General features: G+C 41.4%; 48 protein-coding genes (2 of these 48 only partly in view). 24 read left to right on the plus strand and 24 right to left on the minus strand.

Features of this window, described 5'->3' with window-relative positions; translation table 11 throughout:
• From PY091_RS08910 to PY091_RS08935, 6 genes are all read left to right on the plus strand, one after another.
• Positions 1-226: the 3' portion of a BamG family beta-barrel-assembly machinery protein gene (locus tag PY091_RS08910; protein WP_275649354.1), read on the plus strand. It extends 1,025 nt beyond the left edge of the window; only the last 226 of its 1,251 coding nucleotides appear in the window; its start codon lies off the left edge, out of view; the stop codon is at positions 224-226.
• Positions 227-329: 103 nt separating this feature from the next.
• Positions 330-1,700 (plus strand): tetratricopeptide repeat protein, encoded by a 1,371-nt coding sequence (locus tag PY091_RS08915; protein WP_275649355.1) that lies wholly within the window; start codon positions 330-332, stop codon positions 1,698-1,700.
• 1 nt (position 1,701) lies between these two features.
• Positions 1,702-2,304 (plus strand): LPS export ABC transporter periplasmic protein LptC, encoded by a 603-nt coding sequence (gene lptC, locus PY091_RS08920; RefSeq protein WP_275649356.1) that lies wholly within the window; start codon positions 1,702-1,704, stop codon positions 2,302-2,304.
• Between the two features lies 1 nt (position 2,305).
• Positions 2,306-2,509, plus strand: a complete 204-nt coding sequence (locus PY091_RS08925; RefSeq protein ID WP_275649357.1) for a hypothetical protein — start codon at positions 2,306-2,308, stop codon at positions 2,507-2,509.
• 2 nt (positions 2,510-2,511) lie between these two features.
• Complete coding sequence (locus tag PY091_RS08930) at positions 2,512-3,801, plus strand: hemolysin family protein (RefSeq protein ID WP_275649358.1); 1,290 nt, start codon at positions 2,512-2,514, stop codon at positions 3,799-3,801.
• A gap of 84 nt (positions 3,802-3,885) precedes the next feature.
• Entirely contained in the window at positions 3,886-6,006 is a 2,121-nt protein-coding gene (locus tag PY091_RS08935) for a peptidylprolyl isomerase (RefSeq protein WP_275649359.1), read from the plus strand.
• A gap of 70 nt (positions 6,007-6,076) precedes the next feature.
• Here PY091_RS08935 and PY091_RS08940 read toward each other — a convergent pair whose 3' ends face one another.
• The 3 genes from PY091_RS08940 to PY091_RS08950 all read right to left on the minus strand — a co-directional run bounded on the left by PY091_RS08940 (position 6,077) and on the right by PY091_RS08950 (position 8,988).
• The gene (locus tag PY091_RS08940) at positions 6,077-6,601 is read right to left on the minus strand and encodes a hypothetical protein (RefSeq protein WP_275649360.1); all 525 of its coding nucleotides are present in this window, start codon (positions 6,599-6,601) and stop codon (positions 6,077-6,079) included.
• Positions 6,602-6,763: 162 nt separating this feature from the next.
• A complete protein-coding gene (locus PY091_RS08945) occupies positions 6,764-7,672 on the minus strand; it encodes a GYDIA family GHMP kinase (protein WP_275649361.1) in 909 nt (302 codons plus the stop codon).
• On the minus strand, positions 7,672-8,988 hold the full coding sequence (locus tag PY091_RS08950) for a hydroxymethylglutaryl-CoA reductase, degradative (protein WP_275649362.1): 1,317 nt from the start codon (positions 8,986-8,988) through the stop codon (positions 7,672-7,674). The genes PY091_RS08945 and PY091_RS08950 overlap by 1 nt, the downstream gene beginning before the upstream one ends.
• A 177-nt stretch (positions 8,989-9,165) precedes the next feature.
• On the opposite strand from PY091_RS08950, the gene PY091_RS08955 reads away from it, so the two are divergent.
• Complete coding sequence (locus PY091_RS08955; RefSeq protein WP_275649363.1) at positions 9,166-11,325, plus strand: S9 family peptidase; 2,160 nt, start codon at positions 9,166-9,168, stop codon at positions 11,323-11,325.
• Between the two features lie 22 nt (positions 11,326-11,347).
• Positions 11,348-12,883, plus strand: a complete 1,536-nt coding sequence (locus tag PY091_RS08960) for a peptide MFS transporter (protein ID WP_275649364.1) — start codon at positions 11,348-11,350, stop codon at positions 12,881-12,883.
• A 166-nt stretch (positions 12,884-13,049) separates the two neighbouring features.
• On the opposite strand, the gene PY091_RS08965 is transcribed toward PY091_RS08960, so the two are convergent.
• Genes PY091_RS08965 through surE form a run of 5 tightly spaced genes read right to left on the minus strand, consistent with a single transcriptional unit; the run spans position 13,050 to position 16,383 of the window.
• Positions 13,050-13,601 carry a DUF4131 domain-containing protein gene (locus PY091_RS08965; protein ID WP_275649365.1) on the minus strand — a complete coding sequence of 184 codons (552 nt, stop codon included), beginning with the start codon at positions 13,599-13,601 and terminating at the stop codon, positions 13,050-13,052.
• A 19-nt stretch (positions 13,602-13,620) separates the two neighbouring features.
• Positions 13,621-14,166 (minus strand): C40 family peptidase, encoded by a 546-nt coding sequence (locus PY091_RS08970; RefSeq protein WP_275649366.1) that lies wholly within the window; start codon positions 14,164-14,166, stop codon positions 13,621-13,623.
• Between the two features lie 33 nt (positions 14,167-14,199).
• Positions 14,200-15,312 (minus strand): lipid-A-disaccharide synthase, encoded by a 1,113-nt coding sequence (gene lpxB / locus PY091_RS08975; protein WP_275649367.1) that lies wholly within the window; start codon positions 15,310-15,312, stop codon positions 14,200-14,202.
• Between the two features lie 14 nt (positions 15,313-15,326).
• On the minus strand, positions 15,327-15,614 hold the full coding sequence (locus PY091_RS08980) for a hypothetical protein (RefSeq protein ID WP_275649368.1): 288 nt from the start codon (positions 15,612-15,614) through the stop codon (positions 15,327-15,329).
• Positions 15,604-16,383, minus strand: coding sequence for a 5'/3'-nucleotidase SurE (gene surE / locus PY091_RS08985; RefSeq protein WP_275649369.1), 780 nt, complete (start codon positions 16,381-16,383; stop codon positions 15,604-15,606). Before surE ends, PY091_RS08980 begins: the two co-directional genes overlap by 11 nt.
• A 201-nt stretch (positions 16,384-16,584) precedes the next feature.
• Between surE and PY091_RS08990 the strand changes: the two genes are divergently transcribed.
• Entirely contained in the window at positions 16,585-18,780 is a 2,196-nt protein-coding gene (locus PY091_RS08990) for a carboxy terminal-processing peptidase (protein WP_275649370.1), read from the plus strand.
• Between the two features lie 69 nt (positions 18,781-18,849).
• On the opposite strand, the gene PY091_RS08995 is transcribed toward PY091_RS08990, so the two are convergent.
• Positions 18,850-19,743 carry a bestrophin family protein gene (locus tag PY091_RS08995; protein ID WP_275649371.1) on the minus strand — a complete coding sequence of 298 codons (894 nt, stop codon included), beginning with the start codon at positions 19,741-19,743 and terminating at the stop codon, positions 18,850-18,852.
• Between the two features lie 125 nt (positions 19,744-19,868).
• Here PY091_RS08995 and PY091_RS09000 point away from each other — a divergent pair, with 125 nt between their 5' ends.
• A complete protein-coding gene (locus PY091_RS09000; RefSeq protein WP_275649372.1) occupies positions 19,869-20,666 on the plus strand; it encodes a DNA/RNA non-specific endonuclease in 798 nt (265 codons plus the stop codon).
• Here the strand turns inward: PY091_RS09000 and rodA are convergent.
• From rodA to PY091_RS09035, 7 genes are all read right to left on the minus strand, one after another.
• Positions 20,663-21,946 (minus strand): rod shape-determining protein RodA, encoded by a 1,284-nt coding sequence (gene rodA, locus PY091_RS09005; RefSeq protein ID WP_275649373.1) that lies wholly within the window; start codon positions 21,944-21,946, stop codon positions 20,663-20,665. The two genes, PY091_RS09000 and rodA, sit on opposite strands and share 4 nt — an antisense overlap.
• The gene (locus PY091_RS09010) at positions 21,936-23,804 is read right to left on the minus strand and encodes a peptidoglycan D,D-transpeptidase FtsI family protein (RefSeq protein ID WP_275649374.1); all 1,869 of its coding nucleotides are present in this window, start codon (positions 23,802-23,804) and stop codon (positions 21,936-21,938) included. The genes rodA and PY091_RS09010 overlap by 11 nt, the downstream gene beginning before the upstream one ends.
• Positions 23,805-23,858: 54 nt before the next feature.
• Entirely contained in the window at positions 23,859-24,365 is a 507-nt protein-coding gene (locus PY091_RS09015) for a rod shape-determining protein MreD (protein ID WP_275649375.1), read from the minus strand.
• Entirely contained in the window at positions 24,362-25,174 is an 813-nt protein-coding gene (gene mreC / locus PY091_RS09020; protein WP_275649376.1) for a rod shape-determining protein MreC, read from the minus strand. The genes PY091_RS09015 and mreC overlap by 4 nt, the downstream gene beginning before the upstream one ends.
• Positions 25,175-25,240: 66 nt before the next feature.
• Positions 25,241-26,269, minus strand: a complete 1,029-nt coding sequence (locus tag PY091_RS09025) for a rod shape-determining protein (protein WP_100816354.1) — start codon at positions 26,267-26,269, stop codon at positions 25,241-25,243.
• Between the two features lie 55 nt (positions 26,270-26,324).
• A complete protein-coding gene (purH, locus tag PY091_RS09030) occupies positions 26,325-27,854 on the minus strand; it encodes a bifunctional phosphoribosylaminoimidazolecarboxamide formyltransferase/IMP cyclohydrolase (protein WP_275649377.1) in 1,530 nt (509 codons plus the stop codon).
• Between the two features lie 93 nt (positions 27,855-27,947).
• Positions 27,948-28,400 (minus strand): GAF domain-containing protein, encoded by a 453-nt coding sequence (locus tag PY091_RS09035; protein WP_275649378.1) that lies wholly within the window; start codon positions 28,398-28,400, stop codon positions 27,948-27,950.
• 133 nt (positions 28,401-28,533) lie between these two features.
• On the opposite strand from PY091_RS09035, the gene PY091_RS09040 reads away from it, so the two are divergent.
• The 8 genes from PY091_RS09040 (at position 28,534) to PY091_RS09075 (ending at position 39,918) form a co-directional block, all read left to right on the plus strand.
• A complete protein-coding gene (locus PY091_RS09040) occupies positions 28,534-28,920 on the plus strand; it encodes an HYC_CC_PP family protein (RefSeq protein WP_275649379.1) in 387 nt (128 codons plus the stop codon).
• Positions 28,921-29,013: 93 nt separating this feature from the next.
• Positions 29,014-32,754, plus strand: a complete 3,741-nt coding sequence (locus PY091_RS09045; RefSeq protein WP_275649380.1) for an efflux RND transporter permease subunit — start codon at positions 29,014-29,016, stop codon at positions 32,752-32,754.
• On the plus strand, positions 32,751-33,971 hold the full coding sequence (locus tag PY091_RS09050; RefSeq protein WP_275649381.1) for a TolC family protein: 1,221 nt from the start codon (positions 32,751-32,753) through the stop codon (positions 33,969-33,971). The genes PY091_RS09045 and PY091_RS09050 overlap by 4 nt, the downstream gene beginning before the upstream one ends.
• 15 nt (positions 33,972-33,986) lie before the next feature.
• Entirely contained in the window at positions 33,987-34,322 is a 336-nt protein-coding gene (locus PY091_RS09055; protein ID WP_275649382.1) for a heavy metal-binding domain-containing protein, read from the plus strand.
• A 23-nt stretch (positions 34,323-34,345) separates the two neighbouring features.
• The gene (locus PY091_RS09060; RefSeq protein WP_275649383.1) at positions 34,346-34,897 is read left to right on the plus strand and encodes a helix-turn-helix domain-containing protein; all 552 of its coding nucleotides are present in this window, start codon (positions 34,346-34,348) and stop codon (positions 34,895-34,897) included.
• A 66-nt stretch (positions 34,898-34,963) separates the two neighbouring features.
• Positions 34,964-37,462, plus strand: coding sequence for a heavy metal translocating P-type ATPase (locus PY091_RS09065; RefSeq protein ID WP_275649384.1), 2,499 nt, complete (start codon positions 34,964-34,966; stop codon positions 37,460-37,462).
• A 7-nt stretch (positions 37,463-37,469) separates the two neighbouring features.
• Complete coding sequence (locus PY091_RS09070) at positions 37,470-38,177, plus strand: hypothetical protein (protein ID WP_275649385.1); 708 nt, start codon at positions 37,470-37,472, stop codon at positions 38,175-38,177.
• A gap of 4 nt (positions 38,178-38,181) precedes the next feature.
• Positions 38,182-39,918, plus strand: coding sequence for an efflux RND transporter periplasmic adaptor subunit (locus PY091_RS09075; RefSeq protein ID WP_275649386.1), 1,737 nt, complete (start codon positions 38,182-38,184; stop codon positions 39,916-39,918).
• A gap of 282 nt (positions 39,919-40,200) precedes the next feature.
• Here the strand turns inward: PY091_RS09075 and groL are convergent, their stop codons facing one another.
• The 7 genes from groL to miaB all read right to left on the minus strand — a co-directional run bounded on the left by groL (position 40,201) and on the right by miaB (position 46,855).
• Positions 40,201-41,832 (minus strand): chaperonin GroEL, encoded by a 1,632-nt coding sequence (gene groL, locus PY091_RS09080; protein WP_275649387.1) that lies wholly within the window; start codon positions 41,830-41,832, stop codon positions 40,201-40,203.
• A 22-nt stretch (positions 41,833-41,854) separates the two neighbouring features.
• Positions 41,855-42,133, minus strand: coding sequence for a co-chaperone GroES (locus PY091_RS09085; protein WP_275649388.1), 279 nt, complete (start codon positions 42,131-42,133; stop codon positions 41,855-41,857).
• A 147-nt stretch (positions 42,134-42,280) separates the two neighbouring features.
• A complete protein-coding gene (gene secG, locus PY091_RS09090) occupies positions 42,281-42,643 on the minus strand; it encodes a preprotein translocase subunit SecG (RefSeq protein ID WP_275649389.1) in 363 nt (120 codons plus the stop codon).
• Complete coding sequence (locus tag PY091_RS09095; RefSeq protein ID WP_275649390.1) at positions 42,640-43,554, minus strand: hypothetical protein; 915 nt, start codon at positions 43,552-43,554, stop codon at positions 42,640-42,642. The genes secG and PY091_RS09095 overlap by 4 nt, the downstream gene beginning before the upstream one ends.
• Positions 43,555-43,560: 6 nt before the next feature.
• Positions 43,561-44,079 (minus strand): LptE family protein, encoded by a 519-nt coding sequence (locus tag PY091_RS09100; protein ID WP_275649441.1) that lies wholly within the window; start codon positions 44,077-44,079, stop codon positions 43,561-43,563.
• A gap of 28 nt (positions 44,080-44,107) precedes the next feature.
• Positions 44,108-45,388 carry a sigma-54 interaction domain-containing protein gene (locus PY091_RS09105; protein WP_275649391.1) on the minus strand — a complete coding sequence of 427 codons (1,281 nt, stop codon included), beginning with the start codon at positions 45,386-45,388 and terminating at the stop codon, positions 44,108-44,110.
• A 3-nt stretch (positions 45,389-45,391) separates the two neighbouring features.
• Positions 45,392-46,855, minus strand: coding sequence for a tRNA (N6-isopentenyl adenosine(37)-C2)-methylthiotransferase MiaB (gene miaB / locus PY091_RS09110; protein WP_275649392.1), 1,464 nt, complete (start codon positions 46,853-46,855; stop codon positions 45,392-45,394).
• 131 nt (positions 46,856-46,986) lie between these two features.
• Between miaB and PY091_RS09115 the strand changes: the two genes are divergently transcribed.
• Positions 46,987-47,715 carry a hypothetical protein gene (locus PY091_RS09115; protein WP_275649393.1) on the plus strand — a complete coding sequence of 243 codons (729 nt, stop codon included), beginning with the start codon at positions 46,987-46,989 and terminating at the stop codon, positions 47,713-47,715.
• Positions 47,716-47,777: 62 nt separating this feature from the next.
• Here the strand turns inward: PY091_RS09115 and PY091_RS09120 are convergent, their stop codons facing one another.
• The gene (locus tag PY091_RS09120) at positions 47,778-50,915 is read right to left on the minus strand and encodes a WD40/YVTN/BNR-like repeat-containing protein (protein WP_275649394.1); all 3,138 of its coding nucleotides are present in this window, start codon (positions 50,913-50,915) and stop codon (positions 47,778-47,780) included.
• A gap of 188 nt (positions 50,916-51,103) precedes the next feature.
• Between PY091_RS09120 and topA the strand changes: the two genes are divergently transcribed.
• The 5 genes from topA to porM all read left to right on the plus strand — a co-directional run.
• Positions 51,104-53,590 carry a type I DNA topoisomerase gene (gene topA / locus PY091_RS09125; RefSeq protein ID WP_275649395.1) on the plus strand — a complete coding sequence of 829 codons (2,487 nt, stop codon included), beginning with the start codon at positions 51,104-51,106 and terminating at the stop codon, positions 53,588-53,590.
• A gap of 1 nt (position 53,591) precedes the next feature.
• Positions 53,592-54,749 (plus strand): formimidoylglutamase, encoded by a 1,158-nt coding sequence (locus PY091_RS09130; RefSeq protein WP_275649396.1) that lies wholly within the window; start codon positions 53,592-53,594, stop codon positions 54,747-54,749.
• A gap of 123 nt (positions 54,750-54,872) precedes the next feature.
• Entirely contained in the window at positions 54,873-56,249 is a 1,377-nt protein-coding gene (porK, locus tag PY091_RS09135; protein ID WP_275649397.1) for a T9SS ring complex lipoprotein PorK/GldK, read from the plus strand.
• Positions 56,250-56,332: 83 nt separating this feature from the next.
• Complete coding sequence (porL, locus tag PY091_RS09140; RefSeq protein WP_275649398.1) at positions 56,333-56,989, plus strand: type IX secretion system motor protein PorL/GldL; 657 nt, start codon at positions 56,333-56,335, stop codon at positions 56,987-56,989.
• 67 nt (positions 56,990-57,056) lie between these two features.
• Positions 57,057-57,671: the start of a type IX secretion system motor protein PorM/GldM gene (gene porM / locus PY091_RS09145; protein ID WP_275649399.1), read on the plus strand. Its footprint extends 957 nt past the window's final position; 615 of the gene's 1,572 nt are visible here — the first part of the coding sequence; its start codon is at positions 57,057-57,059; the stop codon falls past the right edge of the window.

Here is a 57,671-nt window from a genome sequence, read left to right on the forward strand (position 1 = left end):
TTATGACGTAAGCGGATTAACCGTGAACAATAAGGAAATAAATAATTTTGGCATAACTTTTGGATTAGGTCTACCACTAGGAACCGATTTCTCCAATCTTAACCTAGGTTTTGAAGTGGGGAGACGTGGAACAACAGATGCAAACCTGATAGAGGAAAGTTATTTCAAAGTCAATGTAGGTTTATCGTTAAATGATAGATGGTTTCAAAAGAGAAAAATAAATTGATAGGCCTGATTTTTAAAAATTTGATAAATAACCACCCATAGAAGGTCCTGCAAGAGGATTTTTTAATGAAAATTTGTACTTTAACAGCTTTAAAATTAGAAAGATGAAAAAGAGACACTACTTAACAATGATAATGGTCACCATGTTCGCGGGATTAAGTATGGCCCAAGCACAGAACCCTGAGTGTATGACCAATCTGTCTATTTATGCAGAACACGTAAAGGTTAAAAATTACGATGCAGCTTACGAGCCATGGAAAATGGTTTACGAAAGTTGCCCGGACATTAACAAAGCAAACTTCTCCTACGGAGAGCGTATCCTTAAAGCAAAGGTTGAAAGTTCAACTGGCGCCGAAAAGGATGGATACATTAAAGATTTGTTGACTTTGTACGATAACAGCCTTAAGTATTTCCCGACCAAATACTCCAAAGCTGGTGTGGCGATAGATAAGGCATTGTTGATGTACGAAAACAAAATGGCCTCTGATGAGGAATTGTTCACAATGTTGGACAAAGCCTTTAAAGAAGATCAAGCCAATTTTACCAATCCTAGAGCTTTGTACCTATATTTCTCTAGCTTGGTAGATTTGCACGATGCAGGTAAAAGAGACCTTCAAGACGTATTCAACACTTACGATGATGTAACTGGTAAACTTGAAGAGGAAAATAAAAAGCTAACTGATATTGTTACAAAGCTTCTTCCTAAAGATTCTTTGGGTACTTTGACATCCAAAGAAAAAAGAACGCTTAGGGTTGCTACGGTAAATTCCGAATCTTTTGGTAAAGTAGCGAGTAGTGTCGATTCCAAATTGGGTGCACTTGCCGATTGTGATAACCTTATTCCATTGTACGAGAAAAACTTTGAAGAAAGAAAAACAGACGTAAAATGGGTGAAAGGAGCCGTTGGAAGAATGTTCTCAAAAGAATGTACGGACGACCCAATGTTTAGAAAATTGTTCGAAGCTCAGTTGGCTTTGGATCCATCTGCCGATGCATACATGTACGGTGGGGTATTGAAACAAAAATCTGGCGACATGAACGGTGCGCTTGCAGATTTCAACAAAGCAGTTGAGTTGGAGACGGATTCTTATAAAAAATCCGATATCCTTTACAAGATTGCGACTACTGTTAGAAACAGCAGTAAATCTCAAGCTAGAAGCTATGCTTTAAAAGCGGTTGATGCCAACCCGGCAAACGGAAAGGCTTATTTGTTGATTGCGAACCTATACGCATCCAGTGCAAATGCTTGTGGTAGTACACCATTCGAGAAAAGAGCTATCTACTGGAAGGCTGCCGATATGGCTAGAAAAGCTGGAAGGGTAGACCCTGCTTTAAGTGGTCGTGCCAGTCAAACAGCGGCTAGTTATGCTGCCAAGGCTCCATCTAAAGAAATGATCTTTAGCTCAGGAAAAGCCGGTCAGACCATTACCTTCAGCTGTTGGGTAGGCGGTAGTGTTACTGTTCCTAATCTATAATGTGAAACAGACATCAAAACATATTTTAAAGAGCTTTGCCACGGTATTCACCGTGGCAATCCTTTTTATGTCCTGTGGTGATGACTACGAAAGGGTTGGGGAGGAAGCTGTAAAACCCTTGTTTCCACAGGGGGTGGCGCACAACTTTACCTTGACCTATACCGAGACCATTGAAGCCATGGGAACACAAGATTCCGCAAATTCAAGGGTTATGGCAGTTCTCAGCAGTCCCTTGTCCGAAGATTTCGATAATCAAAGATTTAAATTCCGTACCTTTCCTAATGGATTAAAAGTAGATTTTTTCGATGATAACAATCAAAAAAGTGTGGTAGTTGCAGATTATGGTATTGTATACACGCAGACCAGTTTAATTGAATTGCGAGGTAATGTTGTGATAGAAACACATGATGGGAAAAAATTGGAGACCGAACAGTTATACGTAGATAGAAAGAATAACTGGGTCTTTACCGAAGCAGCCTTTCGCTATACCAATCCAGAAGATGGAACAGTAATGGATGGTGAAGGGATGGATTTTAATAAGGATTTTACTTTTTTCAAGGCTCATAGGACCTATGGCCTAATGACGATTAAAGAAGAAGAATAACATGATCAAGATTTTAAGATACACAGAATACCTTTATTTGGCAGTAGCAGCCATATCCATATATAAGATTGCAACCTTATGGAGCATTAATCCAAAGGATACTTATATTTTCATCTTCTTTGCCGTGGTTTCCATCGCCATGTTCGTATTTAGAAGAAAATATCGGAAACGTTTTGAGCAACAAAAAAAGGATAATCAGAAATAGCATTGGATTCCTCCATAGTAATCATAGTTCTGTCCCTGCTGTTTTCAGCATTTTTTTCAGGAATGGAGATTGCCTTCGTTTCTGCCAATAGAATCCATATTGAAATTGAAAAAAAACAGGAAGGTTTTTTGGCCAAAGTACTCACATGGCTAACCGATAAGCCCTCCAAGTTCATTGCCACCATGCTTATTGGAAACAATATAGCGCTGGTTATTTACGGTCTTTTTATGGGAGACTTGCTAATGGATTGGTTTCAAGGTCTGGTGCCTACCAATTATCAGTTTCTGAACGCCTTGCTTACTGATTTTAGTCTGCTTTCACAAACCGTAATTTCGACTTTGGTCATCTTGTTGACCGCTGAATTCCTACCTAAGGTTTTCTTTCAAATCTACTCCAATGCCCTGTTAAAGGTTTTTGCTGTACCCGCTTACTTTTTCTATATCCTCTTCTCGGCGATATCGTGGTTTGTAATCAAGGTATCGGATTTTATACTCCGGGTATTTTTCAAGACAGAGGGGGACGAAGTGCAACTATCATTTACCAAATTGGAGCTAGGGGATTATATCACCGAACAAATGGAAACGGTGGAAGAGGAGGATGATGTGGATTCAGAGATTCAAATTTTTCAGAACGCGTTGCAGTTCTCAACGGTTAAAGCAAGGGAGGTCATGGTACCACGCACAGAGATCACGGCAGTGGAAATCAACGAGACCCCTAAAAACCTGGCAAAACTGTTCACTGAAACCGGATACTCCAAAATCTTGATTTTTAAGGACAGTATTGATGAAATCATTGGGTACGTGCACTCCTATGAGTTATTTAAAAAACCAAAGACCATAAAAAGCATACTTCTTCCGGTAGAATTTGTGCCGGAAACCATGCTCATCCAAGATATTTTGAATGTGCTCACCAAAAAACGGAAAAGTATGGCCGTGGTTTTGGATGAATATGGAGGAACATCTGGTATTTTAACGGTAGAGGACATTATTGAGGAACTTTTTGGAGAGATTGAAGACGAGCACGACTCCACCGATCTTCACGAAGAGCAGATAGGAGAGAACGAGTACAAGTTCTCTGCCAGAATGGAGGTGGACTATATAAACGAAAATTATAAACTGGAGTTACCAGAAGGCGAGGAATACGAAACCCTGGGAGGATTGATCGTAAACCATACAGGTGAAATACCGGAACAGGATGCGGAAGTTACCGTGGACAATTTTACATTCAAGATATTGGAGGTGTCCAATACCAAAATAGATTTGGTAAGCGTGGTCGTTCACGCTGAAGATTAATATTTTCCGTCCCTTTTTTGGCTTTCCTATTTGAAAAGAAAGTGGTATTTTCGCCCACTGAATTTAAAGAAAACAAGCAGTAAAATGGCAATATTAGAGAATATTAGAAAACGAACAACAGTTCTTATTCTAATTATTGGTTTGGCGTTGTTCGCATTCGTAATATCAGGAGTGTTCAGCAGCAACAATTTTTCTGGTGGAAAAGTTGGATCCTCTGTTGCAGAGGTAAATGGAGAGGACATTTCCATTGATGAATTTAGATCCGAAGTGGAAACTGCTTCCAGACGATACGGACCAACTGTTACATCTACACAATTGGTGAACATGATCTATGATCAGGAGGTGAGAAAGACAATTCTGAACCAACAGTTCGAAGATTTGGGAATCAATGTAGAAAGCGACCAAATCGTTGATTTTGTTAGAACTTCCGGTTATGCCCAGATACCAGATTTTCAAGATGAGAACGGTATTTTTAACGAGGAAGTTTTTAAAAGTGCCATTGCTGATTGGAAAGTTAACGACCCATTGCGATACGAAGCTTGGTTGCAAGACGAGGAATCCATAATTCAGGCCGCCAAAGAGCGTATGTACTTTAACTTGGTTAAAGGAGGGGTAACCGCAACTTTGACAGAAGGTGAGTTGAATTATGATATGGCGAACGACAAGGTAGATATGCAGTATGTACGTATTCCGTTCACATCCATTCCAGATAGTACCATAGAAGTTTCCAAAAGCGATATCCAGGCGTACATTAACGATCACAAAGCATTGTTCGAGCAAGACAAGGCCCGTGATATCCGTTTTGTATATTTTGAAGAAAAACCATCTGCAGAAGATGAAAACAATGTAAAAGCGGAAATAACCGCATTGCTTGATGATTCTGTAGAATATTCTGAAGCTAAAGACGCCAACGATACGATTTCCGGATTTAGAAATACTACGGACATGGCTGCCTTTTTGGACAGGAATTCCGATGCCAAGTTCGATACCATTTACAAAGCAAAGAGAGATCTTCCTTCTGTGGTTGCAGATACATTGATGGTGATGAACGTAGGTGAGGTTTATGGACCGTACAAGGATGGAGATTTCTACAAAGTATCCAAGGTAATGGATAAAAAGGAAAATGGAACCGTAAAAGCAAGTCATATCCTAATTACTTGGGAAGGCGCAGAACGTGCGAATCCATCCATTACAAGAACCAAGGAAGAAGCCGAGGCCCAAGCCAAAAGACTTTTGGCCGAAGCTCAGAAAGAAGATGCTGTTTTTACGGCATTGGCCAGAGATAATTCCGATGGACCATCAGCTCCTAGGGGAGGTGACTTGGGGTATTTCCAAGAAGGAGTTATGGCGGATGAATTCAACGATTTCTGTTTTGGAAACCCAACAGGTACCGTTGGTTTGGTGGAAACCCAATTCGGATACCACGTTATCAAAGTTGACGATAAGCAAGATGTTATCCAAGTAGCTACATTGGCCAGAGAAATTGAGCCAAGTGATATTACCATCAATACTTTGTTTACAGATGCCACTAAATATGAAATGGCGGTATTGGATGCAGCACCCGAAGATTTTGGGGACATTGCACGAGAAAGTAATTACACAGTTCGTCCAGTAAATAAAATCAAGGAGATGGAAGAGAATCTTCCAGGATTGGGTTCACAGCGTAGCATTGTTCAATGGGCGTTCAATGATGATACAAGTGTTGGTGATATCCGACGTTTTAACGTAAATAATGGCTATGCCGTTGTACAGTTGACCAAAAAGTATAAGAAGGGCCTAATGGCTCCAGAAGATGCTTCAGCTACAGCATTGCCAGCTATAAGAAAAGAACGCAAGGCCGAACAGATTATCGCGGCTAATCAAGGTAAGAGTATGGATGCCATAGCTTCCGATAACAATGTGAGCCAAAGTACTGCTTCTGCAGTAACCTTGTCATCACCTACCATTCCTGGTGCAGGAAGAGAACCTTTGGTGGTTGGAAAAGCCTTTGGAATGGATATAGATCAAACTTCCGATTTGATAGAAGGAAATACAGGAGTATACATGATCAAGGTTACCAATAAAACAGAAGCCGCAGATGTTGAGAACTACAGCACTTACGCTCAAAGTTTACAGACCAGTGCTGCTGCAAGGGTGAATGGGGCTGTATACAACGCTTTAAAAGATAAAGCAGAGATTGAAGATAAAAGAGCTATATTCTACTAGTAGTATAGTTTAACACAAACAAAAAGCCTCCCAATTTTGGGAGGCTTTTTTGTTATAGGTTGGATGTGTTTTATTTGGAATCCTCTTCATCCCATTTCATCTTATAACAGATATTTTTGATTTTTCCATGGGAATCCACTGTAACTTCAAAACCTTGCCTAGACCTGAAATGTTTGTCGCGTAGGAAATACCATTTGCCATTTTTAAAGAAGTATTCTCTTTTGTCCGGTTTCCAGTCGGCGATAGGGTAGATATAATCCAGCATTGATTGGAATATGGCTGCATTTTCAGGGTTTAGAGCAAAGTTTTCCTTGATATAAGATGTTAGTTCTGGTAGTTGTTTATTGGTTCGTATCGCCTCAAAGCAACTTGCCTTTTTACCATTGTCAATAACAATGAATTCATTCAGTTTTACTTTTTTCTCCCCATAAATGTTTTTGATTTCCTGTCTAATGCGGTATACGGAATATTTTAAAACTTTTTCAACCGATGCAGCCGATATTTGGGTATAATCGGTAGTACAGTTTTCACTAATAAAGGTATCCAGCCTATATTGAACTTCTGCTGTTTGACTTCGCCCAGTTTGACCGTACAACAGAAAAAATCCATGACTATCAGAATTGTGGATGGCTTATAGAATCTCTCCATTTTACAATATGGTTTGATGAATATCCATCGAACTTATAGGCAAAACAGCAAATGTTCGGGTGTTAATTGATGAATGCCCTGTTTGGGTTTATAGAATCAGCTAAAATCCTTAAAGAACCATTTTCGAATAGGGAATAACAGTGGAGTATCCCTTGGATTTAAAATAAGAAATGGACTGATTATCACCCGTGGCAAAAACAAAATCACCACCCCATGCACCAAGACTTTTTACCATTCCAAAATAATCTGGAAAAAGTCGCTGTTTTACAGGTTGTGTTTTTAAAATACCAGAAAGTAAGGTTTCATGCTCTTCCATCATCGATTCAAAATCTGATAGAGTAGAGGCTTGAATCATTCTACTGGTAATATTTGAGACCTGTTTTATCAAATCAGATTTATTGAACTGTTGTTCTCTATAATTGGCTATGGCCTCCTTACTGCTCTGTTTTTGGTTAAGGTGAACAAAGAAGAGGGAGTCTTTAAAAATTGGGTCAAAATCAATTTCCTCGATTTTTGGTTCTTCATCAACCACTTGATAAGTTAAGGGGGAGTTATGTTGGGCACAGGCAATATCATAACCACTGCCGCCAAAAGCATTCCATAAAAGTTGATAGGCATCAACACGTGCCCATTGGGCCAAATTGTTAATCAAAGTGGAAGAGGTTCCCAATCCCCACGATTTTGGAAAAGTTAGTTGTGTTTCAATCTGGAAACCATTACTATCTGTCAATAATAATGGATTTTGGGTATTGGCCTCCAAAAGTAAAGAGGTCAAGGTTTTGGCCATAGTAGAATCTGAACAGGAAATTACGTTCAGATCCTTTAGGTCGAACTTGGCCGAGAACCAAACTTTATCATTCTCATCTAAACTGGTCCATTCCAAAAAACCGGATTTGGTTGGAGTTACGTGAAGGGATTGCCCATAGCTAGTGGGAATGGCCAATCCCAAAGCGCCATCCAAAATGGCATATTCACCTGATAACAATAGCTTTCCGTTGCTGTAAAACTCCTTCTCCATTAGTTTGATTTAATTCTCTCGAAAGCCTCCTTTACTGAGGCATTTGTTACCGTCTGGTCTTTAAAATAAGTGACCAATTGTTCTTTTTCGGAATCCGTGGCTCCCAACTGGTTCAACATGTTCAACAAGTGCATTTTCATATGCCCTTTTTGTATGCCGGTGGTGACCAAGCTGCGAACAGCGGCAAAATTCTGGGCCAATCCAGCTACGGCAATAATCTGCATCAAATGTTTTGCTGATGGATTTTGTAATATTTCCAGTGCCAATTTTACCAATGGGTGCAAGGTCGTCAGGCCGCCTACGGTTCCGAGGGCTAATGGGATTTCTATCCAAAACCTAAAAGTGCCATTCTCTATTTTGGCATGTGTCAGACTGGAATATTGTCCGTCTTTGGCAGCATAGGCATGCACACCGGCTTCAACCGCTCTAAAATCATTGCCTGTGGCAAGTACCACCGCATCAATTCCGTTCATAATGCCCTTGTTGTGGGTGACGGCCCTAAAGGGTTCCACCTTGGCTATGTTGACTGCCTGAACAAACTTTTCAGCAAATTCGGTGGCAGGCATATCGGTATCGCCCAATTCCGAAATGGGACAACTAACCTCCGCCTTGACCAAACAATTGGGCACATAGTTGGACAAGATACTCATTACAATTTCTATATTTTTCTCTTCCTCGGTGAAGGTATCGTGAGTAAGAGCCAACTCTTTAAAGGTCTTTGCAAACTGTTCCAAACAGGAGTTGATAAAATTCGCTCCCATGGCATCCAATGTCTCAAAAGTGCAATGGAGTTGGTAATAGCCTTCAATTTTATCGGATAAATCGCGTAGTTCTATAGCATTGATGCCCCCGCCACGCTCTTCCATGCTCTGGGTTATCGTGCCAACGCTTTTGATCAGCTCTTTTTTTGTAGAAACAAAGAAATCCGATAGCTTTTTCTTGTCACCTTTAAATACAAAATGCACTTGACCTACTTTTTCAGTGCCAATGATCTCAGCTTTAAATCCTCCGCGTTCCAACCAAAACTTTGCCGCCTTGCTCGCCGCTGCTACAACGGAACTTTCCTCAATGGCCATAGGTATGGCAAAGAGCTCATCGTTGATCTTAAAATTTGGCGCTATGGCAAATGGCAGATAGTAGTTGGATACGGTGTTCTCGATAAACTCATCATGTAGTTTCTGTACCTCGGGATCCGTGCTCCAGTACTGTTCCAAAAGTTCTTTGGTGGCTTTGGGGTCCTTGGTACAATTCGAGGCTATCCAATCAATTTTTTGGGTTTTGGTAAGTTTGGAAAATCCTTCAACGGGAGTGTTCATAAAGCTGGCTTAAAGCATTCAAATATACGGATATTGCCCATTTTGACGAGCCACGTATTTATTTTGAATCCCAACAGCTGTTTCAAAGGTTAAAATTTGTTGCAAACGCAACATCAAAATTTATTTTTCCGATAAATATTAGTAAACTTGGGAGTTTTTAATCAATTTTTTCACTTCATGAACAAACAGTCTTTTCTATTCCTTTTCCTTTTGGGAGTTGTTACTTTTTCCTCAGCACAAAAGAAAAAAATAACCCTTGAAGAAATTTGGGGAGGAGAGTTCAGGACAGAATACATGGATGTCCTACGATCCATGAACAATGGTACACAATATACAATTTTAAATACCGCACGTTCCCCACGTTCCAGCAGCTTGGATAAGTATGACTATGAAACCTTGCAAAAGGTGGAAACCATTGTAGCATCTTCGGATGCCATACCCTATTTTTCATCCTATTCCTTTAGTGATGATGAGTCCCAAGTACTGTTGGCTACCGAAGTAGAGCCCATTTTTAGGCGTTCACGTTTGGGGATTTATTATGTATACGACATTGCTTCGAAGGAATTGGTGAAAATCGCAGAGACCAAAATTCAAGAACCTACGCTTTCTCCGGACGGTAGCAAAGTGGCTTATGTTTTGGATAATAATTTATATGTGATGGACCTGGCGGCACGGACTACAAAACAAGTGACCACGGATGGAAGTAAAGGTATCATCATCAATGGTGTTACCGATTGGGTGTATGAAGAGGAGTTTGGTTTTGTTCGCGCCTTTGAATGGAACAGTGATGGGACCAAAATTGCCTTTCTTCGATTTGATGAGACCGAAGTCCCTCATTTTTCGATGGATTTTTATGGAACCGGTTTATATCCTTATCAATACGAATTTAAATACCCAAAAGCAGGGGAGAAGAATTCCATAGTTACCTTGCATATGTTTGATGTGGCCTCTGGAGCTATATCAGATGTAAATCTGAATGACCCCTATTACATTCCAAGAATAAAATGGATGCACAATCCAAACGATTTGAGTGTACAGACCTTGAACAGGCACCAGGACAACTTGAAGCTTTATGCAGTAAATGCAGCGGATAATTCAACCACTGTTTTGTTGGAAGAAACTGATGAAGCTTATGTGGATATTGATGATGACCTTACCTTTTTGGACGATGACAGCTTTATCTGGTCAAGCGAGGCGGATGGCTACAACCATTTGTATTTGTACGGTAGAAACGGAAAACTGAAAAATCAGATTACCGAAGGCCCTTGGGAAGTGACCCGCTATTATGGTTACGATCAAAAACATGACCGTATTTTTTATCAGTCCGTAGAAAATGGATCCATTAACCGGGGGGTGTACAGTGTTTCCACTAAAGGAAAACGCAAAAAAGCTTTATCAGTAGAAGAAGGAACAAATTCAGCGGCTTTCAGCACAGATTTCACCTATTACATCAACACCTATTCCAGTGCCACCACGCCATATAGATTCACCTTGCACGAGGCATCAAATGGTAAATTGGTCAAAGAGATAAAAGACAACTCAGCTTTGTTGAACAAATTGGACGGTTACGAAATAGCCCCAAAAGAGTTTTCCACCATTAATGTGAATGGGTATGATCTTAATATGTATATGATCAAACCTGTGGATTTTGATCCCAATAAAAAATATCCACTCTTTATGTTTCAATATAGTGGTCCAGGATCTCAGCAAGTATCCAATTCTTGGATCGGTAGCAACGATTATTGGCACCAACTTTTGGCATCCGAAGGTTACATTGTGGCCTGTGTAGATGGCAGGGGAACAGGGTTAAAAGGTCGTGACTTTAAAAAGTTGACCCAAAAGGAATTGGGAAAATATGAAGTGGAAGATCAGATAGCGGCTGCTCAACAATTGAGCGAGCTTTCCTATATTGATGAGAACAGAACTGGAATTTGGGGATGGAGTTACGGTGGTTTTATGTCCACCAACTGCTTGCTTAAGGGTAATGATACTTTTGAAATGGCCATTGCCGTAGCGCCTGTAACTTCTTGGCGTTTTTACGATACAATTTATACCGAGCGCTACATGCAGACACCGCAGGAAAACCCTACTGGCTACGATGACAACTCTCCTTTTAACTATCCAGAATTGTTGAAAGGTAAATATTTGTTGGTCCACGGTTCGGGAGATGACAATGTGCACGTGCAGAATACCATGCGAATGATCGAAGCTTTGGTTCAGGCCAATAAACAATTTGATTGGGCTATTTATCCCGATAAAAACCATGGGATTTATGGAGGCAATACTAGATTGCACTTATATACCAAAATGACCAACTTTGTTAAAGAAAATCTTTAGAATTTAAACCAACACATCCGTTATGTCAGAAGTATCCAGACCAGAAAGCGAAAAACAGTTATTTGGGCACCCAAGAGGATTGTTTTACCTCTTTTTTGCAGAGCTATGGGAGCGTTTCAGTTTTTATGGAATGCGAGCTTTGCTTACCCTTTATATGGTGGAGGTAATATTCGCCGCCTTAATGGAGCGAGATTACGCTACCGCAGCAGTTTATTCTTCATATGGTTCATTGGTATATGCTTCAACGGTTATCGGAGGTCGAATTTCCGATAGTATTCTGGGAATGCGCCGATCTATATTTTTAGGAGGCATTTTAATGTCCTTGGGGCATTTTGTCCTGGCCATTGAAAATCATATCACCTTTTTTCTGGCACTTTCACTTATCATAGCCGGAAACGGTTTCTTTAAACCGAATATCTCAACTTTTGTTGGCTCATTGTATAAGGATGGAGACCCTAGAAAGGATTCCGGGTTTACTATTTTTTACATGGGAATCAACATTGGCGGATGGGTGGCACCCTTGCTCTGTGGTTTTTTGGCAGCCAAATACGGGTGGCACTATGGTTTTGGGCTAGCAGGAATTGGAATGCTTACCGGCTTGCTAGTTTTTTGGAGCGGCATTAAAAAAGGAGTTTTTGGGGATAAGGGCTTGCCACCGGAAAATGGCAACATAGAAAAAAAGGTACTGGGACTAAAACAAGGCATATTGGTGCCGGTTTTGGCATTTGCTTCAGTACCGGTTATTGCTTATTTGCTTTCAGCGTACAAGGCATTGGGGGTAGAAGGGACCTTTTTTGGGGATCAGAATATTGTAAACGTTATTTTTAAATTGATAGGTATCTCCATCTTATTGTACTTGGGGTATATTATGTTCAAAGCTACTGTGGAAGAGCGTAAAAAACTCTTTGTTGCTGTTTTGATCACCTTTTTTATGACAATTTTCTGGGGATTCCATGAACTTTCGGGTAGTGTGATTACACTTTTTGCAGCTCGAAACGTTGATTTGGAGGGGATCATGTCAGCCTCTCAGACAAATTCTTTGAACTCCATGTGGATCATTATTTTGGCCATTCCGATCTCTTTAATGTGGCAATGGCTTTCCAAAAAGAAGCTTAATCCAAGAACACCCTACAAGTTTGGAATGGGACTATTGTTTGCGGGTATCAGTTTTTACGCATTGGCCATTAGTGGTGCGAGTGCCAACGAAAACGGATTTGTACCATTCACTTACTTGTTATTAATGTATTTCTTGTTATCGGTAGGTGAGCTGTTCATGTCCCCTGTAGGGTTATCAAAGATTACCGACCTTTCACCAAAACGAATCGTAGCATTTATGATGGGGGTTTGGTTCCTGTCATCTGCTTTTGCATTTCAGGTAGTTGGTTTTATAGGGAAACAATTGGCCATTGAAAGTACCGATGCCGATATAAGTGGTTTTAGTACACTCAACGTTTACACAGATGGCTTTATGTTGATTGCGCAATACTCTTTGGGTGCTGGGGTTTTGGTTATTTTGGCCTCTCCATTGATCAAAAAATTGATGGGTAATGTCCATTAAACATATTCTCAATTTTTAAAAACATAAAATCCCTTTTCACCTGTGTAGTGGAAGGGGATTTTTTTTGAGGCGAAAGTTTGTGTCCATATTTCTACTAGTTTGGAAATGATATGCTCCCTAAAGTCGCTGGCCACACCGAACAATGTTTCAGGGGCATGTACCTTTTTTAAAATTTCATCATATTTTGCCCTAATTTGATGCTGTATTCCCTTTGTTTTGAGATAGTTTTATAATCAAATTGGTGAGGGTTTAATGGTGGTCTTATAGTCTTGGGTATACTGTAAATCAAAAACTCTTCATCAACCTTTAACTGCTGTAAAGTAGAATTTGCCGAAAGACTGAAAAGTAGTTTTCCAGAGGCATGTCGGATATCTGCAGCAATTATCTCCGTCACATACCGGTTCGAAAAGCTATTGGGTTTGAGTAACTCCCTCACATTTAGGTGCCATACTTTTTCTTGGTCGAAATCGGTTTTTGAATAATGGTCTGTCAATCCACTGCCCATGGATATCCCAACAACAAACACACCCAAACATACGGTGACGAGCGAAGTGACCACTTCAAAATATGGGAATCCTGTTCTGCGTTGCTTTTTGTTGGCCCAATAAAGAATGGGCATCACAACAAGCGCAAACAATAGGGCCAAAAGAGGTGCTACATCAAAATAAAAGCCGATACCAATGCCCAAAATAACCCATAAGGTGAGTTTTACGGACACAAAGTTAAGTTGATGCACTTTACAGGATGCGCATGGCCTTTACAAAAGCACTGTTCCAGTATCCTTCCCGTAACGAGGATACCAGCACGCCGCGTGAGGTTGTGGCGTGAATAAATTTAATATCGTTTCCATCTACTTCAACCACTAAACCCACGTGATTGATGCGTCTACCTGTTTTACTGGTCTTAAAAAAGAGCAAGTCTCCTTTTTCAATATCGTTTACTCTAATTTTATCACCTTCCAAAGCCATTTGGTAGGAAGTCCGTGGAAACATAATGTCGTTTTCCTTTAAGGAAACATAGACCAATCCTGAGCAGTCCATGCCCTTTTTTGTTGTTCCCCCGTATTTGTAACGAGTTCCTGAAAAAGTTAATGCGGTAGAAATAATGTCGTTTGCTTTAGCATTTTTACGCCCCTCCTTTTTGGGTTTTGGTTTAGGGGAAGTGTCTGTGTTGGACCCCTCTACCGTAACGGTTCGGGTCTTGCTGTAGGTGCGTCGTTTTTTACCTGGACCGCAAGCGGCAATGGTAAAAAGCAACAGTAAGATTATGGTTTTTCGTAACATCCAAGAATAGATTTACTTTCTTGGAAGATAAAACTACGCATTTTTCACAATTAATTGGGCTGCCAATTGACTGGCACCTTTTCCACCCAATTTTTCCTTGAGCAGTTTATAGTCGGATAACATCCGCTCCCGGTTGGGTCCATCCACAATTTTTGAAAGCTCTACTTTAAGTTTTTTTGTAGTCAAATCATTCTGAATCAATTCTTTGACAACTTCACGTTTCATGATCAAGTTCACCAATGAAATATAATCCAGCGTGATGATGCGCTTCGCAATTTGATAGGAAATCCAATTTCCTTTGTAGCATACCACTTGAGGGATGCCAAAAAGAGCGGTTTCCAAAGTGGCCGTTCCACTGGTCACCATAGCGGCGTGCGAATGCTTTAAAAGCGTATAGGTTTTGTTGGATACATATTCCACCTTGTCCCCTTTAAGGAACGGAGTATAAAAATCATTGGGAAGACTAGGGGCACCAGCAATTACGAATTGATAATCCGGAAAATCCTTTTTTACCGATAGCATTACATCCAACATCTTTTGAACTTCTTGTTTTCGGCTCCCGGGCAACAAGGCGATAATGGGTTTATTTGGATCTAGGCCATTTTCTTGCCGGAACGTTTCATTATCCTGAAGAGGGGTGTTTTCAATAGCATCGATCAAAGGGTGGCCTACAAACTGAACTGGAAAGCCATGTTTTTTCTCATAAAAATCCTTTTCAAAAGGGAGGATTACGTACATATTATCGATATCCCTCTTGATTTTTTTGATTCTACCCTCGCGGGATGCCCAAATCTGAGGGGAGATGTAATAATTGGTTTTGAAACCATTTTCTTTGGCCCACTTTGCGATTCTAAGATTGAATCCTGAGAAATCAATAAAAATAATCTGATCGGGGTTGAACTTTTGGATGTCTTCCTTACAATATGAAATGTTTTTGAAGATGGTGGGAATGTTCATCAGAACCTCCAAAAAGCCCATAAAGGCCATATCCTTGTAATGTTTGGCCAGTTCGCCTCCAGCTTGCTGCATCAAATCACCGCCCCAACACCGAATCTCGGCTGATGTATCCTCTTTTTTTAGCGCCTTGATCAAATTGGAACCGTGCAGGTCTCCCGATGCTTCGCCAGCTATAATGTAGTATTTCATTTTACTGTACTATACTATGACATTACTTTATAAAGCAGAATTACCAAAGCCGTTACCAAGGTTGCCAGCATAACACCCTTGGCCCTTTGGTCTCTTTTAATTCTCAAGAACCCAAAAAAAGCTACCAAGTTCAAAATGGCTCCCAAAGCCAATAAGCTCCCTATATGTCCTTGTTCTACCGCAGCATTAAAGGTTTCAACAATACCCAAATCTGAAAAAAGCAGAATGTAAAGTAATGTGCCAAATGTGTTTGCAATTAGTCCAACTATAAATCCTATGATGATTTCTTTTCTATTCTTCATTTAAGTTCCAGTTGTTAATTTGTGGTATGGCGTGGTGCGCAGTAAGGTCGAATTGCGTGGGAACAACAGAAATATAACCCTGATCCAGAGCCCACTCATCAGTATCCTGGCCTTTGTCCAAAAGTTCAAATTCCCCTGTAAGCCAATAATAATTTTTACCAGATGGACTTGTGCGCTTATCAAACTCCTCTTTCCAATTACCGCGTGCTTGTCTGCATATTTTTATCCCCTTTGGTTCTTGTTCCGTTTTGGGTATGTTGACGTTTAGCACGGTTCCTTTCGGAATCCCATTCATCAGCGCTTCGGAAACAATTTTTTTGATCGATGGTAAAGCGGGTTCAAAATTGGCATCCCAAGAATAGTCGCATAGAGAAAATCCTATTGCCGGAATTCCTTCAATACCTGCCTCAATGGCAGCACTCATGGTTCCGGAATATATCACATTGATGGAAGAATTAGATCCATGGTTGATACCGCTGACACAAATGTCGGGACGCCTGTCCAAAATTACGCGGAGTGCTAGTTTCACGCAATCTGCAGGGGTTCCACTGCAGCTATATTCACTGGGAGCTCCCTCTTTGTGGTCCACCACTACCTTTTTGGAAAACAAAGTGCTATCCACTGTAATGGCGTGTCCCATACCGCTTTGCGGACTATCCGGAGCCACCACGACCACATCCCCAAGCTCTTTCATGGTTCGGATAAGGGCCCTAAGGCCTGGTGCCGTAATACCATCATCGTTGGTGACCAAAATAAGTGGTTTTTCCATACAGGATAATTTAAGGCATAAAAATACGTTTTTCATAAGGATATGAAGCCTTGGGCGTTTAACAAAAAATTAAATCCAGCGATCAGGACTGGCACGGTTTTTTCTGTATCTTAGGGAATTCATACAATTAGAAACGGCGGATGATGTAACGAAGATTTGACTGTATGAGGTCAGATTATTTCGCTCCAGAAAAATCACATTATGAAAAAGAACTTTATTTTGGCACTTTTGGTTATCCTTGTTGCAGTTGCCTCCTGCAGTTTTACCAATAAGTCTTTTGATAACGATGACAAGGATAAATTTTTGTTGGAATTGATTTCCTATGTATTGGAAAGGGGCCATTACGAGCCCAAGGATATCAACGATAGTTTCAGTTCCAATGTCTTTGACGATTTTATTGAGGTCGTCGACCCTACCAAGCGTTACTTTTTGGAAAGCGATATCAGGGAATTTGAGAAGTACAGGTTTATGATCGATGATGAGATCAGAAATACCGACATTACTTTTTTCAATGCTGTTTATCAACGATTAATGGTCCGTATGGAAGAGGCCAAAGAGATTTACAAAGAAGTGCTCTCCCAGCCTTTTGACTATACCGTTGATGAAGATATCGAGATCGATTATGACGAGCAAGAGTTTGCTTCCAGTAAAAAAGAACTTAAGGAACGTTGGAGAAAGCAATTGAAATACAATACCCTTGCAGGTTTTGAGAATAAAATTGAAAATAAATGGCGTGATGCCATCTCAGAGTCAGGGTCCAAGGATACGAAAGATGATGCCATGGCCAGCATCAATATACCCACCTTTGACGAAATTCCAAGCAGTATTGACATAGCACTGACAGAAGAAGAAGCAAGGGAAAACACCAGAAACACACTGGATGAGTTTTTCGATTTTGTCGGCGATTTGGAACGCAAGGATTGGTTTGTTCAATATTTGAACACCATAGTGGAGGAATTTGATCCTCACACATTCTATTTCGCTCCCGAGGAAAAAGAAAAGTTTGATATAGGCATGTCCGGAAAATTTGAAGGAATTGGGGCCAGGTTACAGAAAAAACCGGAAGGAGCCAAGATTGTGGAGATTATCTCCGGGGGACCTGTTTGGAGAGATCAATCTCTTGAAGTGGGTGATGAAATTTTAAAAGTAGGCCAAGAAGGTGAAGAACCCATTGATATAGTTGGCATGCGCTTGGACGATGCCATTAAATTGATAAAAGGTCCGGAAGGGACAGTAGTGGATTTAACGGTTAGAAAAGTGGATGGTACCATAGAGACAGTATCCATTACCAGAGATGTGGTTGAATTGGAAGAGTCCTATGCCAAATCTGCCACTATCGATGCAGGAGATAAAAAATTCGGTTTGATCGACCTACCCAAATTCTATGTTGATTTCGAAGATTATACCGAAAGAAATGCAGCTACGGATGTTGCCAAAGAATTGGAGCGTCTAAAAGAAGCTGGTGCAGAAGGCATAATCCTCGATTTGAGAGATAATGGGGGTGGTTCCTTGAAAACCGTTGTAGAGATGGCTGGTCTATTTATAAAAGATGGACCAATTGTACAGGTTCGTTCCTCTGGTCAGCGAAAAGAAGTACACGAGGATAAGGACGAACGTATACAATGGGACGGCCCCTTGGTGATTTTGGTCAACGAACTTTCGGCTTCCGCATCAGAGATTTTGGCTGCTGCCATGCAAGATTACAAAAGAGCGGTAATCATTGGTAGTAAACAAACTTTTGGTAAGGGAACCGTTCAAAATGTAATTCCATTGGATCCTATCGTTCGTGGAAACGAGCATGGCGATTTGGGTGCCATTAAGTTGACCACACAAAAGTTTTATAGGATCAACGGAGGTTCAACACAGTTGGAAGGCGTTAAAAGTGATATCATAGTACCGGACAGGTACAGTTATATTGATTTGGGTGAGCGGGATCAACAAAATCCACTTGGTTGGGATAAAATCACTGCTGCCGACTATAAAGTTTGGGATGGTTATATCGATTTTGATGATGCCATCAAAAACAGTAAAGAACGCATGGCGCAAAATGAACAGATAAAGCTTATCGAAGAAAATGCGAAGTGGTTGAAGGAGCAGCAAGATGAAAGTATTATATCCTTAAAATACGACGCATTCGTTGGTAAGGAAATGGAGGCCAAAAAACGTTCCGAGAAGTTTAAGAGCCTAAAGGATTACGATTCTAAATTATCGTTTAGCTCTTTACAGTACGAAAAGGAATTGTTTACCAAAGATTCCGTTTTAAGAGAAAAAAGGGATAGATGGCACAAGGATCTTGCACGCGATATATACGTGGAGGAAGCGGTTAACGTGCTGAAAGACCTTCATAAGAACAATATTAAGAGAGAAGAAAATAAATTGGCCAGCGTTAAAGGTTAGGCATACATTTAATAAGATAAAAAAGGCCAACTCCCGGGAGTTGGCCTTTTTTATGCTGTCAATTTTAGATTACATGATGTAAAAATCCTCTGCGACGATTGGTTTAGGGAGGTCGGTTTCGCCGATGAGCTGTCTAATATTAATGTCAATAGTCCGGGAAATGGAAGTTACCGGTGTATCGGTTGGTAGGTTCTCAAAAGGATCCTGTAACCTAAAGGCTGCTTTTTCCAAGAACAGAAACACCAAGGATAAAATCAAAAGCACAGGTACCTCTATAAATATACTCAGGTTCAAAGGCTCCGTTAACGATAGGAAAATAACAAACAGATATATCGCCAAATGTAACCCTTTCCTATATGTTGTCGGGAAAACAGTGTTTTTAATACGCTCGCATTTACCCATGGAAGCCGTTAACCGTTCCATGGTTTCCTCGAGTTGAAGACGGGAGAACTTGTCCAAATCACCTTTGTCATACAATTCTTTAATGGAGTCCGTTTGAAGATCCAGAATACCCAATGGCACATTTTTTTGATCTTGAAGTTTTTTAAGCTCCTCATCTGAAATAAGCTCTTTTAAATTTTCGTAAGGATCTTGACCGCGTAACGATTGCCCCAATGTATAACACCATGCGATTTGACGGTAAGCCATAGTTTTGATCATACTGTTGTCGGACTCTGTGTACATTTTTAATTGTAAAATGAGGGTACGGGAGTCGTTGACAATTGCACCCCAAATTTTTCTGGCTTCCCACCATCGGTCATAAGATTGGTTTACCTTAAATGAAATCAATATAGATATGGCAATACCCAAGGTTGTTGGGATGGTAACCGGTATTTCAGAATAATGATGTGAAAAAAATATTACGGGAATATCCGTGACCAGTACAATGGCCAGAACTACAAATAAGGATATCTTGATTTCTTCAAATACATATTTAAAAGGGAGTACAGGTTTTACGATCATAGATTAATGGTTTAGTGCTTGGTGTGCGTTCAAACCCAATATAAAAATATATTCTCAGCGAGTTTTATTTTTTTAGAAGGGAATTAATTGCAAAATTGAACTTTTAATAAACGCTGATGTTCTAAATGAGAAAAAGAACCCTTTATGCAGTATTAATGTTTGTCTGTATTGTAGGCTTTTGGTTGTTCGAAAATTTTTATACCCCTGCTACATATTCCAGTGAAGAGAATGCAGATACCCACGAGGTATTAACTGATTTTATGCCTAGTTCCACTTCAGGAGAGGTAGTGGAGCATAATTATTACATACTTTCATATAGCGAACCATATGAACAGGCGGAATGGGTGGCATATGTCCTTAAAAAGGAAGATTTGACCTATGATGATCGGGATAGGCCTTATTTCATAGAGGACCCAAAGGTGGGGACAAAATCGGCCGATTGGAAAAATTATCGAGGTTCCGGTTACGATAGAGGGCATTTGTGCCCCGCAGGTGATAGGAGGTTCTCCGAACAGGCTTATAACGAGACTTTTTATACAAGCAACATAAGTCCTCAGGATAAATATTTTAATGCGGGAATTTGGAACCGTTTAGAGCAAAAGGTACGGTACTGGTGCAAAACGTATGGAGATTTACTTGTGGTAACAGGAGGTGTACTGGAGCCTGGTCTTTCGGAAATTGGAGAAGAGGATGTTGATGTACCGCGTTACTTCTATAAAATTATAATGAAGGGTTCTGGCAATAAAACTAAAGCGCTTGGTTTTCTGATTCCGGCCAAAGAAACACAGGAACCTATCCAACAATTTTTGGTGCCAATTGATGAAATCGAGCAAAGAACGGGTATAGACTTTTTTTCCAAGCAGTCTGATGATTGGCAGGTTAGGATGGAATCCCAAGTTGATGAAAAAGGTTGGAAATTTTAAATACCGTCCTTCAATCGGTTGGAATCCAGTTTTAAAAAGATGAACAACAACATCGTAAAGAAAATAAGCCCCGAACCTCCATAGCTAAAAAACGGCAGAGGAACGCCAATGGTGGGCAATAGGCCTATTACCATTCCAATATTTATAAAATAATGGAATACCAATATAGAAATAACCCCATAACCATACATTCTGCTAAAGTCACTTTTTTGTCGTTCCGCAATATAAATGAGGCGTAAAAAGAACAGTGAAAAAAGTAAAATAACCGCGGAGGTACCCAAAAAGCCCCATTCCTCACCAACGGAACTGAATATATAGTCGGTATGCTGTTCGGGAACAAAATCACCTTTGGTACGTGTTCCTTCTAAAAACCCTTTACCGGTAAAGCCTCCGGATTCAATCGCTTTTTCGGATTGATAGGTGTTATAACCAATGGTTTTTCTGATCTCATCCAATTTTTCCTCATCCTTCTCCAAACTTAACCATAGTGCAAAACGATCTCTATGGCGTTGTTCAAAAACATTCTCGAAAACAAAATTCACGGAAAGGGAAAACAGTACGGAAACTGCAACAACCCCGAGGACTGGAAGAATCGGGATTTTTACAGATGCTTTTTTAAAGGTATAGACCAATAAAGTCATGATAATCAATCCAATTGCGACCCAGACCGTTCCGAACATTAAAGTTGTAGCGAACAGGACCACTGCAAAAATGAGGATGCCTAAATAGTATATCGGGAACCCCTCTCGGAACAATACAAAGAATAAGGAGAAATAAATTAGAGAACTTCCGGGGTCGGGTTGCGGTAAAATCAATAATGCTGGTAAAAGAATTATTGCCAATGCATATAGTTGATGCCTTCCTGTTCGGATGTCCGTTTGTATATCGCTCAGGAATTTGGCAAGGGCCAAGGAGGTAGCCACTTTGGCCAATTCCGAAGGTTGGAGATTGAAAAAGCCTAGATCGTACCAGGATGTGGCCCCGGCAATAGTTTTACCAAAGACGAACAGTCCCAGTAGAAGAACAATGGAAACAATGTAAAATACAGATGCAAAGCGTTCAAAAAAAAGGGACTCCACAAAGAGTACAAAGACAATTCCCAGAAAGGCCAGCCCGATAAAAAATAGTTGCTTACCATATAAGGTGGAAAAATCAAAAATCGAGGTATGGGACTCACCTACCGAGGTAGAGTAAATATTGAGCCACCCTATAAAGACTAAAAGTGCATAAAGGATAACGGTAATCCAATCCAACCTTCCAAAAGGCCCTCTACCACTCATACTCGTTTATTTCGAACGGTTCGCCACTGTAGGGTTTGGCGTATTCATGTTCCAATGTTTTTTCCAACATGCGTTTTTCCAAATCCTTTCTTGTAATTTCTCCTTTAATATACTTTTCTATCAAAAGGGATGCAATGTGCCCAGCATAACGAGAACCGTAATATCCATTTTCAATATAGACTGCCAAGGCTATTTGTGGGTTTTCGATAGGGGCAAAAGCAACAAAAACGGAGTGGTCCGTTAACTGCATGCGTTCACCATCCACACGGATGTAATTTTCAACCGTACCTGTTTTTCCTGCAATATCGATTCCTGGTATTTTTACCCATCTTGCGGTACCATAGTTGTATACATTGGCCATTCCTTCAATCACTGGGTCAAAATGTTTCCTGTCGATTGTAGTATACCTCGGTTCTGTATATTTTGGGTCGATTTTCCCATTGTTGCCTATGCTCTTTATAATGTGCGGTGTGTAAAAATAACCGCGATTGGCAATGGCTGCTGTCATATTTGCAAGTTGCAGGGGAGTCGCGGCAATTTCTCCCTGACCTATGGAATTGGATATTATGGTAGAAGCGGCCCATCTCCCGTTCCCATACCATTTGTCGTAATAGTCAACATCTGGAATTCTTCCTGGTGCTCCAGTAGGAAGGTCGGTTCCTAGGTAATCCCCAAGTCCAAAGCTTTTCATGTGCTTTTCCCAAACATCCATTCCTTCATCAGTGGTCTCGTATTTGTCAAATATCTTTCGGAATACCCCCGCAAAATATGCGTTGCAGGACTGATAGATCCCAGAATTAAGGTCTCTGACACCACCACCGCAATGGCACCCTCTTAAAGTGTTGCCCACATAAAACCCATGGTAACATCTAAACTTTGTATTGTCGTCGATAACACCTTCTTGTAGGCCTATAAGAGCATTCAGGGTTTTAAAGGGTGATCCTGGTGAGGGTTGGGCCAATATGGAACGGTCCCATGTAGGTTTGGAAATCGTATCGTAATGAAGCTTGCTGTAATTTTTGGAACGCTGTCTGCCCACTAATAAAGAAGGGTCGTAAGTGGGGCCGGATATCATTGCCAAAATTTCACCGGATTTGGGCTCAATGGCCACGATTCCCCCGCGTTTACCATGCATTAATCTTTCACCGTATTCTTGTAGGGTTTTATCAATGGTAATCTGGATTTCTTTTCCTTGTTGCGGAAGCGTATCCAGTTTTCCACCTTTATAAGGCCCAATGTCCCTGTTAAAACGGTCTTTCTGAATGTGCTTGACTCCTTTTTGCCCTCTTAAAATTTCTTCATACTGCTGTTCAATCCCAGTTCTTCCTTTAAGTTCCCCTGCAACATAGTACGGATTGTTTTTAAGGTCCCATTCGTTTACTTCACTAATGTATCCGAGTACGTTGGCAGCACTTTCTGTGTTGTAATAACGTAGAGATCGCTTTTGGATATAAAAGCCCGTAAAATGACGCATTTTTTCCTGAAGTTTTGCGTAATCCTCTTTGGAAAGCTGGGGAACCAATACCGATGGCAGTCTTGGGGAGTACCGTCTAGCTTTTTCCATTTTGGAAAGGAATTCAGGTTTTTCGATTCCCAAAAGATTGCAGAACTCCAGTGTATCCAAAGGTTTTACTTCCCTTGGGATGACCATAACATCATAGGCTGGTTGATTTCCGACCAAAAGTTTACCGTCGCGGTCATAAATGTAGCCCCTCTCTGGGTAGTCGTACACTTTTTTTATTGCAGGATCATCCAATATTTGATCCGGTGAAAACCGAAACAATTGTAAATAGGATAACCTACCTATAAAAGTGAAACCTATAAGTACAACAACGGATGAAAGCAACAATTTTTTCATGACCAACCTTTATTCGCGGACGTTGTATATATACCAACGACAAAATCTACGTTTTTATTCGCTCTTTGGACTAAAAAGTGAACTGAATAATACACAAAGTATTAAAGTTACGGTTCCTGTGGCAAAAACTTTTTTCAAAATTAACAGGATATGGGCGATACTTAAAATTTCAAACGAAAAGAATATCACATGATGCATAAGAACAAGTAGTGCCAAAAAGGTGATTCGTTGCACCTTGGTAGTGTTTTTGAAACTAAAGCTCTGAAAGTCGTAGTTGACCCCAAAACAAAATCGCATTATCGCTGGACGGGCATAAGCAACTGTCACCGAGGCCAGAGCGTTCAAAGCCAAAGTATCGGAAAATATATCTATGACCAATCCCAATAAAAATGCTGTGAGCATAAAAATGGCCCTGTTGCCCTTGATGGGATACCAATAGAAGAAAACAACATATACAAATGGGTTGATAAACCCTAAAAAGTTCAAATTGTTGAAAATCAGAACTTGTGTGATGACCAACAACACAAAACGAAGAATATTTATGATCAAAGTGTTGCTCATTCTATTGTTCTGGATTCTAGTTCCTCAATTTCTTCTTTATCCTTGTTTTCTATCAGGTATACATTTTTGATGTTGGCCATATCGGAAAACAACTCCACATCAATGTTGTAAAAGCTTTTGGCATCGTTCAGGTCATATTTTTTAATGATTCCAATGGGTACATTCTCTGGAAAAATACTCGACATGCCACCTGTAACAATTGTATCCCCGACAACGAGAGGCACCAATCGTGGGATATCAACAAGTTGAACAACAGTATAGTCATTAGTATCCCAAATCAATGAGCCAAAGTATTCCGTGCCCATTATTTTGGCATTTATATTGGATTTGGTGTTGAGCACACTTTGTACCGTTGCAAAATTGTTGGAAACGTTTTCTACAATTCCCAAAATTCCATCTGTGGTGATTACGCCCATATCTTGTTTGACACCATCCTTCTTTCCTTTGTCTATTAAAACATAATTTCTGGGGGAGGCATAACTGTTTTTGATGAGCTTTGCATCCAATACCTGATAGATGGCCAAAGTGGAATCCAAGGGTTCAATACTATCATATTGGGAATTGAAGAGCATTTTGCGCAACTGTTGATTCTCCTCGACCAATCTTTTGTTTTCATCACGTAAATTAAAATAGGACGATACATCGGAACCAGCGCCATAAATACTCCCGGAAACCCATCGTGATGAATTAAAAAATTTGGATTGGTGGTAAGAATGTGACCTAATTGTCATCACCAATGCGATAAACGTAAAAAACGCATACAGAAATGCATTTCTATAACGTAAAATAAAATTGATGATGCGTTGCATGCAATCGTATCGTTAAGAAGGTTTTTTCAACTCCTTGAAGGTAATGGAACTGCAAGAATTACAGCCCTATTTTATTAAAATACTTTTATAGCGTTCCAAGTTTTTAAGCGCAATACCTGTACCTCGAACAACCGCTCTCAAAGGATCTTCGGCAATATAAACCGGCAAATCTGTTTTTTGGGAAAGCCTTCTGTCCAGACCACGGAGCATGGAACCACCACCTGCTAAATAAATACCTGTGTTGTAAATATCGGCAGCCAATTCCGGCGGGGTTTGGGACAAGGTTTCCATAACCGCATCCTCTACCCGTAAGATACTTTTGTCCAAAGCTTTGGCAATTTCTCTGTAAGAGACCTGAACCTGTTTTGGTTTACCGGTCAATAGATCACGACCTTGGATGGATTTGTCGTCCGGAGGAGATTTCAAATCCTCGGTTGCCGAACCAATTTCAATTTTGATGGCTTCAGCGGTACTTTCACCAACATACAAGTTATGTTGGGTGCGCATGTAATAAATGATATCGTTGGTAAACACATCACCCGCAATTTTTACGGATTTGTCACAAACGATACCTCCAAGTGCTATGACTGCAATCTCCGTGGTACCTCCACCTATATCCACGATCATGTTTCCTTTGGGCTGCATGATGTCAAGACCGATACCTATTGCTGCTGCCATAGGCTCGTGAATCAGATAAACCTCTTTACCGTTAACGCGTTCTGCAGACTCTCGAACCGCACGCATTTCCACTTCTGTAATACCTGATGGAATACAGATGACCATACGCAGTGCTGGCGGAAACCACTTTTTCTTGAGCGCAGGAATATTTTTGATGAACATACTGATCATCTTTTCCGATGCATCAAAGTCGGCGATCACCCCGTCTTTCAAAGGTCGTATGGTTTTGATGTTTTCATGGGTTTTCCCCTGCATCATATTGGCTTCGCGGCCTACCGCGATTATTTTTCCTGATACACGGTCCCTGGCCACAATGGAAGGACTGTCTACAACCACTTTATCCAAGTGGATGATCAGGGTATTTGCAGTACCAAGGTCAATGGCAATTTCCTCGGTCATGAAATCAAAAAATCCCATAAAAAAAGCGTCTATTTCGGATTAACGGTAAAATTTAACGGCTAAAGTACTAAAATTAATGTTTAAAATGTCTAGTACCTGTCATCACCATGGCCAATCCATTTTCGTTGCAATAATCAATGCTCAATTGGTCTTTGATGGAGCCTCCTGGTTGAATCACACTTTTAATGCCAGCTTTATCCGCAATCTCCACACAATCAGGGAATGGGAAGAACGCATCGCTGGCCATAACGGCACCGTTCAAATCAAAATCGAATGACTTTGCTTTGTGTATGGCTTGGTTCAATGCATCAACACGTGAAGTTTGACCAGTTCCGCTAGCGCACAATTGTTTGTTTTTGGCTAAAACAATGGTGTTACTTTTGGTGTGCTTGCACAATTTGGAGGCAAAAATCAAATCTTCGATTTCTTCTGGTGAAGCTTGTTTTTCTGTTACTGGAGTCAAATCTTCTTTGGAATCGGTTTTGGAATCTTTGTCCTGAACCAAGATGCCATTCAAACAAGTTCTGACCAAAGTTTCCGGTAATTCAATCTCGTTTTGAATCAAAATGATTCTATTTTTCTTTCCTTTCAAGATTTCCAAAGCCTCATCGGAATAGCTTGGAGCAATAACCACTTCGCAGAACAAGTTGTGGATTTCCTCCGCAGTTGGTTTGTCGATTTCTACGTTGGAAATCAAAATACCGCCAAAAGCAGAAACAGGGTCACCTGCCAATGCATCTACATATGCTTGTTTAATGGTACTGCGCGTGGCCAATCCACAGGCATTATTATGTTTTAAGATGGCAAAGGTTGGGTCATCATTTTTGAATTCCCCCATCAAGTTTACAGCGGCATCTACATCCAATAGGTTGTTGTACGATAGCTCCTTTCCATGAAGTTTTGAGAACATTGCCTCAAAATCACCAAAGAAGAACCCTTTTTGGTGTGGGTTTTCGCCGTAACGTAATACCTGACCTTTGGTCTCGCTGATTTTTAATACAGTCTCTTCTTTTTCCTGGTTGAAGTAATTGAAGATAGCTGAATCGTAATGCGAGGAAACATTGAACGCCTTGGTAGCAAAACGTTTGCGATCTTCCAAAGTCGTGGTTCCGTTTCCTTCGGTGATTACGTTCAAAAAGTCTTCGTAATCCTCCATGGACGACACGCAAAGTACATCCTTGAAGTTTTTGGCAGCAGCCCTGATCAAGGAAATACCACCGATATCGATTTTCTCGATAATATCTTGTTCCGATGCGCCGCTGGCAACGGTTTTTTCAAAAGGATATAGGTCTACGATTACAATGTCCAACTGTGGAATATCAAATTCCGCCATTTGGGCAACGTCACTTTCATTGTCCTGTCTGTTCAAAATACCTCCAAAAACTTTGGGGTGCAAAGTCTTCACACGACCGCCCAAAATGGATGGGTAGCTGGTCACATCTTCAACAGGTACCACATCGATACCAAGGTCGCGGATAAATTTTTCGGTTCCTCCTGTAGAATAAAGAGTTACACCAAGTTCATCCAATTTTTTAACTATAGGTTCCAATCCGTCCTTATGAAAAACGGAAATTAATGCGGCGGAGGCTTTTTTAGCAGTCATCTTCTCTGTCTTAGAATCAATTTATTAAGCGCACAAAAGTACTTTTTTTGAATCTAAAAAGCAGAACGGTTTATCAACAAAATATGAGAAGTTTTACAGAATTTTGGACACCTCGGCATTGATGAATTCCAAAAAGCGCTCATCTTCGGCGGTAAATGGGTCTGGAGTGTTGGAATCGATATCAATTTGACCCACATTTTCACCATTTATAAATAAGGGTACCACAATCTCTGCTTTTACGGTAATACTGCAAGCGATGTAGTTATCTTGGGCAGCCACATCAGGAACCACAAAGTTCTCATTGCTCATGGCAACCTGCCCACAAATGCCTTTTCCAAAAGGGATGATGGTATGATCGGTGGGTGCGCCGGCATAGGGTCCCAATTTCAGTTCTTCCTTGTCACCATTCTTAAAATAGAACCCAACCCAATCGTAATGATTCACATTACTGCGCAAAAGTTCACAGATTTCGCCCAAACGGGTATCAACGGATTTGGTTCCGTCTTTTACGATTTCAAGCACCTTGGGTTCCAATGATTTTAGCATGAGGTAATTTTTTTGCAAATGTATTGAATAGTGGATTTGTTCGACAAACAAAAAGAAAGCTTACAGGCCAAAAACAGATAAAGTTCTGTTAAGCAAAACAATAAATGTTAATATTTTGTAGTTTTGTAGTCGAATGAAACAGTTTTTTCATCAAATACTATCCTCTTTAATGGCCCTATTGGTCTTGGCTTCCACGGTTTCGTGGACGGTTGATAAGCATATTTGTATGGGCCGTGTGATGGATATTTCCCTTTTTGCCCATGCTGATGATTGCGGTATGGATATGGATATGGAAAAATCCTGTTGTGATGATGAATCTTTCACTGTTCAAGGTCAGGATGACCTAAAAATCTCTTTTGAGAACTTCGATTTGGACCAACAAATCTTTTTGGTAAGCTTTGTCCAAACCTATTTTCATCTTTTTGAAATTGATTCCGAAGAACCTACTACTTTCAGTGAGTACAACCCGCCACCATTGATACGTGACGTGCAGGTTCTTGACCAGACTTTCCTTATTTGATTTAAGCATTGATTGAATTTTCCCGACCCGATTGGTTGGGCAGTTGCGTTTATACGCGTTTTTGTGTCGATCTAATGTTTAAATCAAAGCTTTATGCTGAACAAAAGCATCAAATTCTTAATAGAGAACAAATTGGTAGCCGTGTTGCTCCTGCTGGTTTTTATGGCTTGGGGTATCGTAAGCACACCTTTTAATTGGGATATGGGGGGTGTTTTGCCTAGTAATCCGGTTGCAGTGGATGCCATACCTGATATTGGCGAGAACCAACAGATTGTTTTTACCAAATGGCCCGGTCGTTCTCCTCAGGATATCGAAGATCAAATAACTTATCCATTGACCACTTCCTTATTGGGTATCCCAGGGGTCAAGACCATTCGTAGTTCGTCTATGTTCGGTTTTTCGAGTATCTACATCATTTTTGAAGAAGATGTGGAATTCTACTGGAGTCGAAGCCGAATACTTGAAAAACTCAATTCGCTTCCAAACAACCTATTGCCTGATGGTGTAAATCCAGCTTTGGGACCCGATGCCACTGCTTTGGGCCAGATTTTCTGGTACACCTTGGAAGGTCGCGATAAAGATGGAAATGTCACTGGGGGATGGGATTTGCAAGAGCTTCGTAGTGTGCAGGATTACTATGTAAAATACGCATTGTCATCCGCAGCGGGCGTGTCCGAGGTAGCATCTATTGGAGGATTTGTACAAGAATACCAAATAGATGTAGATCCCGAACTGATGAAGCAGTACAATGTTGGGTTGAATCAAGTTGTAAAAGCTGTAAAGCAAAGTAATCGGGATATTGGTGCGCAAACCCTGGAGATCAATAAAGCGGAGTATTTGGTTCGTGGGTTGGGTTACATCAAATCTTTGGACGACATAAAAAATGCCGTAGTTACAGTAACTGATTATACCTCTATTCGCGTTCAGGATGTGGCCCGAGTTTCTTTGGGACCAGCTGTTCGTCGCGGGATTCTGGACAAGGAAGGTGCCGAAGTGGTTGGAGGTGTGGTCGTGGCCCGTTATGGTGCCAATCCATTGGAAGTCATCAATAACGTAAAAGAACAAATAAATGAGTTGAGCGCAGGGCTTCCTTCCAAAGTTTTGAAAGATGGAACCACTTCGCAACTCACCATTGTTCCTTTTTATGATAGAACAGAACTTATCCAAGAAACGTTGGGAACGCTCAACGAAGCTTTGACCCTTGAAATCCTCATTACCATTTTAGTGATTGTGGTCATGGTGTTCAACCTTAGGGCTTCAGTTTTGATTTCCGGCCTGTTGCCCGTGGCCGTTCTCATGGTGTTTATCGCCATGAAAATGTTTGGTGTAGATGCCAATATTGTTGCGCTATCAGGTATAGCGATTGCCATAGGAACCATGGTCGATGTCGGGGTGATTCTCTCCGAAAATATCATCCGTCACATGGATGAAAACGATAAAAATTTATCTACGAATGAGGTAGTGTACAACGCGACCTCCGAAGTTTCAGGTGCCATTTTAACCGCAGTATTAACGACCATCATTAGTTTCATTCCAGTGTTTAACATGGTTGGTGCCGAAGGAAAACTCTTCAGGCCCTTGGCCTTTACCAAAACCATGGCATTGACGGCATCCATTATCGTAGCCCTGTTTTTGATTCCACCTTTTGCCGCCATCATTTTTAGAAAGAAAAGTTCCAATCAAACCATCAAATACATTTGGAGTGGGCTTTTGATTGCTTTGGGATTAATTGCCATCGCTTTTGGATATTGGTTGGGATTAGCCTTGATTGCTTTTGGTGCTACAGGAATCCTCAAATTGAGAGAGGTTATTGATGAAAAGAAAGCGGGAATGTTCAATGTGGGTATCTGCGTTGCAACTATTGTTTTCTTATTGGCCACGTATTGGAGACCTTTGGGCTTTGATCGTAGTATTGGCATTAACTTGCTCTTTGTTGGGTTGATTTGTGGTGTGTTATTGGGAGTGTTTTATCTCTTCAGACAATACTATAGTCGTATTCTGACCTGGGCTTTGGAAAATAAATTGATGTTCCTGTCCATTCCGACCGTCATTGTTGTTTTCGGATTCTTGATTATGCGAAATACAGGTCAAGAGTTTATGCCTTCCTTAAATGAAGGTTCTTTCCTCTTGATGCCTACTTCTTTACCTCATGCTGGAGTTGAAGAAAACAAACGGGTCTTGCAACAGTTGGATATGGCCGTTGCTACTATTCCGGAAATCCAAACCGTAGTTGGGAAAGCTGGAAGAACAGAATCAGCTTTGGATCCAGCACCACTTTCCATGTACGAGAATATTATTCAATACAGGTCGGAATATCAAAAAAATGAAGCGGGTAGTCCACAGCGATTTAAGGTCAATGCTGATGGTTATTTTGAATTGAGCAATGGAAAAGTGCTGGCCAATCCAAATTTGGAGGTAAGTAATGAACAGAATTATGCCGAAAACCATGTCAGCGAACCATTGCGAATCGATAGAGACCTTTTGATTCCAGATGATGATGGGGAATATTTCCGAAACTGGCGTCCCGAAATCGAGAAACCGGACGATATCTGGAATGAAATTGTGAAAGTTACGAAACTACCTGGAGTTACCTCGGCTCCCAAACTGCAACCCATCGAAACGCGGTTGGTGATGCTTCAAACTGGGATGCGTGCCCCTATGGGAATTAAAGTGAAAGGTCAGGATTTAAAGGAAATTGAAAACTTCGGACTTCAACTGGAACCTATTCTAAAAGAAGCTACTGGGGTTAAGGATGAAGCTGTTTTTGCAGACCGAATCGTTGGAAAGCCGTATCTCCTTATCGATATTGATCGCGAAAAACTCGTTCGATACGGTCTTGTTATCGAAGATGTACAGCAAATCTTGGAGGTTGCCCTTGGTGGGATGACGTTGACTCAAACTGTGGAAGGAAGGGAACGTTATGGTGTTCGGGTTCGTTACCCAAGAGAACTTCGGGAAAATCCCACAGATATCGGGAACATTTATGTTCCTGTACAAAAAGGCAGTCCTGTTCCTTTGAGTGAGTTGGTAACCGTCCGATACGAGCAAGGACCACAAGTCATTAAAAGTGAGGATACTTTTTTGGTGGGCTATGTGCTGTTTGATAAGCAAGATGGTTATGCTGAAGTGGATGTCGTTGAAAATGCCCAAGCCAAGATTTTGGAAAAGATAGAAAGTGGGGAATTGACGGTGCCTAAAGGCATCAGTTATCAGTTTACGGGTTCCTATGAAAACCAATTGAGAGCAAAGAAAACCCTGTCTGTAGTGGTCCCATTGGCATTGTTGATCATATTCTTGATTCTTTACTTCCAGTTTAGGTCGGTTGCTACATCCTTGATGGTCTTTTCAGGGATTATGGTGGCATTTGCCGGTGGATTTTTAATGATTTGGTTCTATGGCCAGGATTGGTTCCTCAACTTCAGTTTTATGGGTGAAAATCTACGCGACCTTTTCCAAATGCATACCATCAACTTGAGTGTGGCCGTTTGGGTTGGATTTATCGCTCTTTTCGGTATTGCTACGGATGATGGGGTGGTGATGGCCACGTATCTAACCCAGACTTTTGATAAGAACAAACCAGAAAGCCTGAAGGGAATTCGTGCTTCGGTATTGGAAGCAGGTGAAAAACGAATCAGACCGTGTTTAATGACTACCGCTACCACCATTTTGGCACTGTTGCCCGTCCTTACCAGTACAGGAAGGGGAAGCGACATTATGATACCCATGGCCATTCCAAGTTTTGGGGGCATGCTGATCGCATTGATTACATTGTTTGTGGTGCCTGTGCTCTACAGCTGGAAAAGTGAATTGCAACTTAAAATGCAAAACCGATGAGAACAAGATTGATATATATAGTTTTTCTGCTTTTTGCTATGGGCTTAAATGCACAGTCCTTGGAAAGCTATCTTCAGCAAGCGGAATTGAACAGCCCAATGATTCAGGCTTTGGAATTACGCTATAATATTGCCAAGGAAAAAGTGAAGGAGGTAAACACATTGCCCAACACTACGATTGGAGCTGGGTATTTTGTGAGCGAACCAGAGACGAGAACAGGGGCACAACGAGCCAAGTTTTCAGTGTCGCAGATGTTGCCTTGGTTTGGAACCATTACAGCCCGTGAAAATTATGCCAGTTCCATGGCAGAGACCGAATATGCTGAAATTGTGATTGCCAAGCGAAAATTGGCCCTTTCCGTAGCGCAATCGTATTACAAGCTTTACGGAATTCAAGCCAAACAAAAGGTGCTTCAGGAAAACATGCAATTGCTTAAAACCTACGAAACTTTGGCCCTGACCTCCGTGGAAGTGGGAAAAGCTTCGGCTGTGGATGTGTTGAAACTTCAAATTCGACAAAACGAATTGCAGCAACAGAAAGAGGTGTTGGAACAATCCTATATCGCAGAACAGGCCGTTTTTAATAATCTGTTGAACCGTGATGAAAGTATTTCCGTTGAAGTGGTAGATGATATGGATGTTCCCGAGAACGACCCCATTCTCAATAAAGAGGATTTGAGCCTTAATCCCGAATTGTTGAAATACGATCAGTTATATGAATCGGTTACTCAATCGGAGCTGCTTAATCAAAAAGAAAACGCCCCTACCTTTGGGATTGGACTTGATTACATTCCTGTCTCGGAACGGGATGATATGGTTTTTAGCGATAACGGGAAGGATATTGTAATGCCCATGGTCACTTTTTCAGTGCCTATTTTCAACAATAAGTTTAGATCTGTTTCCAAGCAAAACGAGCTTCGTCAAAAGGAAATTGAACTTCAAAAAGAGGAGCGCTTGAATGTTTTGGAAAATGCCTATGCCAATGCTATTTCGCAAAGGAACCAGGCGAGAATAGCGCATCAAACCCAAACAAAGAATTTAAAACAGGCCAAGGATGCCGAAGAAATCCTGATCAAGAATTATGAAACGGGAACTATTGACTTTAATGATGTCTTGGATATTCAGGAGTTACAGTTAAAGTTCCAGACGAATCAAATACAATCCGTGCAGTTGTATTACCTACAATCTGCTATCATCAATTATTTAATAAATAAGTAAATTAATTTTATCAAAATGAGAACAAACATTAAAACTATTATCGGAATCGCATTCGCTTCAGTTTTGGTACTTACCGTATCGTGCAAAGGGAAAACAGAGGAAGCAAAGGAAACTTCAACTGAAGCGACCATGGAACATGAAGGTCGCGATATGGATAATATGGACCATGAAGGACATGATATGGACAACATGGAAACCGCAGATAAACAAGGTAAGGAGTACACTTCCAAATATGTTTGCCCAATGCACTGCGAAGGTAGTGGTAGTGATGAAGAAGGGAAATGTCCAGTTTGTGGTATGACCTACGTTTTGAACGAGGACTTTCAAATGGAAGATCACGAACAACATTAATTAGAAATTCATTTGTACCGAAGATGCGCATTAAAGTAAAAAATATGGTTTGCGATAGATGCAAAGCAGTCCTAAAACAAGAGTTTGGGAAGGCTGATATCGAAGTGGTGCAAATGGACTTGGGAGAAATTCAGTTTGCTGAAAATGCCCAAATACAAATGGAACGTATTCGGGAGATTTTGGTCAAAAATGGTTTTGAATTAATAGAAGGTTTGAATGACAGCTACATTGCTGATATTAAAAAATACTTGCTCAATGCCTTGAATGATGATTTGCACCAGAATCTCTCGAAATACCTTTCAGAAAAAATGAACAAAGATTATTCGTCGCTCAGTAAAATGTTCAGTGCCAAAGAAGGGCTGACTATTGAAAAATATTTCATCCTTTTAAAGGTTGAAAGGGTTAAGGAAGAAATCCAAATGGAGACGAAAACATTTTCGGAAATCGCTTATGATTTGAACTATAAAAGTAGCAGCCATTTGGCCAAACAATTTAAATCGATAACAGGGATGTCGATGAGCGACTATCGAAAAGTACAAGATTGGAATCGGAAGCCTTTGGATGAAATTGTATAAAAGACATCCAGAATTGTAAAAAGCTTCCAACTGGTGTTCAGCTAGTTTTGAATAAAAACAAACAAGATGAAACATACCTATCACATACACGGAATGAGCTGTAATGGCTGTAGAAATCATGTAGAGGAAACCCTATTCAAAGTGGAAGGAGTGAATGCGGTTGAGGTGAATTTGGAAAAAGCCGAGGCCGTGATCGAGATGGAGGAGCATATTCCAATCGAAAAATTCCAAGAAGCAATGCAAAAGGATGGTGGTAGCTATAGCATTCATATGCCTGGACATCATCTCGAACCGAAACAAGAAAAAAAGCAAGCTCCAACCCATGGAACGGGAACCTTTTATTGCCCTATGCATTGTGAAGGAGACAAGACCTATGACAAGCCCGGTGACTGTCCTGTTTGTGGGATGGACTTAGTGGAGGAGCAAAACACGTCCACTAGCTCCATGCAGCAATGGACCTGTCCCATGCACCCGGAAGTTGTAGAGGATGGTCCAGGTTCCTGCCCAAAATGTGGAATGGACCTTGTGCCCAAAGAACCAGAAGCCAGTGCTGAGGAAAAGACCTATAAAAAACTGCTCAAAAAGTTTTGGGTGGCATTGGCCTTTACCTTACCTATCTTTTTGATTGCCATGAGCGATATGATACCCAATAATCCATTGCACAATATCTTGTCGCCTAAATATTGGAATTGGGTACAGTTTGTATTGTCACTACCAGTCGTTTTTTATGCCACTTGGATGTTTTTTGAGAGAGCCTACCGAAGTATCAAAACATGGAATTTGAACATGTTTACCCTAATCGGTATAGGTGCGGGAGTGGCTTTTGTGTTCAGTGTACTTGGATTATTGTTCCCTGGATTTTTCCCTGAACAGTTCAAAGGGGAAACAGGAGCCGTGCATGTTTATTTTGAAGCCGCAACCGTAATCCTCACCTTGGTACTTTTAGGGCAATTGTTAGAGGCTAGGGCTCATAGCAAAACCAACAATGCCGTAAAGGAATTATTGAAACTGGCACCGAACAAAGCTATAAAAGTTGTGGATGGGGAAGAAGTAGAAGTAAGCATTGACGACATTGAACTTGGTGATATATTAAGAGTAAAACCGGGAGAAAAAATTCCGGTGGATGGAATTATTACTGAAGGAGAGACTTCCGTGGATGAATCCATGATCACGGGAGAGCCCATTCCTGTTGAAAAAGGAGTAGAGGATAAAGTAAGTAGCGGAACAATCAATGGTAATCAATCCTTTTTGATGAAGGCAGAAAAAGTAGGTAGCGACACCTTGCTTTCCCAAATCATCAGTATGGTAAACGATGCCAGTCGAAGCCGAGCGCCGATTCAAAATTTAGCGGATAAAGTATCGGCCTATTTTGTGCCGACCGTGGTCATTGTTTCCATTCTGACCTTTGCTGTTTGGGCCATCTGGGGGCCACAACCCACTTATGTTTATGCCTTGATCAATGCAATTGCAGTTTTGATCATTGCTTGCCCATGTGCTTTAGGTCTTGCAACTCCGATGTCAGTTATGGTAGGAGTTGGGAAAGGAGCTCAAAATGGGGTGCTTATCAAAAATGCGGAGGCTCTGGAAAAAATGGCCGATGTGGATACCTTGATCATTGATAAAACAGGAACCATCACTGAGGGGAAACCCACTTTTGACAAATTGGAATTATTTTCAGATACCTATTCCGAAGAGGATTTATTGCAATATGTGGTTTCGGTAAATGCCAATAGTGAGCACCCTTTGGCGCAAGCCACCGTAACATATGGTAAGGCGAAAAACATCAAGATTCTAAAAACAGAATCTTTCAATGCTGTTACAGGTATGGGTGTTGAGGGAAAAATCAACGACTTGAAGATACATTTGGGGAACATCAAATTGATGGAAAAGGCGAATGTTGAAGTCTCGGATGAGATGAAGGAGAAGGTAAAAATAGCACAAGAAAAAGGAAAAACGGTTTCCTATCTAGCTGTTGATGGCAAATGTCAAGCTTTTGTGAGTATTGGAGATAAAATCAAGGAAACAAGTGGTAAGGCCATCAAAGCGATTCAAGATAAGGGCATAGCTGTAATTATGCTCACAGGGGATAATACTACCACTGCTAAAGCTGTCGCCAGCGAATTGCATTTAGATGACTTTAAAGCCGAAACCTTGCCAGAAGATAAGATGAAGGAAGTGGAGCGCTTGCAAGGTGAGGGCAAGGTAGTGGCCATGGCTGGTGATGGTATCAACGATGCTCCGGCATTGGCAAAAAGTGATTTGGGTATTGCTATGGGCACCGGTACCGATGTTGCCATAGAAAGTGCCATGATTACCTTGGTGAAAGGCGACCTGCACGGCATTGTAAAAGCACGAAACCTTAGTGAGGCCGTCATGAAGAACATAAAACAAAACCTATTTTTTGCATTGATATACAATACCATCGGGGTTCCAGTTGCAGCAGGTGTGCTCTATCCCTTTTTTGGGATTTTGCTTTCACCCATGATTGCCGCACTGGCCATGAGCTTTAGCTCGGTTTCTGTTATCGCCAATGCATTAAGATTAAGAACTAAATCAATCGACTAAAACAAAAATGGTAAAACGAACAACAGCGGTTAAAATTAGAAAGGCCCATAGATATTTGGGCATATTCTTGGGGATTCAATTCATTATGTGGACAGCCAGCGGATTATATTTTAGCTGGACGGATATTGATGAGATACACGGAGATCATTTCAGAAACATGGATTATGAACCCGCTGCTTTTGATGACCTAATTGGGTTTTCAGAGCTCGAATTACCTGCTAAAATCAGTTCGTTGAGCTTAAAGGAGATCGCAGGGAAACCTTATTATTGGATCAACAATGAGTTTTTGGTAGATGCCAGAACAGGAGACCATAAAGAAGGGATTTCGGAAGAAGAAGCCCTAGCTGTTGCTAACCGTGAAATGTCATCTGAATTAAACGTAAAAGGAGTTGAGGTAATCGATGAAACAGATAAACATCACGAGTACCGTGAGCGAAAATTACCTGCTTATGTGATTTCTTATGATTCCCCCGAAAATATTAAAGCCTACGTTTCAGTGGCAGATGGGTCTTTCCAAACCGTTAGGCACCGCGATTGGCGTTGGTTCGATTTTCTTTGGATGACACATACCATGGATTATGAAAGCCGGGACGATTTTAATACTACTGTGCTTCGAGCTTTCTCCCTTTTGGGATTGATTACCGTGATGAGCGGATTTTTACTTTGGTTTACCTCGTCACCCACGATGAGGAATTTGGTTAAAAGAAAAAAATGATACGATGAAAAAGGAAAACATCATTTATATCGGAATTGCCGTGGTGGTCGGATTGTTGGCCGGATACCTCATATTTGGTGGCAATACAGAAACCACCACTTCGGATGAGCATGACCACAGTGCTGAAATTGCTTCGGGTGAAATGTGGACCTGTTCCATGCACCCTCAGATAATGCAACCCGAACCTGGTTCTTGTCCTATTTGTGGCATGGATTTGATCCCTGCGGATAATGGGGGAGAGGGATTGGCCGTTAACCAAATTAAAATGACAGAGAATGCCATGGTCTTGGCAGGTGTGGAAACAGTAATGGTCGGTTCTGGAGTTAGTGGGGGAGATTCCGTGAAAATTTCGGGTAAAGTAGCCATAAATCAAGAATCGGATGCGGTACAATCGGCCTATTTTGACGGAAGAATAGAAAGTATAAGTATCAATTTTGAAGGTGAAGAAGTGCGTAAAGGTCAAAAGTTGGCCACAATTTATGCCCCAGCCTTGGTTTCGGCCCAGCAGGAATTACTCACGGCGGGCAAATTGAAGGAATCACAACCGCAACTGTACAAGGCGGTTCGGAACAAGTTAAAGTTGTGGAAGTTGTCCGATGCACAAATCGACCAAATCGAAAGCTCTGGACAGGTGTTGGAAAACTTTCCTGTATATGCCAATGTGAGTGGAGTGGTTTCTGAAATAATGGTAGAGGAGGGAGATTACATTAAAACAGGTTCACCTTTGGTGAAAGTGGCCAATTTAAATTCGGTTTGGGCCATTTTTGATGCGTATGAAAACCAATTGAGCTTATTTAAAGAAGGTCAAACACTGGATGTGAGCACCAATTCCTACCCTAATGAAACCTTTACTGCTAAAGTTTCCTTTGTAGCTCCCTTATTGAACAAGCAGACCAGAACTTTGGAAGTTCGTGTAGAGCTGGATAACAAAAATGGAATGCTGAAGCCGGGTATGTTTGTACAAGCAGAGGTTGAGGTGGCAAATAAGCGAGATGGAGAAGCTTTGACCATACCCGAAAGTGCTGTTTTGTGGACAGGAATGCGTTCCTTGGTGTATGTGCAACCTAACCAAAATAGTTCCACTTTTGAAATGCGTGAGGTGGAGCTCGGAAATTTGATGAATGGTAGTTATGTGGTCAATTCAGGATTGCAATCGGGAGAAATGATCGTGGCAAAAGGAACATTTACGGTCGATGCTGCTGCGCAGTTGCAGGGGAAAAAGTCCATGATGAATCAAAAAGGAACTGCTATGCAAAAGGGTCACGAAGGACATTCCGAAATGGGTAATGGCATGAAAATGGAATTTTCCCAAGAAGTGGCATCAAAGTTCGGTGACCTTTTAAAAGTATATCTGGATTTAAAAGATGCTTTGGTAGCTTCAAATCAGGATCAAACACAGAAATTGGCGAAGAATGGAGCGGAAATAGCTTCTGAAATTAAGAGTTTGCAAATGGATGACATGGGCAAAAGCCATATCACACAACTAGCGAGTCAATTAAAAGAGATAGCCTCTAAAAGTGACTTGGAAGGTCAACGAGAAGCATTTGTGTTGCTCTCCCAGAACATGATTCAAATTGGTCAACAAATGAAAGGTTTAGATGCAAAACTCTATGTGCAACACTGCCCCATGGCCAATAACGACAAGGGTGCCAACTGGCTCAGTATGGAGGAAGAAATCCGAAATCCGTACTATGGAGATGCCATGCTCACTTGCGGCAGCGTTGTGGGTACGATTGACTGATTTTATTTTAGTTAATATTTAGCCAAATAAAAGCTACGGATTCAAATCTGAAATACATTTACTTCAGTTTTTAATTTATTGACTGATGAAACAAGCAAAGTCAAACGGAAAGTCATCTCCTGCAAAAGCTGTAAAGCCTGTTGCCAAGAAGACTACCCAAGCTACTGGTAAAAAGAAGTGACTTGTGGTTTCGGTTCTCACGGAGAGCCTTACAACTTAAGAGAAAAGAAAACGCCCCGATTTGCATCGGGGCGTTCCTATTTATATCCGAATAAGATGTTATTACATCATTCCTGGCATTCCGCCACCTCCCATTGGAGGCATAGCTGGTGCATCTTCCTTAATATCGGTCAAGGCACATTCTGTTGTCAAGATCATTCCTGAAACAGATGCAGCGTTTTCCAAAGCGATACGCGTTACTTTTTTAGGGTCAATGATTCCTGTTTTAAGCATATCCACATATTGGTCGGACTTGGCGTCGTAACCGAAGTCTTTTTTGCCTTCCAATACTTTAGAGATAACTACGGAACCTTCACCACCGGCGTTCTCCACAATAGTACGCAAAGGAGCTTCAATGGCCTTGGCCACGATTTGTACACCTGTAGTTTCATCCAAAGAGTCGGTTGCCAATTTTTCAAGAACCTTTTTGGCTCTTACCAAGGCAACACCACCACCTGCAACGATACCTTCTTCAACAGCGGCACGGGTTGCGTGCAAGGCATCATCCACACGGTCTTTCTTCTCTTTCATTTCAACTTCAGAAGCAGCACCTACATAAAGTACGGCAACACCACCGGCCAATTTAGCCAAACGCTCTTGAAGTTTTTCTTTATCGTAATCAGATGTGGTAGTCTCGATTTGAGCTTTGATCTGGCTTACTCTAGCTTTAATGTCAGAAGCGTTTCCGCTACCGTTTACGATAGTTGTGTTGTCCTTGTCGATGGTCACGGTCTCAGCAGTACCCAACATATCCAAAGAAGCATTTTCCAAAGAGAATCCTCTTTCTTCAGAGATTACCGTACCACCTGTTAGGATAGCGATGTCTTCCAACATAGCTTTTCTTCTGTCACCAAAACCTGGAGCCTTAACGGCAGCAATCTTAAGTCCACCTCTCAATTTGTTGACAACCAAAGTGGCAAGGGCTTGTCCCTCTACATCTTCAGCGATGATCAAAAGTGGTCTTCCTGATTGCGCTACTGGCTCAAGGATAGGAAGGATTTCCTGAAGGTTGGAGATTTTCTTGTCGAAAAGAAGAATGTATGGATTCTCCAAATCGGCGATCATTTTATCTGTGTCGGTAACAAAGTAAGGAGAAAGATATCCTCTGTCGAACTGCATACCTTCAACCACGTCTACGTAAGTGTCTGTACCTTTAGCTTCTTCAACAGTGATTACACCCTCTTTACCAACTTTGGTGAAAGCAGTGGCGATAAGGTCACCGATAGCTTCATCGTTGTTTGCAGAGATAGAAGCTACTTGCTTGATTTTGTCAGAGTCGTTACCAACTTTTTTGGCTTGTTTTTCCAAATCGGCCACCAAAGCTTCAACGGCCTTGTCGATACCGCGTTTCAAATCCATTGGATTTGCACCAGCGGCAACGTTTTTAAGACCTTCTTTTACGATGGCCTGAGCCAATACGGTTGCAGTTGTTGTACCGTCACCAGCTTGATCGTTGGTTTTGGAAGCAACTTCCTTTACCATTTGCGCGCCCATATCTTCCAGGGCGTCTTCCAATTCGATTTCTTTTGCTACAGATACACCATCTTTGGTTACTTGAGGTGCTCCAAATGATTTGCTGATGATAACGTTTCTACCTTTTGGTCCCAAGGTCACTTTTACTGCCTCGGCCAATTTGTCAACGCCTCTTTTCAGTCCGTCACGTGCATCTATGTCAAACTTAATATCTTTTGCCATTTCTATTTAGTTGATTTTTAAGTTATACAATTGCCAAAATATCGCTTTCGCGCATCATCAAATAGTCGGTACCATCGAACTTGAGTTCAGTTCCGGCATATTTTCCATAAAGAACGGTATCACCTATTGCAACGGTCATTTTTTCGTCTTTGGTTCCAGGTCCAACGGCTACAACAGTTCCTTTTTGAGGTTTCTCTTTTGCGTTGTCCGGGATAATGATACCGGAGGCAGTTTTGGTCTCGGCCTGTAGAGGCTCAATCAGAACCCTGTCTGCCAATGGTTTGATATTTACTTTAGCCATATTTTTAATTTTTAGGTGTTTGTTTTAAAAATTCTTGAATCTAGGAGACAGAAATTGTGCCATTGCCCAAAAACTGACATTCTGGAAAACAAAAATGCCAGCTTGTCATTTCAAGCTGGCATTTTTCTATGCTTTGTCACTTTTAAGTTATCCAATAGTGTCTACTGGGCTTGTAGTGTTGGCCGGTGGAAGTTGTTCTGGTACTTCTTCCGGTACTGTTTCTGGTATTTCGGTATCGTCGCCCTGAAGTAGTTTGGAATCCGCTTGGCTATAGTTTCCTTTTAAGGATACATTGGAAAGCAAAATCAATACAATCAACAAGGTGGCAAGGGTCCAAGTACTCTTGTCCAAAAAGTCACCGGTCTTTTTAACACCACCAACAACTTGGTTGCCACTTCCTCCAAAGGAAGATGACAATCCGCCTCCCTTAGGATTTTGGACCATAATGACCAAGACCAACAAAAGGCACACGATAATTATCAGTACCAAAAAAATTGAAAACGTGCTCATTTCTTATCTTTTTCTTTCTGCAGCTTCTTCACCGCCTGAATTTGGTCTGCAAAGAAACCACTTTTTTCTGGATATTTCAAACTCAATATTTTAAACGCTTGAATGGCCTTTTTGTACTTTTTTTGTTCTAGATACACCTTAGCCAAAGTCTCGGTCATCAACTCGTTTTTGTCCAGCTTGGTGGACTCCTTGATATCCACTTTTGGGTTGGATTCTTTTGGGACTATTTTAGGATTGTTCTCGATGAACTTGTCCAATAGTTCGAACTTTTTCTTCCGTTCCAGTTCATCCAATACATTTTCGTCCCGGTTGTCCTCATTCGTGTTTTGCTCCACAACAGGCTCGTCTTGGGTGGAAGTTAATTGAAGCCATTCGGTAAACGAATGTTTTTCTTTTTTAGTGAAAGGAATGGGTTTTCCCAGATTTAAATCACCCTCAATGTCCTTAGGTTTGGTTTCTTTTTCCGTTTCTTTTTTAAGAGGTCTGGATTCAAATAGTGCGGGATTCAGGATTTGTTCTGCATCGCTCAAGTTTTGGGGCAAGGCGGGCTCGTTGGTTTCGGTTAGCATGGTCGCCGCATTCGGATTCGGCTCTATTTCTTCCGAAACTGCCTCTTGATCTTCTAGTTTAGATCCCCTGCCTGCAATGGCATCTGCAATATTGTTCTGTACAAATTCTTTTGATGTGATATAATCAAAAAGAACATCCCTGTCCGTGGTATGTGCAGCGGTAACTTTGAGGGCACTGTTATATTTATAGCTGTCCAGATTTTTGAGTCCCTTTAAATGCAGTGCGCGTGCTGCCTGGAAATAGGGATATTCCTCAATGATGTCTTCTAGCTCCCTTGTTTGTTTGGGAGAGAGAATTGTATTTGAGTTTTGAAGAATATGTATAAAATCCGAAACGTTCATATAATACTACCAATTTCCCAAGGATGCATTGAAAATATCCTGGGTAAGTCGTTCAAAAATTTCTTCGTGCGCTGCGGCCTGCACGGAAGGTAGGGCAGCGGCTGCATCAAAATCATAAAAGAAAGAGAACCTTCTTTCAAAGTCGGCATCTTCCTTAGTGGTATTGTAAAAGCGAACATTTACGCTCATGGTCAACCTGTTTTGGTTGGTTCGCTGTTCTGCGTTGGCGGTCATCGGTACTACCTTATACTCTACAATTTCACCTTCGTAAATTAAGTCGCCATTGCTACCTGTTAAGGATAAACTGGTCAAGTTGTTGATCATATCCTGCAACGCCAATGTAAAATCACGCCCTAATCCAGGCACAATGACAGAACCGGGCGTTTGATCGGCATAGTTCTGGAAAAAATTGACTTGGAAACTTTCTGCAGTACCGATATCGGCACCAGAAAAATTATACGCTCCACAACTTTGGAACAGTAAAATCACTCCGAGCAAACCAATCTTTAATCCTTTCTTTTTCATCATAGCTGTTTAAACTTTTGAGTTCCGATTAAAGATCGTACTGCTTTATTTTTCTGTAGAGCGTTCTTTCCGAGATTCCTAGTTCTGCCGCGGCAGCTTTTCGTTTTCCCTTGTTGCGCTCCAATGATTTTTTGATCAATTCTATTTCCTTTTCCTGTAAAGATAAGGTTTCTTCTTCTTCGATTTCCTCCGCAAAATGATAACGGTCCTCTTGGGGCTGAGGCGTGGTGGCAGGTGTTGCAGGTTCGAGCACAGGTTCGGGTAAATGAAGCAATTCGGCACTAGTACTTTCCTCGTGTTCTATGTCCTCCTCATCGGGATTGCCATAGATTTTTCGAATCAACCCCTCATTCTCTCTTTGAACTTTGTTCGAATCATTGTCCTTCAACAACTCCAGCGTTAATTTTTTAAGGTCGTTCAGATCGCTTTTCATATCAAAAAGCACTTTGTAGAGTATTTCGCGTTCATTGCTGAAATCACCCTCTTTTTTGGCCTGTCCCACAACTGCCGGTAAATTTGAGCCGCTGGAAGTGGGTAGGTAGCTATTAAGCGTGCTGGCAGAAATGCTACGGTCTTCCTCCAGAACAGAAATTTGTTCGGCAATGTTTCGAAGCTGGCGTATGTTGCCCGGCCATCGATATTTAAGCAATAGCTCAATGGCATCGTCTTCCAGCCGTATGGTAGGCATTTTATATTTCTGCCCAAAGTCCGAGGCAAACTTCCTGAACAATAAATGGATGTCCTCCCGTCTATCTCGAAGAGGGGGCAAATTAATTTCCACAGTGCTCAATCTATAGTACAGGTCTTCCCTGAATTTTTCTTTTTCTATAGCTTCGAACATATTGATGTTGGTCGCGGCAACAATACGAACATTGGTTTTTTGTACCTGCGAAGATCCAACTTTTAAGAACTCCCCGTTTTCCAGTACGCGCAATAAACGTACTTGGGTAGTAAGGGGCAGTTCCCCGACCTCGTCCAAGAATATGGTTCCGCCATCTGCAACTTCAAAATAACCGCTACGGGTTTGCGTGGCTCCGGTAAAGGCTCCTTTTTCGTGTCCAAAGAGCTCACTGTCAATGGTTCCTTCGGGAATCGCCCCGCAGTTCACGGCAATGTATTTGGCATGTTTCCGGTGGGATAGGGAATGAATGATCTTTGGGATGGATTCTTTTCCCACACCACTTTCACCTGTTACCAAAACAGAAATATCCGTTGGTGCCACTTGAATGGCTTTTTCTATTGCACGGTTGAGCTTTACGTCGTTTCCGATAAGCTCGAACCGTTGTTTAATGGCTTGAACACTCTCCATGTATTAATTGTTCTTTGAATATTCGATAGCCTCCCCGATAAGAGTCGCCGAGGTGCATTCATTGATTTTTACGTTCACAAAATCGCCCACTTTGTAATTTTCCTTGGGAAAAATGACCACCGTGTTCTGCGAATTTCGTCCCATCCAATGGGCATCGGACCTTTTGGAAGGACCTTCGATGAGGACTTCTTCGGTTTTGCCCAAATGTTGTTGGGTACGGTAATGACTGTGCTGTTGTTGCAAGTCGATGATTTCGGTGAGTCGTCTTTTTTTGGTAGCCTCGGGAATATCGTCTTCCATTTTACGCTCTGCCAATGTCCCGGGTCTTTCCGAGTAGGCGAACATGAATCCAAAATCGTATTTCACGTATTCCATCAGACTTAAGGTATCCTTATGGTCTTCCTCTGTTTCCGTGGGGAAACCTGTGATCATATCTTGGCTTATTGCACAATCAGGAATAATTTTTTTGATGTTGTCTATTAACTCAAAATACTCTTCACGTGTGTGCAAGCGGTTCATCGCTTTTAAAATCCTATTACTTCCACTTTGTACGGGCAAGTGGATGTATTTACAAATATTCTGGTATTTGGCCATGGCCTCGATTACGTTCAAAGTCATGTCCTGTGGGTTGGAGGTAGAAAAACGAATTCGCATTTTTGGCTGGGCCTGTGCCACAAGTTCCAATAATCCTGCAAAGTTTACCGAGGTTGCCTTTTGCATATCGGAGGCCTTTTCAAAATCTTTTTTTAATCCACCACCATACCAAAGGTAGCTGTCCACATTTTGGCCCAAAAGTGTGATTTCCTTAAATCCTTTTTCCCATAGATCATTTACTTCTTGTAAAATGGACTGTGGGTCACGGCTACGCTCCCTTCCGCGAGTGAATGGAACCACGCAGAACGTGCACATGTTGTCGCACCCACGAGTAATGGAAACAAAGGCGGATACACCATTGGTGTTCAATCGCACGGGTGCTACATCACCATAAGTTTCATCTTTGGAGAGAATTACGTTTACGGCATTTCTGCCTTCGTCTATTTCTTGGATAAGGTTGGGAAGGTCTTTGTAGGCGTCCGGACCTACCACCATATCCACAATTTTCTCCTCTTCAAGGAATTTGCTTTTTAAACGTTCTGCCATACAGCCCAAAACACCAACTTTCATGTTGGGTTTGGATTTTTTGACGGCATTGAACTTTTCCAATCGTTTGCGAACGGTTTGTTCCGCCTTTTCACGAATGGAGCAAGTGTTTACCAAAACTAGGTCGGCATCGTCCAAGTTTTGTGTGGTGTTGAAACCTTCCTTGGCCAAAATGGACGCTACAATCTCGCTATCGGAAAAGTTCATCTGGCAGCCATAACTTTCTATATAAAGCTTTCGGCTGTTCTTTTCATTATTTTCCAGCGACAAGGTGCTTCCTTGTTGGCTTTCGTCTATTATTTTTTCTACGCTTTTTTCCTCTATCATAAATATTTCAATGGGGTGCAAAGATAGTGCTTATTACATTTTAGTGACAATATGGCAGTGTTTTTTAATAATAAATTGCGATATCCCCTGTTAGTGTTACCTTCAGGATTAAAAACTAAATTAATTAAGGGATGAATTTTACCAATATAACCGAAAGAATCAACCAAAGTGGGCCTATTGAGTTCGGTAGTATTTTTAATAACTCCGTGGAACTGTTCAAAAAAGTTTGGCTCCAAGGTTTTATAACTCTTGTGCTGACAATGGTGAGCATTCTTCCATTTTATCTGTTGTTCTATGCTCCACTGATCTCCTATGGGATTTCCGATCCAAATGCCTTTGAAAGTGAAGAGTTACCACCTGCCGTTGGAGGTGTTATGTTATTGATCATGCCGATTTTTATGACGGCCGTGATGATGGTCGCTATTTGTTTGAACGCAGGTTTTTTACGGATCTGTAAAAAATATGACCTGAATGAATCTGGTAAGGACGACTATTTTTATTTTTTTAAAAAGGAATATTTAGGAAAGGCCATAATCATGAGCCTAATCATATTTGGTCTATCCATTGTTGGGATGTTGACCTGTGGTCTGGGCCTTTTTTATTTAATGGTCCCCCTTTCGCTGTTTCCGGCATTTTTTGCATTTGATAAGGAACTTTCCGCTATTGAAATTATCAAGGCAAGTTTCTCACTTGGCCATAAAAACTGGTTGACCTTGTTTTTGTTGATCTTGGTATCCTCGTTGGCATCGCAACTTGGGGTTGTCTTATGTTTTATTGGTTTTTTCTTTACGGTAATGTTCAGTAAGATTCCCATATACTTTGTTTATAAGGATACCATTGGGATTTCCATGGATGTATAATTTATCCAATAAAAAAAGCGCCCTCACATCAAGGGCGCTTTTTTTTAGGTAGGGATCGACCACTATTCCATGGATATCATTTTGATTTTGTTCTGATCTGCTTTTTGGTTGATCAAAGTGGCTTGTTTTTCTACCAATGCATTAAGATCGTTGATCTCTTTATCCAGTTCCTTGGTGACTTCCACAAAAAATTCCTGGGCCTGCTTTGTGGGTCTTTGGTCCCCACGTTGTGAGTCGATCATTAAAAATGCCAATCTATTATTGATACGTATACCATAATTCAAAGGGTCTTGTCTGCTTTGGTTTTTTGTCATATGGATATTGTTCTCAATAATGGAAAGCTCCTTTTCAAAATCCTTAGCCAATTTTTGGATTTCTGGATTGTCCTTGGTTTTTTCCTTCAAATAGGCCAAATCCTTTTTAATGTTTCTGATGTTGATAATGGCATTGTTGGCACGGGATACCTGCTCACGGACCTTCATGACAAAATCAAATTGATCTTGGAAATCTTTCTGGCTGAGCGATACCCTTGGATCTTTTACAATGCTAAACGTCTGTTCCATGGAACTTCCATTAACGCTAAGGCGGGCCTTATAGGTACCTGGCACTGCTTTTGGTCCTATGTTCGGAGAAGAGTAAAATACCATTCCCTTGAACTCTTGATAGCCGGGATATCTCATGTTCCAAACAAATCGGTTACCACCTTCGGAAACCTTCAATTTTTGAGTGGAAGTCGGATTTAGCCTATCCGGTTTGGCATGGTTGGAAAAGGTTTGAATTACACTTCCATCTGTTTCCAAAATTTCCATGGTAACGGTATCGGTTTCCTTTAAACTTTTTAGGTAGTAGTTGATAATGGCGCCATCTGGGTGATTTTCACCAACCAATTTGGTGTTGGGCTCTTGCCAAGAACGTTCTTGGTACATCCTGTATGCCATATCGGGTTTGTACAGGTAAAAGTCACTGTTGGCGACTTCTTCGGACAGTTGGTGAAGTGGAGTTAGGTCATCTATCATCCAAAAACTTCTTCCGTGGGTAGCAACGATAAGGTCGTTGTCCCTAACATGTAGGTCACGAATAGCCGTAACAGGTAAATTCAATTGGAAAGGCGTCCAGTTGTTTCCGTCATCGAACGAAATGTACATGCCCCATTCAGTCCCTGCATACAGTAATCCTTTACGGACCTTGTCTGAACGAACCACACGGGTATAATAATTCTCATTGATACCATCCGTGATCAATTTCCATGATTGCCCATAATCTTCCGTTTTGTACAAGTATGGAGTATAATCCCCGAATTTGTAGGAGGTAGCGGCAACATAAACCGTACCTGGGTCGAATGCACTTGCGTCGATCGAGTTGATCATGTTCAACTTTGGTGACATGGAAGCAGGAGGGGTTACATCTTTCCAAGTGGTGCCATTGTCACGGGTCACATGTATCAGACCATCATCACTACCGGTCCAAATAACTCCTTTTTCGAGGATGGATTCTGTAATTACAAAGACATTGGAATAGAATTCTGCTCCGGTATTGTCCTGTGTAATGGGTCCTCCGGATGATTCTATGGTTTCCGGTATGCCTCTGGCCAATTCGGGAGAAATGGTTTTCCAAGATTGTCCTCCATCTGTGGTGGCATGTAAATAATTGGATCCGGCATAAAGTACATTGGAATCGTGTCGGCTAAAGGTCAACGGATAATTCCAGTTAAATCGGTATTTCATGACTTCCGCTCCGGAACCGGCAGGGTTGTCCGGCCACACATTGGTAGAGGTAGTCTGTCCAGTAGTATGGTCCAAACGGTTCATGTAACCTTTGTAGGTTCCTCCGTACACTATTTGATTGTTCTTTGGGTCTGGTGCCAAATGAGCACTTTCCCCTCCGGCAGTAACGTCCCAATCATCTTCCGTAATGGATGCTCCCGAGGAGCGGTGAGAAATTCTTAGTGCGGTATTGTCCTGTTGTGCCCCATAAATGCGGTATGGGAAAATGCTATCAGTGGCAATACGATAGAATTGCATGGTGGGTTGGTTAAAGTAAGTAGTCCAGTTGTTGCCACCATCGTTGGAAATTTGGGCACCTCCATCGTCTGCAATGATCATTCTTTGATTGTTGTTCGGATCGATCCAAAGATCGTGGTGGTCACTGTGTCCGGCCACTTTCAAGGTAAAGGTGTTCCCACCATCCGTGGAAACGCCGTAGCTCACATTCATGACCCAGACTTTATCCTTGTTCTGGCTATCGGCATAAATTCTGCTGTAATACCAGGCTCTTTGTCTCAATCCTCGGTTTTCGTTTACTTTTTTCCAAGTGGCTCCTGCGTCATCCGAACGGAAGACACCACCGTCTTCGGCCTCAATTATGGCAAAAACCCTATCGGAATCTACTGGGGAGACCGTAAGGCCTACAATTCCCCAAGGAAATCCGGGTAAACCGGAATTTTCGGAAATATCTTTCCAAGTGTCCCCTCCATCGGTACTTTTGAACATTTTGCTGTCTGGACCACCACTGTCCATTCGGTATCCATTTCGTTTCATTTGCCAGGTGGAGGCATAAAGAATTCTACTATTGTTAGGGTCCATTACAAGGTCGCCTGCACCGGCCTTGTCACTTACGTAAAGGATTTTTTCCCAGTTTTTTCCGCCATCTGTTGATCGGAAAACACCTCGTGTCTCGTTGGGTTTCCATAAATTTCCTATAGCAGCTACATAAACAATATCGGGGTTGTTTGGGTGAATCCTGATTCTGGCTATATGCTCAGAGTCCTTTAAGCCGATAAATTGCCAGGTCTCTCCAGCATCCATACTTTTCCAAAGGCCTTTACCCGAGGAAACATTTCCGCGAAGGGTTTGTTCACCTTCTCCCACATAAATAATATTAGGATCGGATTCCGCTACGGCAACGGCGCCAATGGAACCGCCAAAGTAGCCATCGGAAATACATTCCCATGAGTTACCGGCATCTGTGGTTCTCCATACACCTCCGCCAGCTGTACCCATATAATAAAGGTTGGGGTCGTTGGCAACACCGGTAACGGTGCCTGAACGTCCACCTCTGTGAGGACCTACCATGCGGTATTCCATACCATTATATAAGGACTCCTGAAATTGGGGAGAAGTGTTTTTATTCTTTTTTCGTTGTGCGTTCGAGGGATAGAAGCATAGCATCGCAAGTGCTATGATCAAATAACGGTTGGTCATTTTAGTTGGGTTATTGAGTTAGTCCCTCTAAAAATAACAATTATTTCATCCATGGTCATCAACCGTTAAATATTAATATGAGTTTCCAAATTTGTGAGATGGATTTTTGGGATTTTATGGCTAAATCAAAGTATGTAAATGCTGAAGTTTAAATTTTAATATACTTTTGTTGAGACAAAACCCAGTGCATGCCAAAGAATTTAGTTATTGTAGAGTCCCCCGCAAAGGCGAAGACCATTGAACGATTTCTAGGAAAAGAATTTCAAGTAGAGTCCAGTTTTGGACATATCGCCGACCTTCCTTCAAAGGAACTTGGTGTAGATGTTGAAAACGATTTTAAGCCAAAATATACGGTGGACAAGGAGAAAAAGGCCTTGGTCAAAAAACTCAAGGACTTGGCCAAAAAAGCGGAAACCATATGGCTTGCGAGTGATGAGGACCGCGAAGGAGAGGCTATATCTTGGCACTTGGCAGAAGAATTGGGATTGGACAAAAGCAAGACCAAAAGAATTGTATTCAACTCCATTACCAAATCCGCTATCCAAAAGGCGATAGAAAATCCAAGGGATATCAATTACAACTTGGTAAACGCACAACAGGCCCGTAGGGTATTGGACCGTTTGGTGGGTTATGAGCTCTCTCCGGTACTTTGGAAGAAAATAAAACCGGGACTTTCTGCAGGAAGGGTACAATCCGTTGCGGTACGCTTGATCGTGGAACGTGAAAGGGAAATTGAAGGGTTTACTCCTGAAGCATCTTTTAGGATCAAAGCGGAATTTAAAACAGATGACGGCAATACGTTTGATGCCAAACTGAATAAAACATTCCCGACGAAGGAATCTGCGGAGAATTTTTTGAAAGAAAATATAGGAGCCGATTTTTCGGTTTCAGATCTGGCAAAAAAGCCGGCCAAGAAATCACCTGCAGCACCATTTACAACTTCTACATTACAACAGGAAGCATCCAGAAAGCTTTATTTTTCAGTAAGTAGAACCATGCAGGTAGCACAGCGTTTGTACGAAGCAGGTCTTATTACCTACATGAGAACGGATAGTGTGAATCTGTCCAACGAAGCGATTGCAGCAGCAAAAGATGCCATATTGGAAAATTATGGTAAGGAGTACAGTCAAACCAGAAACTTTACGGGCAAATCCAAAGGAGCACAAGAAGCTCACGAGGCCATTCGTCCAACCGATATGAAATTACAGTCGCCCCAATTAGAGCGCGACCAAGCAAAATTATACGAACTGATTTGGAAACGTACCCTTGCTTCGCAGATGAGCGATGCCCAATTGGAACGTACCAATGTAAAAATCAAGGCGAGCACCCACAACGAGGAATTCTCTGCAAATGGGGAAGTAGTGAAGTTCGATGGTTTCCTTAAGGTATACTTGGAGGGAACCGATGATGAAGACGGCGAGGAGCAAGAGGGTATGTTGCCGGCTATGAGTATCGGGGAGCCGTTACAAAACGTATATATTTCGGCCACCGAAAGATTTACCAGACCTCCTTACCGATTTACGGAAGCTTCGTTGGTGAAAAAACTGGAAGAGTTGGGTATTGGTAGACCTTCTACATATGCACCGACCATTTCTACTATACAAAATAGGGGCTATGTCGAAAAAGGTACCGTTGAGGGGACCGAACGCAAATATGCCCAATTGGTACTCGAAAACGGAAACGTATCCGATAGCCAGCTTACCGAAACCGTAGGGTCGGAAAAAGGAAAGATCGTTCCAACGGATATTGGAATGATCGTAAACGACTTTTTGGTGACGCACTTTACGCAAATTCTCGATTATAATTTTACTGCGCAAGTAGAAGAAGATTTTGATGAAATTGCTTCCGGTGATGAGGATTGGCAAGAAATGATGAAAAATTTCTATAACGATTTTCATCCTAATGTGTTGGAAGTAGAAGAGAATGCCGAACGTGCGAGCGGGGAACGTGTACTGGGTACCGATCCTAAATCTGGCAGGCAAGTATCCGTAAGATTGGGCCGTTTTGGACCCATGGTACAAATTGGAACGGTGGACGATGAGGAAAAACCAGAATTCGCCAGTCTGTTGCCAGACCAATCCATTGGCACCATCACTTTTGAAGAGGCCATGACGCTTTTTGAACTTCCAAGAAAATTGGGTGTATACGAAGGTGAAGAAGTTGAGGCCAATGTTGGGCGTTATGGACCTTATGTTCGATTTGGGAAAAAATTCATTTCCTTGGACAAGGGCGAAAGTGCTTTTGATGTGGATATGGACCGCGCCATAGAATTGATCAAAGCAAAGCAAAAAGCCGATGCACCCATTGCTACATATGAAGGCAAGGAAGTGACCAAAGGTAAAGGCAGGTTCGGACCGTTTATCAAATGGGACGGCATGTTCATTAATGTGAACAAGAAATATGATTTTGATGATCTTTCCGAAGGGGATATCGCTGAGTTGATCGAGGCCAAAAAGAAGAAAGAAGCCGAAAAGCTGGTTCAAGAATGGCCCGAAGAAAAAATCAGGATAGAAAAAGCCCGTTGGGGAAGACACAATATAATAAAAGGTAGGGTCAAGGTAGAGCTTTCCAAGGATGTGGATGCCACAAAAATTACTTTGGAAGAAGCACAGGCCCTATTGGAAAAGAAAGCACCAAAGAAAAAAGCCAAGACAAAAGCAAAAGCTAAGAAATAGTATGGCCTTCGATTTTCTGGTTCCGGTCAAGGACAAGGTATTGGCACATTCCGAATTGTTGCCAGAACAAGCATTGGGAAAGAATATCCATATGCATACGGAGAAAGATGGGCTCCCGGTATTTGCCCATGCCGATGTTGCCATATTTGGCGTACTGGAATCCAGAAATGCTTTTGAGAAGAAACCAGAAAAACTTGATCTAGACGAGGTCCGCATACAGCTTTACCGTTTAATGATGGGCAATTGGAACTCCACCATCATTGATATTGGCGATGTGGAGGAAGGCGATACGGTCGAGGATACTTATTTTGTGGTAAAGGAAATCGTGGCCGGATTGCTCGAGGAAAACATTATTCCCATAGTATTGGGGCTTACCCAGGATATTACCTTTCCAACTTACCGTGCTTTTGATAAGATTAAGAATATGGTGAATCTAGTCTCCATCGATAGTCGTTTCGACTTTGGTGAGGACGATGAACTGATATCATCTCATTCTTATATGAGCAAGATAATCACGGACAAGCCGAATAACCTCTTCAATTTTTCCAATATAGGTTACCAGAGTTACTTCAATGCCCAAGAAGAGAAAGATCTTATGGAGCGGTTGTTCTTTGATGCCTATCGGTTGGGAGAGATAGTGGCCAATATAGAATTGGCCGAACCGGTATTGCGCAGTAGCGATATCGTAAGCTTGGACCTACGGGCCATAAGGGCCACCGAAATGGGCGGTTCCAGAAATTTCTCGCCCAATGGTTTTACCGGAAGGGAAATATGCGCCATAGCCCGATATGCCGGTATTAGTGATAAGGTTTCCCTTTTTGGTATCTACGAAGGGGAGAATTCCTATCAGGCATTCCAGATGATAGCACAGATCATTTGGTATTTTATAGAAGGGTTGAGCTTTAGAATAAAAGAGTACCCTAGCTCAAAGAGCGAAGACTTCACAAAGTTTACCGTGCCCACGGATACAGAGGAATTGGTCTTCTTCAAAAGCCATGTAACAGAAAGATGGTGGGTAGAAGTGCCAACAATTTTAGCTGAACATACTAAAACAAATTCGGTGGCGTTATTACCATGCACCGAAGAGGACTATTTGGATGCTTGCAACCAGAACATTCCTGAAAGGTGGTTCAAGGCCTATAGAAAAGGCCTGAACTAAATAAATTAATTTTTGATCATTAATTGTTTTTACACAATATTTCATTCAAAAATCAGTTTTGAGAATAATGAACCTGTGTAGCACAGTTATTTAAATCTTGAATCGAACAATTTAACCTAAAGTATGAGAAAGCTATTCTTGTCATCTCTAGCACTTGTTTTTTTGCTTACCAGTTGTGGCTCTAAATCGAGGTCAAAAGGTGAACTAGTTGGGGTCAGTGGAAAAAAATGGCATCCAGAAAAACCCTATGGAATGGAATTGATTCCCCGCGGCGCCTTTGTTATGGGTAAAGCCGAGGAGGATCAAGCAAAAGTATTGAACGCTCCCACAAGAACGGTTACCGTACGTTCCTTTTATATGGACGACACGGAAATCACCAATAGTGAGTATCGACAGTTTGTGGAGTGGGTCAAAGATTCCATAGTAAGAACAAGATTGGCCATTTTGGCCGATGAATTGGGCATTAGCCCGGAAGATGAAGGTATTGGGGAGTATGCTTTTAAAGATACCGATACTACCGAACTTTCCGTATACGATAAGTATATGCTCGATAACTATGCGGGTCTTGGAGACACCGGATACGAAGGAAGAGCGTTGAATAAGGATGTGGATTTGGTTTGGGATACGTCTGAGTACCCAGATGAATACTATGCCGAAGTAATGGATTCCATTTACCTTCCAGAGGAAGAAAGCTATAATGGCTTAAGAAGCATTGATGTGACCAAGCTCAAGTACAAATACAGCTGGATGGATATCGAAGCTGCTGCAAGGGCAAGGACCGGTAACAGAAAAGAGTTCATTAAGCAAGAGGAGTTGGAGATTTATCCCGATACAACCGTATGGATCAGAGATTTCGAATATAGCTACAATGAGCCGATGCACAACGATTACTTTTGGCACGATGCCTATAGTGATTACCCTGTTGTTGGTGTAAACTGGATGCAGGCCAAAGCTTTTTGCAACTGGAGGACAAAGTTTAAAAACGACGATCAAAAAAGTCGTGGAAAACAATTCGTGAACCAGTTTAGGTTACCTACCGAAGCCGAATGGGAATACGCAGCCCGCGGTGGAATCGAAGGTGGTAGCTATCCTTGGGGTGGTCCTTACGTAATCAGCGATACAGGTTGCTTTATGGCCAACTTTAAACCTCAGAGAGGGGATTATGCAGCGGATGCGGCATTGTATACCGTGGAGGCAAAATCTTTTGAGCCGAACGACTATAACCTATACAACATGGCCGGTAACGTGGCAGAATGGACGAATTCCAGCTTTGACCCAGGAGCATACGAATACTTGTCTACTATGAACCCGAACATTGGTTCGCAGGATAACAAAAGAAAAGTGATCCGTGGAGGTTCTTGGAAAGATGTGGCTTACTTCCTTCAAGTAAGTACAAGGGATTATGAATATCAGGATTCCGCAAGAAGCTATATCGGATTCAGAACCGTACAAGATTATATGGGAGAAGAAGATTCAACCAACGGTAGAAGCGGACTTTAATAAAAAAACGAGAGAACATTATATAAATAACAGAAGAGTAGTAACCAAATACTTATTTATATAACTTAATTAAAACTAGAATTATGGCACAGTCAAAATCAACAAAAAAGCTGTTTAACATGGCCTACGGGCTTGGAGCATCGGTAGTAATTATTGGTGCATTGTTCAAGATCCTTCACTGGGAGTTTGGACCACTTACCGGTGGACTTCTTCTTGCAGTTGGACTTATTACTGAAGCATTGATCTTTGCAATCTCCGCATTTGAACCAGTGGATGATGAATTCGATTGGTCTTTGGTATACCCGGAATTGGCAGGAGGTGAGGCAAATGCTTCCAGAAAACAAGAGGCTAAGGATGCTCAAGAAGCGGAAGGTCTTCTTTCCAAGAAATTGGATAGTCTTCTTAAAGAAGCCAAAATCGATTCAGATCTTTTTGCCAACTTAGGTGAGAGTATCAAGAGTTTTGAAGGTGCTGCCAAAAATATCACTCCTACAACAGATGCTATTCAGCACACTAAAAAGTACTCTGAGGAATTGTCTCACGCAGCAGCTCAAATGGAATCTTTGAACAGCTTGTACAAAGTACAATTGGAAAGTGCTAGCAGACAAGCTTCCATCAATGAGGAAGTAGTACAGAATGCAGGTGCATTGAAAGACCAAATGGAGTCTTTGGCAACTAACCTATCTTCTTTGAACGGAGTATACGGTGGTATGCTTACAGCCATGGGTGGAAAAAACTAATTAGAGGTTTTTAATCAACAGAAAACAAAACCAAATCAAATTAATTATTAAATCTAATTAGAAAAACATGGCAGGAGGAAAACAAACACCACGTCAGAAGATGATCAACCTCATGTACTTGATCTTCATCGCGATGTTGGCACTTAATATGAGCAAGGAAGTACTTGCGGCATTCGGACTTATGAACGAAAAGTTGGAAACTTCCAACACGAACATGGACTCCAACAACGCTAGTTTTTTCGCTAGCTTGGAGACCAAAGCTTCCGAAAATGCAGAAGAGTACGGTGAATTGTACGAAGATGCTCAGAAGGTAAAGGAACTTTCAGATGACTACTACAGCTATTTGGAAGGTTTGAAAAAAGAAATGACTGCGGACTTGGAAGACCCAAAAGACTACGTGGTTATGGATAAATCCGATTACTTGGACCAAAAATTCTTTCAAGGTGACAATTTGGGCCCAGAAGGAAAAAAGTTCATGGAATATATCGAAAATTACCGTGAAGGTGTGATCAATGCATTGCCAGAAGGTAAATTCGAATCTTTGAAATCAGCAGTTAAAACTCGTTTTGCAACTGGTGGTGAAGATGGTAAAGTTGAGAAAAGAGACGGTACACGTCAAGATTGGATCAACTATCACTACGAAGGATTCCCATTGGTGGCTTCTTTGACCAAGATGACCCAA

Origin of the sequence: Flagellimonas okinawensis (assembly GCF_029194005.1) — a bacterium.
GTDB classification, from domain to species: domain Bacteria; phylum Bacteroidota; class Bacteroidia; order Flavobacteriales; family Flavobacteriaceae; genus Flagellimonas; species Flagellimonas okinawensis.

What these genes read in the sequence shown, in the direction of transcription:
- PY091_RS08915 (WP_275649355.1), top strand. Translation starts at nt 330, where the DNA reads ATGAAAAAGAGACACTACTTAACAATGATAATGGTCACCATGTTCGCG.
- PY091_RS08925 (WP_275649357.1), top strand. Translation starts at nt 2,306, where the DNA reads ATGATCAAGATTTTAAGATACACAGAATACCTTTATTTGGCAGTAGCA.
- PY091_RS08935 (WP_275649359.1), top strand. Translation starts at nt 3,886, where the DNA reads ATGGCAATATTAGAGAATATTAGAAAACGAACAACAGTTCTTATTCTA.
- PY091_RS08945 (WP_275649361.1), bottom strand. Translation starts at nt 7,672, where the DNA reads ATGGAGAAGGAGTTTTACAGCAACGGAAAGCTATTGTTATCAGGTGAA.
- PY091_RS08950 (WP_275649362.1), bottom strand. Translation starts at nt 8,988, where the DNA reads ATGAACACTCCCGTTGAAGGATTTTCCAAACTTACCAAAACCCAAAAA.
- PY091_RS08955 (WP_275649363.1), top strand. Translation starts at nt 9,166, where the DNA reads ATGAACAAACAGTCTTTTCTATTCCTTTTCCTTTTGGGAGTTGTTACT.
- PY091_RS08960 (WP_275649364.1), top strand. Translation starts at nt 11,348, where the DNA reads ATGTCAGAAGTATCCAGACCAGAAAGCGAAAAACAGTTATTTGGGCAC.
- PY091_RS08970 (WP_275649366.1), bottom strand. Translation starts at nt 14,166, where the DNA reads ATGTTACGAAAAACCATAATCTTACTGTTGCTTTTTACCATTGCCGCT.
- lpxB (WP_275649367.1), bottom strand. Translation starts at nt 15,312, where the DNA reads ATGAAATACTACATTATAGCTGGCGAAGCATCGGGAGACCTGCACGGT.
- PY091_RS08980 (WP_275649368.1), bottom strand. Translation starts at nt 15,614, where the DNA reads ATGAAGAATAGAAAAGAAATCATCATAGGATTTATAGTTGGACTAATT.
- surE (WP_275649369.1), bottom strand. Translation starts at nt 16,383, where the DNA reads ATGGAAAAACCACTTATTTTGGTCACCAACGATGATGGTATTACGGCA.
- PY091_RS08990 (WP_275649370.1), top strand. Translation starts at nt 16,585, where the DNA reads ATGAAAAAGAACTTTATTTTGGCACTTTTGGTTATCCTTGTTGCAGTT.
- PY091_RS08995 (WP_275649371.1), bottom strand. Translation starts at nt 19,743, where the DNA reads ATGATCGTAAAACCTGTACTCCCTTTTAAATATGTATTTGAAGAAATC.
- PY091_RS09000 (WP_275649372.1), top strand. Translation starts at nt 19,869, where the DNA reads ATGAGAAAAAGAACCCTTTATGCAGTATTAATGTTTGTCTGTATTGTA.
- rodA (WP_275649373.1), bottom strand. Translation starts at nt 21,946, where the DNA reads ATGAGTGGTAGAGGGCCTTTTGGAAGGTTGGATTGGATTACCGTTATC.
- PY091_RS09010 (WP_275649374.1), bottom strand. Translation starts at nt 23,804, where the DNA reads ATGAAAAAATTGTTGCTTTCATCCGTTGTTGTACTTATAGGTTTCACT.
- PY091_RS09015 (WP_275649375.1), bottom strand. Translation starts at nt 24,365, where the DNA reads ATGAGCAACACTTTGATCATAAATATTCTTCGTTTTGTGTTGTTGGTC.
- mreC (WP_275649376.1), bottom strand. Translation starts at nt 25,174, where the DNA reads ATGCAACGCATCATCAATTTTATTTTACGTTATAGAAATGCATTTCTG.
- PY091_RS09025 (WP_100816354.1), bottom strand. Translation starts at nt 26,269, where the DNA reads ATGGGATTTTTTGATTTCATGACCGAGGAAATTGCCATTGACCTTGGT.
- purH (WP_275649377.1), bottom strand. Translation starts at nt 27,854, where the DNA reads ATGACTGCTAAAAAAGCCTCCGCCGCATTAATTTCCGTTTTTCATAAG.
- PY091_RS09035 (WP_275649378.1), bottom strand. Translation starts at nt 28,400, where the DNA reads ATGCTAAAATCATTGGAACCCAAGGTGCTTGAAATCGTAAAAGACGGA.
- PY091_RS09040 (WP_275649379.1), top strand. Translation starts at nt 28,534, where the DNA reads ATGAAACAGTTTTTTCATCAAATACTATCCTCTTTAATGGCCCTATTG.
- PY091_RS09045 (WP_275649380.1), top strand. Translation starts at nt 29,014, where the DNA reads ATGCTGAACAAAAGCATCAAATTCTTAATAGAGAACAAATTGGTAGCC.
- PY091_RS09050 (WP_275649381.1), top strand. Translation starts at nt 32,751, where the DNA reads ATGAGAACAAGATTGATATATATAGTTTTTCTGCTTTTTGCTATGGGC.
- PY091_RS09055 (WP_275649382.1), top strand. Translation starts at nt 33,987, where the DNA reads ATGAGAACAAACATTAAAACTATTATCGGAATCGCATTCGCTTCAGTT.
- PY091_RS09060 (WP_275649383.1), top strand. Translation starts at nt 34,346, where the DNA reads ATGCGCATTAAAGTAAAAAATATGGTTTGCGATAGATGCAAAGCAGTC.
- PY091_RS09065 (WP_275649384.1), top strand. Translation starts at nt 34,964, where the DNA reads ATGAAACATACCTATCACATACACGGAATGAGCTGTAATGGCTGTAGA.
- PY091_RS09070 (WP_275649385.1), top strand. Translation starts at nt 37,470, where the DNA reads ATGGTAAAACGAACAACAGCGGTTAAAATTAGAAAGGCCCATAGATAT.
- PY091_RS09075 (WP_275649386.1), top strand. Translation starts at nt 38,182, where the DNA reads ATGAAAAAGGAAAACATCATTTATATCGGAATTGCCGTGGTGGTCGGA.
- groL (WP_275649387.1), bottom strand. Translation starts at nt 41,832, where the DNA reads ATGGCAAAAGATATTAAGTTTGACATAGATGCACGTGACGGACTGAAA.
- PY091_RS09085 (WP_275649388.1), bottom strand. Translation starts at nt 42,133, where the DNA reads ATGGCTAAAGTAAATATCAAACCATTGGCAGACAGGGTTCTGATTGAG.
- secG (WP_275649389.1), bottom strand. Translation starts at nt 42,643, where the DNA reads ATGAGCACGTTTTCAATTTTTTTGGTACTGATAATTATCGTGTGCCTT.
- PY091_RS09095 (WP_275649390.1), bottom strand. Translation starts at nt 43,554, where the DNA reads ATGAACGTTTCGGATTTTATACATATTCTTCAAAACTCAAATACAATT.
- PY091_RS09100 (WP_275649441.1), bottom strand. Translation starts at nt 44,079, where the DNA reads ATGAAAAAGAAAGGATTAAAGATTGGTTTGCTCGGAGTGATTTTACTG.
- PY091_RS09105 (WP_275649391.1), bottom strand. Translation starts at nt 45,388, where the DNA reads ATGGAGAGTGTTCAAGCCATTAAACAACGGTTCGAGCTTATCGGAAAC.
- miaB (WP_275649392.1), bottom strand. Translation starts at nt 46,855, where the DNA reads ATGATAGAGGAAAAAAGCGTAGAAAAAATAATAGACGAAAGCCAACAA.
- PY091_RS09115 (WP_275649393.1), top strand. Translation starts at nt 46,987, where the DNA reads ATGAATTTTACCAATATAACCGAAAGAATCAACCAAAGTGGGCCTATT.
- PY091_RS09120 (WP_275649394.1), bottom strand. Translation starts at nt 50,915, where the DNA reads ATGACCAACCGTTATTTGATCATAGCACTTGCGATGCTATGCTTCTAT.
- topA (WP_275649395.1), top strand. Translation starts at nt 51,104, where the DNA reads ATGCCAAAGAATTTAGTTATTGTAGAGTCCCCCGCAAAGGCGAAGACC.
- PY091_RS09130 (WP_275649396.1), top strand. Translation starts at nt 53,592, where the DNA reads ATGGCCTTCGATTTTCTGGTTCCGGTCAAGGACAAGGTATTGGCACAT.
- porK (WP_275649397.1), top strand. Translation starts at nt 54,873, where the DNA reads ATGAGAAAGCTATTCTTGTCATCTCTAGCACTTGTTTTTTTGCTTACC.
- porL (WP_275649398.1), top strand. Translation starts at nt 56,333, where the DNA reads ATGGCACAGTCAAAATCAACAAAAAAGCTGTTTAACATGGCCTACGGG.